Genomic DNA, 52,222 nt, shown 5'->3' with positions numbered 1-52,222 from the left:
GACGCGCCACCGCCCTGGAACGAGGCGCCCGGCATCACCAGCTACCTGCCGACCGATCTCGGTGCAACGGACCGACCTCGACGACCAGCGCCCAGCAACAGACCGAACCCGAAGCGGCGGGACCCAGCAACAGACCGACCCGAAGCAACAGGACCCAGCAACGGGCACCAGGCCACCAGAAGACCCAGCTCGATCCCGCCCTCAGCGCCCTGGCGCCGCCCCCAGCCCGAACAGCTCGTCGAGCTCCCCGGTCACCCGCTCGCGCAGCCCGGCCTTCTCCGCCGGCGGGAGCCAGCAGGCCTCGACACCGGCCAGCGCCATCGCCCGCAGCCGCTCCTGCGGCACCGCGAGGTCGTCGGCGAGGATGCGGTACTCCCCCGCGAGCGTGGTGGGGAACATGCCCGGGTCGTCGGAGGCGGGGATCACGTTCAGGCCCGCGTCCAGCATCGCGGCGATGGAGGCCCGGCGCCACGGCCGCCACGAGCGGCGCGACGTCGTCGAGATGACCGTGAACGGCACCTGCTCGTCGCGCACCCGCGCCACCACGTCGTCGTCCTGCAGCACGAAGTAGCCGTGGTCGATGCGGTCGCAGCCGAGCACGTCCAGGCAGGTGATCGTGTTGACCGCGACGGGGGCGTGCTCGGACGAGTGCGCCGTGCGGCCCAGGCCCGCCTCACCGGCGAGCCGGTAGGCGGCCGCGAAGCGCTCGGGCGGCCCCGCCGTCTCCAGGTTGTCCAGGCCGATGCCCGCCACGTACTCGTGCGGGTTGTCGACCACGGTGCGCACGCGCTCCAGCGCGTCCTCGCCCGAGCCGGACCGGTCGATCGCGGCGATGAGCCGGCCCGTCATGCCGAAGTCGCGCTCCGCCATACGGATGCCCTCGGCGTACGCCTCGACCGCGCCGAGGTAGCCCAGGGAGGCCAGGTGCTCGGGCACGGCGTCGAAGGACACCTCGAGGTGGCGCGTCGCGCTCGTGCGGTGCGCCGCCTCGAACGCCTCGTACGTGATGCGGGTCAGGTCGTCGGCGTCGCGCAGCACCTGGGTCACCCAGCGGGAGGCCTGGAACAGCGAGTAGGAGATCTCGGGCTCGTCGGCGCTGCGGCCCTGCGGCACGGGGACGCGCGTGTCGCGGTACAGGTCCGGGTCCGGCGGCAGGGAGTTGATGTCCGCGTAGATGCGCTCGGGCTCGGCCGGCAGGTCGAGGCCCTCACGCCGGGCCAGCTCCGCGAAGGTGCTCGCCCGGACCGTGCCGATGAGGTGGCAGTGCAGGTCGACCTTGGGCATGCGGTCCAGCACGGTCAGGTCAGTGCTCATGTCAGTGCTCGTCATGGTTCGCGGCCCCGTCAGCCGGCCGTCACCTCACGGGCGAACCGGTCCACCCACTCGCCGCGCGTGGGCACCAGCTCCGCCGGGTCGAGCGTCGCGTAGCCGGCGGCGACCGGGTCGGCCGCGATGTCGCCGACCACTGCCGAGATGGAGTCCGGGACGGTCGCCTCGGGGTTGACCGGCAGGTCGCCCACGAGCTCGGCGGACTTCGTCTGCGCCTCGGCCGAGAGCAGGTAGTCGATGAACTGGTGGGCGCCGTCGACGTTCGGGGCGCCCGCGGGGATCATGGCGCGGTTGGTGGCCATGTACCGGCCGGTGGCCGGCGGCGTCCACGCGAAGGGCTCGCCCGAGGCGACCAGGTCGGTCGCGAAGCCGCTCAGGGAGTCGGCGGCGACGATCTCGCCCTGCGTGAGCAGGTTCGTCACCTCGGTGGACGACGAGTAGAACTGCAGGATGCCCGGCGCCCAGCCGCCGATGGTGTCCAGCGCGGTGTCGATGTCGTACGGCCCGTCGCCGTACGTCTCGCCGACGCCCGAGATCATGAGCTGGCCGGCCGTGACCGAGATGTCGGGCAGCGCAAGGCTCCCGGCGTGCGCGGCGTCGCCGTACAGGTCCCAGTCGGCGGCCTCCTCGGCCGTCAGGGCCTCGGTCGAGTAGATGGTCCCGTTGAGCTGGTAGCTGTAGGCGGGCCCGGTGTAGGAGTCCTCCAGCGCGAAGTCGGCGACGTCGTCCAGGGCGGGCACCTTGGCGGCGTCGACCTGCTGGAACAGGTCGGTCTCCTGGCCCAGCGCGGCGTAGTAGTCGGAGAGCAGCATGACGTCGATGCCGGAGCTGTCGCCCGCCACCTGGAGCTGCGAGAGCCGGTCGGCGTTCGAGCCGGTCTCCACCTCGACCTTGATCCCGGTCTCGGCGGTGAAGGGGTCGATCACGGCCTCCTGGAACTCCTCGACGCCGAACGGGAACGTGGACACGACGATGGTGTCCTCGGCCGCGGCGTCGTCCCCGGCGGAGCAGCCGGAGGCGAGCAGGGCGGTGGCCGCGAGGCCGGCGGCGACGGCCGCGGAGCGGCGGACGGTCGGGGCCGCGAGGCGGCGGACGGGCACGGCGTGGGTCATGAGATTCCTTCGGTTTCGGGTTCGGCGGTCAGCGGGGCAAGCCGCGCCGTGGGAGCGAGCAGGCGGACCCGGTCGCCGGGGGCCGGGGCCGGTCCGGCCCCGGCAGCGGTGTGGTCGGCACGGTGGTCGGCGACCAGGCGCACGGTGGTACCGGCCGGGTCGGTGGCCTCGCAGGTCACGAGCACGTCGACGCCGCGGTAGGCGACGTCGCGCACGACGGCGTCCAGCACGACGGCGTCGTCGGCCTGCCCGTCCAGCGGGGTGTCCGCGGGGACGACGCGCAGGTGCTCGGGGCGGACGGCGGCCTCGCGGCCGTCGGCCAGGGTCAGGAAGTTCTCGTAGCCGAGGAACTCGGCGACGAACCTGTCGGCCGGCGCGGGGAAGACGTCACGGGGCGCGCCCGTCTGCACGACCTTGCCGGCGCGCATCAGCACCATCTCGTCGGACATCTCCAGGGCCTCGTCCTGGTCGTGCGTGACCAGGACGACCGTGAGCCCGGTCTCCGACTGGATGCGGCGGATCTCGGCGCGCATCTGCACGCGCAGCCGCGCGTCCAGGTTGGACAGCGGCTCGTCCAGGAGCAGCAGCCTGGGCCGGATGGCGACGGCGCGGGCCAGCGCGACCCGCTGCTGCTGGCCGCCCGAGAGCTGCTTGGGCTTGCGGTCGCCCAGGTGCCCCAGGCCCACGAGCTCCAGCGCCTCGGCCGCCCGGCGGCGCCGCTCGGGTGCCGGCACCTTGCGCATCGTCAGGCCGTACGCCACGTTGTCCGCGACCGTCAGGTGCGGGAACAGCGCGTACGACTGGAACACCATGCCCAGGTCGCGCTTCTCCGGCGGCGTGCGCGTCGCGTCCTGGCCGTCGATCAGGATGCGGCCCGACGTCGGCGTCGCGTACCCGGCGAGCATGCGCAGCGTGGTGGTCTTGCCGCAGCCGCTGGGGCCCAGCAGCGTGGTCAGGCGGCCGCGCGGGATGCGCAGGTCGATCGAGTCGACGGCGGTGAAGCTGCCGAACCGCTGGGAGACGCCGACCAGCTCGGCGGCGGGGGTGGTCATCGGTTGATCCCTCCGAAGATCTTGGCGAAGCCGACCGTGCGCTCGGCGACCACGGCGACGACGACCGTCGCGGCGAGCACGAGCGTGGAGGCGGCGGCCACCATCGGGTCGTAGCTCTGCTGGACGTAGTCGAGCATCGTGACGGGCAGCGTCCGGAAGTCGCGGGTCTGCAGCAGCAGCGACAGCGGCACGTTGTTGAACGAGGTGACGAAGCCGAGCAGCCCCGCCGAGATGAGGCCCGGCCGCAGCATCGGCAGGGTGACGGTGACGAACGCCCTGACCGGCGACGCGCCCAGGCCGCGGGCCGCCTCCTCCAGGGCCGGGTCGGCCAGCGCGAGCGAGGCCCCGGTGACGCGGACGGCGTACGGCAGCAGCAGGGCGGTGTGGCCCAGCAGCAGGGTGGTGAAGTTGTCCAGGTGCAGGCCGATCATGAGCTGCTGGTACAGCGCCAGTCCCACGACCAGCTCCGGCACCACCAGCGGCGACAGGAACAGGCCCTCCAGCAGGCCCTTGCCGGGAATCTTCCCGCGGTGGATCGCGAGCGTGACCGGCACGCCGAGCACCAGGGCCAACGCGGTGGCCAGCACGGCGAGCTCCAGGCTGGAGACCACGGCCTCCATGAACGGCGAGTAGGCCAGTGCCTCGCCGAACCAGCGCAGGGACAGGCCCTCGGGCGGGAAGCGCAGCGTGCTCCCGGCCGTGAACGCCGTGGCCACGACGAACAGGATGGGCACGATCATGATCACGTAGCCCGCGACGGCGAGCGTGCCCGCCACGGGGTGACGCAGCTTCAGGCTCCGGCTCACGAGGTGGCCCCCTTCCGGCCCACCAGCGCCGAGATCCCGGAGACCAGGAAGACCAGCACCGTCATGACGATCGCGGTGGCCGACGCCGCGGCCCAGTCCACGGTGACGCTCGCGTAGGAGAAGAGCTGGGTCGACAGCATGCGCTGGCTGGACCCGCCCAGCAGGTACGGCGTGGTGTACGCCGTCACCGACCCCGCGAAGACGAGCGTCGCGGCGACCACGACGCCCGGCAGCGACAGCGGCACCAGGATGGTCCAGAAGGACCGGGTGCGGCTGGCGCCCAGGCCCCGGGCCGCCTCGTCGAGACCGGGATCGACCTGCGCGACGGCGGAGTAGCACGTGATGACCGCCAGCGGCAGGAACAGCTGGACCAGGCCCAGCACGATCGCCAGCTCGGTGTACAGGAGCTGGGGCGCCTTCTCGACGATGCCCAGCCCGGTCAGGAGCTGGCCGACGACGCCGTTCGAGCCGAGCACCACGAGCCAGCCGAAGGTGCGCACCACGTTGCTCAGCAGCAGCGGGAAGATCGCCAGCGCGAGCAGCACGCCCGCCCACCGGGACTGCGACCGGGCCAGCAGCGACGCGATCGGGAACCCGAGGACCACGCACAGCGCGGTGACGATCAGACCGATGCGCACGGTGCGCCAGATGATCCCGAGGTCGTAGGGGTCGGTCAGCATCGCGCCCATGCGCTCGACCACCTGGGCGAACGTCACGCCGGGTGGCGCGAAGAGCATCGCGACCGCCGGCAGCAGGAACCCGACGAGCAGGAACGCGAGCCCCGGCAGGAGCAGCAGAAGTGTGGAACGTGCTCGCACGAGCCGTCTTTCGTTGATGGAACCGGTTCCATCGGACCCTAAGGCATGACGGGTGCCTCTCCTGCAATCGCGCGTTAACTTCCTGTTACGGCACCGGACAGGGTGGGCGGAAACGGTTGCATCGTCCGTCTAGAGTGTCTTCACCGACAAAGGAGGTACGGTGCCTGATCTGTCCGACGTCGCCGCGGTGGCCGGCGTCTCCAAGGCGACCGCGTCCCGCGCCCTCAACGGGAGCGGCCTGGTGGCCCCCGAGACCGCCGTCAAGGTCGTCGCGGCCGCCGCCCGCCTGGGCTACGTGCCCAACCGGGCCGCCCGCGAGCTGGCCCGCGGGCGCAGCGGCATCATCGCGATCGTGGTGCCGACGCTGGACAACACCTTCTTCACCCCGATCATCGCGGGCGCCCAGGCACGCGCCGAGGAGGCCGGCCTCCAGCTCACCGTGGCCGTGCACGCCCTGGACTCCGCGGCCGCCGTCGACCGGCTCGCACGCCAGGTCGACGGGTTCCTCGTCGTCGCCCCGCGGGGCACGGACACGCTCGTCGCGAGCGCCGGCGCCGCCAAGCCCGCCGTGCTGGTGGACCGCGAGATCGACGGCATGACGTCGGTCGTGGCCGACACCGCCTCGGCGTTCGGCACCCTGACCAGGCGGCTCGCCGCCGAGGGCCACGAGCGCATCGTCTACGTGGGCGGGCCCGAGGGGTCGTGGCAGGACCGGCAGCGCACCGCCGCGGTGCGGGACGCCGCCCGCGAGGCCGGGGCGGAGCTGACCGTGCTCGGCCCCCGGCCGGCGACGTTCGTGGCGGGGGTCGAGGTGACGCCCGCGGTCGTCGAGACGGGCGCGACCGCCGTCGTCCCCTACGCGACGTCGATCGGGCTGGGCCTGCTGCTCGCGCTGGGCACGCGCGGCGTCGAGGTGCCGCGCGACCTGGTGGTGAGCACCGAGCCCACGGTCATCGAGGCCCTCGGCCTGGAGCACACCCCCGCGATCGACGTGGACGGCGAGGAGCTGGGCCGCACCGCGATGGACCTGCTGGCGCGGCAGCTCGACGGGCAGGACGAGCCCGGCCGCCAGGTCAGGCTGCCGGTGCCGGTGCGGGGCTGAGCCCGGGCGGACGGGCAGCGCTGCTCAGCGGGACAAGGTCGACGAACCGGCGCCAGGCCGGGGATCAGCGGAAGTCCCCTGCGTGGTCGACGGCCCACTGCCCGAAGGTACGACCGGTCGCGCCGGTGATCGCCTCGAAGTCCGGCGTGGGCGCTTCGGGGCGGTCGATGGTGCTCGCCCATGCCCGGAGGACTCCGTCAGCCGTCTCCTCGTCCCAACCGCCGGACACCAGCACCTCGCGAACCTCCTGTGCGGGGAGCTCGTTCCAGGTCACCGTCCTCCCGACGGCGTTCCCGATGGCGCTCGCCTGCTCTTGCTGCGTCAGCACCGAGGGGCCGGTGATCTCCGGTGCGAGCCCCACCAGCCGGTCGGTGCGCAGCGCGATCTCGGCGACCTCGGCGAGGTCGGCCTCGTGCACCAGCGCCCGGCCGCCGTCCCCGTAGATCCAGCTGACCGCCGACTGCTCGCGCACCTGCTGCGCCCAGCCGAGGGTGTTCGTCGCCATCCCTCCGGACCGCAGGAGCGTCCACTCGACGGCGGAGGCGCGGACGGCCTGCTCGATGTCGGTGTGGAACTGGAGGATCGGGTCGGGGGCCGGGGCGCCGTCGTCGCGGACCCCGATCGCCGAGAGGTAGACGATGCGCCGGACGTGCGCCGTGATCAGGTCGACGACCGCTCGCGCCAGGTCGCCACCACCCAGCGGCCAGACCAGGAAGACGCGGTCGACGTCACGGAGCGCGGCTCGCAGGGAGTCGAGGTCCGTCAGGTCCCCGCGCACCACCTCGACGCCGTCGGGCAGTCCGGCGGAGCCCGGGGTGCGGACCATCGCCCGGACCGTCAGGTCCTCCCGACCGGCGGCCAGGCGTCGGACGAGCGCACCTCCGACATGCCCCGTCGCGCCGATGACCAGGGCTCTTGCTGTTCTCGTAGCCATGCCGCGATCGTGCAACTTCGACCCGGGTCGAAGTCAACGCGCCGGTCGCTCGGTAGGCTCGCCGGGTGGACGAACGCCGCGAACAGCAGCCGGAGATGAGCGTCGGAGAGCTCTCCAGGCGCGCCGGGGTCAAGGCCTCGACCGTGCGCTTCTGGGACGAGCACGGTCTGCTGAGCAGCCGGCGCACACCCGGGAACCAGCGGCGTTTCGACGGCGTCTCCCTGGCCCAGGTGCTGTTCATCCGGTGGTCGCAGGACGTCGGCGCCTCCCTGGATGCGATCCGCGACGTCCTGCACAAGCTGCCGGCCGGGACGGCCCCCGGCCGCGAGGTTCAGGTCAGGGCGGCGCGCTGCTGGCGCGAGCACCTGGACCAGCAACGCCGTGAGCTGCACGCCCGCTACCGGCGGCTGTCGCAGCCGCTGGCGCTGCACGGTGTCGACACCCCGGACGCAGCGGCGACATGACAGCCGGTCAGTGGACGGAGAACCCGCCGTCCACGAACAGCGAGTGCCCCGTGACGTAGCGGGAGGACTCGCTCGCGAGGAAGACGGCGGCGCCCGCGAAGTCCTCGGGCAGCCCGTTACGGCCCACCGTGGTGCGGGCGGCGAGCGCGGTGATCTTCTCGGCGTCGTCCTGCAGCCGCTGGTTCAGGGGTGTCAGCACGAACCCGGGCACGAGGGTGTTGGCGGTGACGCCGCGCGCGGACCAGGCCTCCGACTGGGAGCGGGCCAGGGACTCCAGGCCCCCCTTGGAGACGCCGTAGACGCCGCTGTCGACGAACGAGCGGTGGGCCTGCTGCGAGGAGATGTGGATGAGCCGGCCGTAGCCGCGCTCGGCCATCCCGGGTGCGAAGCGCTGGCCCAGCAGGAACGGGGCCTCCAGGTTGACGGTCAGGGTGGTGTCCCAGATCTCCTCGTCGATCCGGTCCATGTGGGGGCGCAGGTTGATGCCGGCGCTGTTGACGACGATGTCGGGTTCGCCGGCGGCCGCGACGATCGCGTCGGCGGCGGCGTGGATGCCCTCTCGTGTACCGAGGTCGGCCACCACCGTCTCGGCGGCGCAGCCGCGTGCGCGCAGGCCGGCGGCGACCTCGGCCAGGCGGTCGGCGCCGCGGGCCAGGAGCACGGTGCGGGCGCCCGCCTGGGCGAGGGCCTCGGCGATGGCCCGGCCGATGCCCGAGCTCCCGCCGGTCACCACCGCGGTGCGGCCCTGAAGCGAGAACAGGGTGGCGAGGTAGTCGTGCGTGGTCATGCCGGGACAGTACCTGCCCGGTACCGACTGCCGGGCGCACGCGGCGTCGGCGGCGGGGCAAGGCTTACGCTGCCCGGGTGACCGCACTCCCCGCCGCCCTACCCGCGCTCGCCGAGCGTTCCGCCGCTCTGCTGGAGGCCATGCGCACGCGCGTGGTCGTGGCCGACGGCGCCATGGGCACCATGATCCAGGCGGCCAACCCGACCCTGGCGGACTACCAGGGCCTGGAGGGCTGCAACGAGATCCTCACGGTCTCGCGGCCGGACATCATCGCGGGCGTGCACGACGGGTTCCTGGCCGTGGGCGTGGACGCGATCGAGTCCAACACGTTCGGGGCCAACTGGTCGAACCTGTCGGACTACGGCATCGACGACCGCATCCGCGAGCTGGCCCGGGCGGGCGCAGCCCTGGCCCGGGAGCGTGCCGACGCGTACACCACGCCGGACAGGCCCCGCTGGGTGCTCGGCTCCATGGGCCCGGGCACCAAGCTGCCGTCGCTCGGGCACACCACGTACGCGCACCTGCGGGACACCTTCGCCGAGCAGGCGGCCGGCCTGATCGAGGGCGGCGCCGACGCGCTGCTGATCGAGACCAGCCAGGACCTGCTGCAGGCCAAGGCCGCGGTGACGGGCTGCCGGCAGGCGATGGCGGAGACCGGGCAGCGGGTGGCGGTCATCGTGTCGGTGACGGTGGAGACCACCGGGACCATGCTGATGGGCTCGGAGATCGGTGCGGCGCTGGTGGCGCTGCAGGCGCTGGGCATCGACGCGATCGGCATGAACTGCGCCACCGGACCCGACCAGATGAGCGAGCACCTGCGGCACCTGTCGCAGCACGCGGAGGTGCCCGTGGCATGCATGCCGAACGCGGGCCTGCCGGTGCTCGGGCCGGACGGCGCCTCCTACCCCCTGACGCCGGAGGAGCTGGCCGCAGCGCACACGCAGTTCGCGCGCGAGTTCGGCCTGGGCCTGGTGGGCGGCTGCTGCGGCACGACGCCGGAGCACATGCGGCTCGTGGTCGAGGCGGTGGGCGGCGCCCCCGTGGCCGAGCGGGAGCCCGCGCGGGAGAACGCCGTCGCCTCGCTGTACTCGGCCACGGACCTGCGGCAGGAGACGAGCTTCCTCGCGATCGGCGAGCGCACCAACGCCAACGGCTCCAAGGCGTTCCGGGAGGCGATGCTGGAGGGCCGGTGGGACGACGTCGTGGACATCGCCCGCGCCCAGACCCGCGACGGCGCGCACCTGCTGGACGTGTGCGTGGACTACGTGGGGCGCGACGGCGTGGCGGACGTCCGGGACGTCGTCTCCCGCCTCGCCTCCGCGAGCACCCTGCCGCTGGTGATCGACTCCACGGAGCCCGCCGTGATCCGGGCGGGACTGGAGCTGCTGGGCGGTCGTGGCGTGGTCAACTCGGTGAACTTCGAGGACGGCGACGGGCCGAGCTCCCGGTTCGCGCGGATCATGCCGGCGGTCGTGGAGCACGGCGCCGCCGTCGTCGCGCTGACGATCGACGAGGAGGGGCAGGCCCGCACCGCCGACGGCAAGGTGGCCATCGCGTCCCGGCTGATCGACACCCTGGTGGGCGACTGGGGCATGCGGGTGGACGACATCATCGTCGACGCCCTGACCTTCCCCATCGCCACGGGTCAGGAGGAGACGCGGCGCGACGCCATCGAGACCATCGAGGCGATCCGGCGGATCACGCGGAAGTACCCCGGCGTGCACACGACGCTCGGCGTCTCGAACGTGTCGTTCGGGCTCAACCCGGCGGCCCGGGCCGTGCTGAACTCCGTGTTCCTGCACGAGGCGGTCGAGGCCGGGCTGGACTCGGCGATCGTGCACGCGGCCAAGATCCTGCCGCTGGCCTCGATCCCCGACGAGCAGCGGCGCGTCGCGCTGGACCTGGTGTGGGACCGGCGCGAGTGGGACGCCGAGGGCAACCTGACGTACGACCCGCTGGCCACGCTGCTGGACCTGTTCGAGGGCGTGGACGCCGGTGCGATCCGCGACGCGCGCGCCGCCGAGCTCCTGGCGCTGCCGGTGGGCGAGCGGCTGGCGCGGCGCATCGTCGACGGCGCGCGCAAGGGCCTGGAGCCGGACATCGAGGAGGCGCTCGGCGCCGGGATGAAGGCCCTGGACATCGTCAACGACCACCTGCTGGAGGGCATGAAGGTGGTGGGCGACCTGTTCGGGCGGGGCGAGATGCAGCTCCCGTTCGTGCTCCAGTCGGCGGAGGTGATGAAGGCCGCCGTCGCGCTGCTGGAGCCGCACATGGAGCGTCTTGAGGGTGACTCGGGGTCCAAGGGCACGATCGTCCTGGCCACGGTGCGCGGCGACGTGCACGACATCGGCAAGAACCTCGTGGACATCATCCTGACGAACAACGGCTACACGGTGGTGAACATCGGCATCAAGCAGCCGGTGAGCGCCATGATCGACGCCGCGATCGAGCACGATGCCGACGTGATCGGCATGTCCGGGCTGCTCGTGAAGTCGACCGTGGTGATGAAGGAGAACCTGGAGGAGCTGGCCTCGCGCGGGTTCGAGAAGCGCTGGCCGGTGCTGCTGGGCGGAGCGGCCCTGACCAGGACGTACGTGGAGGACGACCTCGCCTCGCAGTTCCCCGGCGTGGTGCGGTACGCGAAGGACGCGTTCGAGGGGCTGCGGCTCATGGAGCCGCTGGTGCGGGTCGCGCGGGGTGCGTCCCCGGACGACGTCGGGCTGCCGGCGCTGCGCAAGCGGCGGCACGGCGTGGTGAAGGTGACCGAGACCCCGGTGGAGGCGCTGCCCGCCCGGTCCGACGTCGCCGCCGACAACCCGGTGCCCGACCCGCCGTTCTGGGGGACGCGCATCGTCAAGGGCGTGCAGCTCTCGGAGTACGCGGCGTTCCTGGACGAGCGGGCCACGTTCATGGGCCAGTGGGGGCTCAAGCCGGGGCGGTCGGAGGACGGGGCCTCCTACGAGGAGCTGGTCGAGACCGAGGGCCGGCCGCGGCTGGCGGAGTGGCTCGACCGCATCCTCACGGACCAGATCATGGACCCGACGGTGGTGTACGGGTACTTCCCGGTGTGGTCGGAGGGCGACTCCGTCGTGGTGGCCCACCACGGGGACCTGGCAGGGATCGGGGCTCCCGACGGCGGGTCCGGAAGTGCCGTGGGGACGGAACGCCTGCGGTTCACCTTCCCGCGGCAGCGCCGCGACCGGCACCTGTGCCTGGCCGACTTCGTCCGGCCGCGATCGTGGGTCGAGGAGACCGGGCGGTTCGACGTGCTGCCGGTGCAGCTCGTGACGGTGGGCGACACGGTGTCGGCGCACACCGCGAGGCTGTTCGAGGCGAACAAGTACCGGGAGTACATGGAGCTGCACGGGCTGTCGGTGCAGCTCACCGAGGCGCTGGCGGAGTTCTGGCACGCGCGGGTGCGCGCCGAGCTCGGGTTCGCCGCCGAGGAACCCGCCGGGGTCGAGGGGATGTTCAAGCTGGAGTACCGGGGGGCGCGGTTCTCGCTCGGGTATCCCGCGTGCCCCGACATGGAGGACCGGCACAAGGTGGTGGAGCTGCTGCGGCCGGAGCGGGTGGGGGTGACTCTTTCCGATGAGCTGCAGCTGCATCCGGAGCAGTCGACGGATGCGTTCGTGTTCCATCACCCGGAGGCGAAGTACTTCTCCGTGTGACGTCCGGGGTGGTGGCCGTCAGGCTGGTGTGGCTTCACCCCAGGACTTTGCGTCCGGGGTGAAGCCACCTGTCGGTGCAGCAGTCCCCCTCATTCTGGGGCCCCTCACCGCGTCTGGGCGCTTCATCGGTCTGGATCTGACGATCTACGATCCCGACCTCGATCCCGACCTCGTCCACGGCCGCCGGATCACCGATCTGCTCGCGCGGACGCCCACCAGGCGCACGCGGCCCACGCGCCATTAGGTGGCTGCGACCTCAGCAACCGGGCCAGGGCGATCAACAAGGGCAATCTCGCCCTGCATTGCGGCAGCCTTCCGACACGAGTCATGCCCGGCCTCGGCCGCCGGCGTCGTGGAGCACCTCCTGGACGACCTGGACGATGGCGTCGGGCTGCTCTGCCGGGATCTGGTGACCTGCCCGCCCGGCGACCAGCACACGCCCCCGCGACGGCGCCCCGGCCAGCGCCGCATGGTCCCGGTCCAGATGCTCACGCTGCGCACGCGGCATCGCCGGCCGCCTCCCCGCAACGACCACCCGCGTGGGCACCGACGGCAGACCACGTGCCTCACGAGCCAGCGCGGCCTCCACCATCGCATCAGGCATCCCCCGAAGCGTGAACGCGAGCTCCCGCAGCGCGGCCCCGTCCGTACCACCCCGGCTCGCTCGGACACGCAACAACCAGTGCATGACACCGAACGACCACCGACGCACACGGTCCGAGCCGGGCGGGACCCCCGCCGCGGTCGGATCGACGAAGACCAGACCGGCGACATCGTCGGGATGCCGCGCCGCGAAGACCTGGGTGACCAGACCGCCGTACGACCAGCCGACGAGCACCACCGGCCCGCCCGGACCCAGCGCGTCGAGGAGCCGACGCAGCCCGTCTGCCTGCTCGGCGAGAGTCCTCGCCTGCGAGCCGCCCGACCGCCCCACACCCGCCCTGTCGTACGTCACCACCGTGGCGGACGGCGCGAGCAGCTCCGGGACGGTCCCCCACGCGCCCACGCCTTGCCCGGCTCCGCCGGCCTCCAGGACCACGACCGGCCCCGTGCCCTGCACACGCACCCGTAGCTCGTGGCCGCCCACGTCGACCCGCCTGTCCGCTTCCTGTCCGTCCGTGACCATGACGTCAACATAGGTTGACAACACAGATCGCGTCAACCTGTGTTGACGCCCACGGTCTCCGACTCGGAGGCCCCCAGGCATGCCGCGGAACTGCTACGCCGGAGCCCGCCGAGGTTGCGATGGGCAGAGCCCGATGACGGACCTCGCCCCGGCGCACCTGATCGGCGGGTCCTGAAGGTTCACCCGGTGGATCGACCAGTACCCAGAGCCGTTGCCCACGGTCGGTGGGAAGGGACTGCCGCACAGATAGGTGACTCTGCCACCTGCCCGTGCAACAGTTCCTAATCACCGCCTCAGACGCCGGTGTGGCAGTCAGTCTTCAGAGTGGTAGATGCCGTTCACGCCCCGCATGAACTCGTCCTTCTCTGCGGACGACAGCGCCTCGGGGGCGAACTGCACAACGATCCAGTTTGAGCGGCGCGCGTCGGGCAGCACGTTCACGGCCTTCTTGGCATCGTCCTGGTCGGCAAACATCACTACAGTCGAGGTCTCGGATCGCACTGCCCACCGGCACGGCAGCTCCTCGTTGCAGACGTCCGCAGTGGCGTCATGGGCGCCGGGCATGAGGAACGGGTCACCTTCGGCGCTCGGTAGGAAGACATCCTGGGGAATCTCATCTCGGGTCTCCCATGTGGTAGCGACCAACCACACGGCCGCAGCGATGACCGCAACGAGTAGGGCAGCGAGTAGGGCAACGGGCAGTCGTAGTCGTGTCATATTGCGTCCTCACCAGTTGCATTTGTGTGCCCACGCCGCGATGGAGTCCTTTTTCGCACTGCTACAGAAGAACGTCCTGGACCGGCGCCGCTGGACCACCCGCGAACAGCTGCGCATCGCGATCGTGACCTGGATCGAACGGACCTACCACCGCCGCCGACGCCAGGCCCGATGGTCTGCATCGCGACCAACCGACGCTCGAGCGCGTCATACCGGGGATCACCCTCGGACAGGCCGAGCCGCCACCGGTAGTTGTGGATCACGATGTCAACGTAGTCGGGGTTGCTGAACGCCACGCCAGGGCAGCGGACTCCTCCTGGGTGGCGACCGACCGGGCATCCACCACCAGCCAGCACGCGCATCCCACTCCTCGACCCGCCCGGCATCACCGGCCGGACCGCGTGCCTGCGGCCGGCCGGGACCCTGGCCCTGCCCGGAGACGTCGCCGCGCTGCGCCAGTACACCGACCCCGTCACCGGGGCCGTCCTCCTGCACGACCCGCATGCCGCGACCCTGACCGCGCTGCTGCCGGTCACCCACCCCGCGTTCGTGGTCCTGGACCCGGGCGAGCAGCAAGGCCGGGTGACCGCGTGGGCGGCGGGTCCTGGGTGTACTTCTCCGTGTGACGTGCGGGGCGACAGGTCTCATCGCGGTTCACCCGAAGCAGGACCAGCGGGCGCTCCTCGCTGCGCGGCGTGGACGTACAGCCGCCGAGGACGAGGCGCGCGCGACATGCCTGTTCAGCGCTGCCGCTTGTCGTAGTCCGTCCGCATGGTCTGGAAGACGATCCGCTCGATGAACTCCGGCAGGTTGCGCTCGGGCCAGCGCGGGGCCGACATCGGCGGAGCGCACCTGGTTCAGACCGATGCCGAGCTTCGGTATCCGGTTGCCGTCGTTCAGGATGAAGGCTTCCACGGGGGTCAGGCGTCGGTGAGGCGCAGGGTGAAGCACTGGGCCATCGGGTGGCCGATGTACGGCCCGTACCCGGCGAACCGTTCATACCCCTCACGCTGGTAGAACCGTATGGCGTCCGGCTGCCGGGGACCGGTCGACAGCACCACGGTCGTGACACCGAGCTCACGCGCCGCGTCCTCCAGAGCACGCAGGATCCCCGTCGCGACACCCGTGCCGCGCACCGACGGCGCCACGTACATCCTCTTGATCTCCGCCGTGTCATCGCTCAGCACCTGGAGCGCTCCGCACCCCCTCGCCTCTCCCTGACCATCCCGGGCGACCAGAAAGACCCTGACGGACTCCGCCGTCGGCTTCTCCGTCTCCTGATCAGGAATGCCGTACCGGTCCGCGAGCTCGGCCTGCATCTCACTGCGCAGACGCTCTCCGTCCTCGGCGTCCCAGGGCTCGGCGGCAATCGTCACGGTCATTCGGTTCTCCACATCAGGTGAGCACGTCATCGTCGATGAGTGATCTTTCTACCCCGCGCAGGAGGGACGTAGCCACGGCCTGACGATCCCCCTGCGGCGAGGACGGCGTCCTCGCCAAGCACTTCTCCGTGTGACGTCGGTCAGCGCGCGAGCCGTTCGACCACCGCACCGTAGAGCCACGGCGCACCGACCGCCGCGGGCACGACGGCGCCGCGGGCCGGGCTCGCCGCCCAGGCCAGCAGGCCGGTGGTCAGCGCGCGGTAGTCCCGGGTCGCCGCCCGCCACACGCGCTCGTACGCGGCCGGGTCGTCCAGGTGTCGCACGACGGCGTCGGCCTGCGCGAGCCCGACGCGGATGCCCTCGCCCGTCAGGGCATCGACGTACCCGGACGCGTCACCGACCAGCCGCACCCGCCCCGCCGTCCGGCGGCGCGAGCGGCAGCGCAGCGGTCCCGCTCCGAGCACGGCGCTCGCCGCAGGGGCACCGGCCAGCCGGGCGCCGAGCTCCGGCAGCTCGGCGCGCAGCAGCGCATCGAACCCGTGCGCCGAGCGCAGAGCCTGCCCGGCCCCGAGCAGCGCGACGCCGACGCAGTCGTCGGCCACCGGCGTCACGTAGGCCTCCGCGTGCGACGCCCAGTACACCTCGACCAGGTCGCTCCAGGGCGCGACCCGGAAGTGCCTGCGCAGGCCGTACCGCGCCGGTCCGGCACGCCGGCGGCGCGGTTCGAGACCGGCGAGGCGGCGCACCGTGGAGTGCAGCCCGTCGCACCCGAGGACCCATGCCGCACGCAGCGTCCTGACCTGGTCGGCACCGTGGACCACGATGTCCACCTCGACGCCCGCCGCGTCCTGTCGCAGGCCGGTCACACGGGCATGCACCACCTCGGCCCCGGCGTCGCCGGCCCGCGCGGTCATCGCCCCGTGCAGGGTCGTGCGGCGCACGCCCCGGCCCACGCCCGCCACGAACCTGTGGTCGGCGTGCCGCCCGGCAGCGCGGTAGCTGATGCCCGCGAGCTCACGACCCGGCGGGTCGACGCCGAGCGCGTGCACGGCCCGCAGCGCACCGGGCAGCAGACCTTCGCCGCACGCCTTGTCCAGGCCCCCGTCGAGCGCACCCGCGCGCCGGTCCACGAGCAGCACCCTCAGGCCGGCCTCCCGGGCACGGACGGCGGCCGCGAGACCTACCGGTCCTGCGCCGACCACCACGACGTCGGCGTCGGTGCTCATCGGCCCCCGCCCGGGGCGTCGGCGCCGTCGGCCGCCGGATCGCCCGCCGCCTGCAGCGCCCGCTCCTCCGCGGGGATGCGGAACCGCGCCAGGAGCACGGCGTTGAGCACGGTGAACGTGAGGGCGGTGACCCAGCCCGTGTGCACGAGCGGGAGCGCGACGCCCTCGACGACCACGGCGACGTAGTTGGGGTGGCGCAGCCACCGGTACGGGCCGGAGGTCACGAGCGGCAGGCCGGGCACCACGATGACCCGCGTGTTCCACCGCGGTCCCAGCGTCGCCACGCACCACCAGCGCAGCGCCTGGCTCGCGAGCACGAGCGCGAGCATCGGCCAGCCCAGCCACGGCAGGAACGGCCGATGCGCGGCCACGACCTCGACGACGCACGCCACGAGCAGACCCGTGTGCAGCACGACCATCGCCGGGAAGTGCCCCCGCCCCGACTCCACGCCGCCGCGCACGAACGACCAGCGCGCGTTGCGCGCGGAGACCACGAGCTCGGCGAGGCGCTCGAGCGCCGTCAGCCCCACCAGGACGACGTATCCGACCAGCACGTCACCGGCCTCCCATCCGTAGCAGCACCAGCTCGCACGCGACGCCGGGTCCGAACGCCATGAGCACGGCGGGCGAGCCCGGTGGCGCGCCCGGGTGGGCGAGCGTCCGGGCGAGCACGTCGAGCACCGACGACGAGGACAGGTTGCCCGCGCAGGCCAGGCTCGCACGGCTCTCGCGCACCGCGTCCTCGGACAGGTCCAGCGTGTCGCGGACCGCGTCGATCACGCGCGGCCCGCCCGCGTGCACCACCCACGTGGGCACGTCGGCCGGGGTCAGGTCGTGGTCGGCGAGCAGCCCCTTGACGTCCGCGAGCAGGTGGGCGGCGAGCAGGTCCGGCAGGCCGGCCGAGAGCACGATCGCGAACCCGGTGTCGCGGACCTCCCAGCCGAGCGCGTCCGTGGTGCCGGGGTACAGCCGCGACCGCGTGTCCACGATCGTCGTCCGCCGGTCGTCGCCCTCCCGCGCCAGGGGGTGCCGGGCGCCGACGACGACGACCGCCGCGGCGCCGTCACCGAACAGGCCGGACGCCACCATGTTCGCGGCCGAGTCGTCGCCGTGCTGGAGCGTCAGCGAGCACAGCTCCACCGAGACGAGGAGGGCGACGTCGTCGGGCCGGCCCAGCAGGTGGTCGTGCACGCGTGCCAGTCCCCCGGCGCCGCCCGCGCAGCCCAGCCCGAACGACGGTGTGCGACGCACGTCGCTGCGCAGGCCGAGCCGCTCGGCGAGGAGCACGTCGAGCGAGGGCGCCGCGACACCCGTCACGGACGTGGCGAAGACGTGGTCGACGTCCTGCGGTCCCAGGCCCGCGCTGTCCAGGGCGCCGCGGCACGCCCGCTCCGCGAGCGCTGCCCCCTCGCGGACGAAGATGGCGTTGGTCTCACCCAGCGAGTGCAGGGCCGCGTAGTCCTCGAGCGGCAGCACCAGGTGGCGGTGGTCGACGCCGGAGCCCGCGTGCAGGCGGCGCAGCAGCGCGGCCCGGCCCGGGTCGGACGCCACCAGCGGCCCGACGGCGGCCGTGATCGCCTCCTGCTCGTACACGTGCTCCGGCAGGACCGGCTCGACCGCCACGACGCAGGACTTCCCGGTATCCGCCATACCGGCATCGTGGCCCAGGGGCGGTTCACTTGCCCGGCGAGCCGTGCGTGGGCGGACACGCTGCGAGCGGCCGGAGGTGCGGCTAGGTTCGGCGCATGACCTCGGCGGGCACGCCCGGCGGACGGACGACCGACCCGGAACGCGGCCGCCGGCCTGGCGCCGCGGCCGCCCGCCGTGCGGGCAGCCTGGTCGGGCTCGTGCGGGCGAGCCACGCCGCGCCCGCCGTCGTGGTGACCGGCCTGGCGACGGCGCTCGCCGTGGCTCTCGGGTCGCCGCCGGGCACCGTGGCGCTCGTGGCCGCCGCCGTCGGCGCAGGGCAGCTGTCGGTGGGCTGGTCCAACGACTGGATCGACGCGGCGCGCGACCTCGCGGTCGGACGCCGCGACAAGCCGGTCGTGGCGGGTCTCGTGACCCCGCGCACGCTGCGGCGTGCGGCGGTGCTCGCGGCGGCGGTGTGCGTCGTCTCCTCCCTCGCGCTCGGGCTCGTGCCGGGCGCCGCGCACCTCGTCGCCGTGGCGTCGGCGTGGGCGTACAACGCCCGGCTCAAGGCGACGGCGTGGTCGTGGGTGCCCTACGCGACCTCGTTCGCGTTGCTCGCCGTCACCGTGGTGCTCGCGGCGCCCGGCCCGCGCGTCCCCGCGGGGTGGGCGGTCGCCGCGGTCGCGCTGCTCGGCGTCGGCGCACACGTCGCCAACACCCTGCCCGACCTCGAGGACGACGCCGCCACAGGTGTCCGCGGCCTGCCGCACCGGATCGGGCGCCGGGCCTCGGGCGTGCTCGGGCCGGGTCTGCTCGTGACCGCGGCGGCCGTCGTGGTGGCCGGGCCCGCCGGGCAGCCGTCGCCCCTGGCGTGGACGGGCGGCGCTCTGGCCGCCGCGCTCGCCGTCGCGGCCGGGGTCACGTCCGTGGCCCGGCCACGCAGCCGCGCACCGTTCGGCCTGGGTATGGCGGTCGCCGTGGTCTGCGTGACGCTGCTGGCCCAGGCGACGGGCGACATCGCCGTGCTGCCCTGACCGGCCGCTGCGCGCAGGCGCGCGGTGCGCGGCCCGGGTCTCACGTCCGTGCCCACGCGCACTCCCCCGACGTCCGGCCGGGTCACTCCTTGTGGAGCGCGTCCTGGGCGGCGCCCATCGCCTTCTCCACCGGCTCCGGCATGCCCGTGGTCCCGTGCAGCCGTACGTCGGGCTTCGTGGGCGGCGGGGCCGGCACGCCCGCGGGCGGCTCCGGCAGGTACTCGAACTCGCCCTTGCCGTCCGGCGTCGGACCGCTGGCCCAGGAGCCCTCGCCCGCGGACTGCCCGTCCGAGAAGTTGATGTACTGGTAGGACACGTCGCGGTCCTCCTTGCCGATCGGGAACGTGCTCGGCACCGGCAGGTCTTCCACGCCCTCCGCGCGCAGCTCCGCCGCCGCAGCGATCCACTGGTTCTGGTGCATCGTGTCCCGGGCCAGCAGGAACGACAGCAGGTCCCGCACACCCGGGTCGTCGGTCATGTGGTAGAGCCGGGCCACCTGCAGCCGGCCCTGCATCTCGGCGTTCGCGTTCGCCGTGAAGTCGGCCAGCAGGTTGCCGCTGGCTGTCACGTACCCGGCCGACCACGGGTTGCCGTTGGAGTCGACCGGCCGCGCTCCCGCACCGGCCACGATCGCGTGCTGCGGATCGGTACCACCGATGATCGCCGCGACCGTCGGGTCCTCCTGCATCGCGCCCTCGGTCACGCCCAGCGGCGCCTTCTCCAACAGCTGGGCGATCATCGTCGCGAGCATCTCCACATGCCCCATCTCCTCGGCACCGATCCCGTACAGCAGGTCGCGGTACTTGCCGGGCATGTGCGCGTTCCAGGACTGGAACCCGTACTGCATCGCCACGGTGATCTCCCCGTACTGACCACCGAGCACCTCCTGCAGCTTGCGCGCGTACACGGCGTCGGGCCGTTCTGGCTTGACCTCGTGCTGCAGCTCCTGGCGATGGAAGAACATAGCCCTGCTCCCTCGGTCGACTCGGCACGGCACGAACCCCCGCCCTCGGGGACCCGCACCACTGGAACCGCCCGCCCCGCCCCGTGCGAACGGTGTCTCCACTGTCGCCACCCGCTTCGCCCACTCGCACGTCGAGGTCGCGCAGGCGCCGCTGCGCCTCCAGCACGGCCGGACCGGCGTCGTTCAGGGCAGCAGCCGTTCCGTCACGTCCCGGAGCCGGGCCCGCGCGTCGGCGTCGTAGGCCTGCGGGTGCATCCGGCTCTCGCGGGTCCGGTCGAAGTACCGTCCGGTGATGCGTGCCGCGGCAGGCACGTGGCGCTCAGCCGCCCGGGATCGTGCTGGCCGGCGAGGTCCAGCGTCAGCGTGCCCAGGGCGAGCTTGCTCTGCCCGTACGCCCGGGGAACCGCTGTAGCGTGCGGCGACGCGCTGATCCGCCGCGGAGCAGCGCAGGCGGCTTGACCTGTAGCGCGCTACAGGTTGTGTCATGGATCGTGTGCCACCCGCCCTGACCCCGCAGCTCGATGTCGACGTCCCCGAGACGGGCCTGTCGATCGGTGATGCCGCAGCCGCCGTCGGCCTGAGCGTGCAGGCCGTGCGCTACTACGAGCGCGAGGGCCTGCTGCTCGACCCCACGCCCCGCCGCAGCAACGGACACCGTCGCTTCCGCCGCGGCGACCTCGACTGGCTCGCCGGCCTGGTCATGCTGCGCGAGACCGGGATGCCGATCGCGGAGATCCGCCAGGTCGCGGCACTGAGCCGGACCGCCGGCACGGAGCGGCAGCGTCTGGAGCTCTTCGAGGCGCACCGGCAGGTCGTCGTCGCGCGCCTGAGACGGACGGAGGAGCACCTGGCGGCACTGGACCGGAAGATCGCCGCGTACCGCGCGTACGTGGCCGACAGGGAAGAGACACCTGATGACGCATGACCACGCCCGCACCCTCGAACCGGTGCTGCTCGGCGACGACCTCCGGGTGCCACCGATCGGCCTGGGCGCGATGGGCATGAGCGCCTACTACGGTCCGAGCGACGAGGCGGAGTCGATCGCGACGCTCCGCCACGCCGTGGACACCGGAGTGAACTTCATCGACACCGCCGAGGCGTACGGCCCGTTCGAGAACGAGAAGCTGATCGCCCGTGCGCTCGGCTCACGCCGCGATCAGGTGATCCTCGCGACGAAGGCCTCCGCGGAGACCGACGACGACGGCACGGTCCACGGTCGCAACGGCACCCCGGAGTACATCCGCAAGGCGGCGCACCGCTCCCTGCAGCATCTCGGGACGGACCACATCGACCTCTACTACCTGCACCGGGTGGATCCGGACGTACCGATCGAGGAGTCGGTCGGGGCGATGGCGGAGCTGGTCGCGGAGGGCAAGGTGCGGCACATCGGCCTGTCGGAGGCATCGGCCCCGACCATCCGCCGTGCGCACGCCGTCCATCCCCTGGCCGCCGTGCAGTCGGAGTTCTCGCTGTTCGCCCGGGACGTGCTGCACAACGAGGAGCTCGCGACCATGCGCGAGCTCGGCATCGGCCTGGTGGCGTTCTCCCCGCTCGGGCGCGGTGTGCTCACCGACAGCGTGACGTCGCTCGACGATCTCGCAGACGACGACGCCCGGCGCACCCTCCCCCGCTTCCAGCCCGAGGCGTTCGCCGCCAACCGCCGGCTGGTCGAGCGGGTCGCCGCGATCGCTCGGCGCCACGGGGCGAGCCTGGCGCAGATCGCGCTCGCCTGGGTCATCGCCGAGGGCGCGGTACCGATCCCCGGGATGCGCCGCCGGTCACGGGTGAACGAGAACCTCGGGGCGGCGTCGGTGGAGCTGTCGCAGGCCGAGCGGCTCGAGCTGGCCGCGGCACTGCCCGCCGCAGAAGTCGTAGGGACGCGGGACCACGCCGCCGTCGCGGCGGGGAAGGACCGCTGACCTGCCACGGCGGCTCGCACCACCGTGTCCCGCCGAGCCCTCGTCTCATCGTGCGTGCCGGGGTGCCGACGGCCGCGGACCCCGGTGCTCGTCCCGGCGCCGGGTGACCGCGACGAGCCGCCGCAACGTGGTGCCCGCGGGCCGGCTCGTGCCGGTGATCCGGTCGAGCTCGTGCTCGAGGCGCAGCGCCGCCGCACGCGTGCCGTGCTGCCGGGGCGGCACGACGCCCGTGGCCGGGTCGGCGGCCATCCGCGAGAGCTGTATCGCGATCTCCGGGACCGTCGGCGCCAGCCAGACGTGGCCCTGGTCGGCGAGCGCGAGCCCGGAGGTGAGCTGGTGGTCGTCCTCGTGCTCACGGAGGTGACGGCGGCGCGGGACCACGACCGGGCGGCGCCCGACCGCGTTCGCGTCCAGGACCGTTGCGGCACCGCCGTGCGTGACCAGCACGTCCGCCGTCAGGAACCGGTCGACGAGCTCCCCGCGCACGACGGTGCGCACGGCCTGCCCGCGCTGCGGAGGCTCGCTGTGGCCGTGCTGGACCCACAGGTCCACCGGACGGTGATGGAGCTCGCCCCAGTCCTGCGCCCAGGCGTCGACGGCGCGCACCAGCCGGTCGAAGGGGTAGGGGCCGGTGCCGACCGACACGACGACCCGGAGCGGGGCGTCGCCCGCCCCGTGGCCGGTCACAGCGCGGTCCCGATCGTGACGGCCGCGGGGTAGAGCGTCTCCTGCGCCGCGCGCTGCGTGCAGACGACGTCGGCCAGCGGGTAGCAGAGGCGGCCGGCGGGTGTGGGGGCGTCGATCCGGTCGACGGCCTCGAGGTAGGCCGACCGGATGCCGAGGAGGCGGGCCGCGAGGAGGTACGACGCCGCGAGCCGTCCGCCGGTCGCCACGACCACGTCGGGCCGTTCCACCCGCAGCAGCCGGAGCGCGAGCACCGTGTTGCGGACGGTGTGCCCGCGGCCCCGACGGTCAGGACCGTAGGCCCACGTGACCTCCTCGCCCGCCAGCGCGGCGCGGGCGTACGGCTCCTCCACGGTGACCCAGTGGCGGTCGTGCCGACCCCACCAGGCCCGCAATGACACGAGCTGGGACAGGCCTCCCCCGGTCGCCGTCACGAGCATGACGCGCATGAGCTCTCCTCTCGTACCTCGGACCTCACACCACCCAGGACACGCCCGCGCCCTGCCGATGACGCGGGAACGCGGAGATCCGCGCGCTACCCGGGAGCGGCCAGCACGTCGCGCGCGGTGCGCAGCGCGTCCTCGTGGCTCTCCGTGACGTCGTGGCCCGTCGCGGCGCCGTCCGCAGCGAACCCCGCGACGGTGTAGGCCCAGCGCGCCGGTTCGCCCGGGAGGCGCTCGATCACGACGACGAGGCGAGCACGCCCGGCATCGAGCAGCGAGACGGCGAGCCCGTCCCCGCCGAGCGTGGTGCTCGGGCCGATGGCCGGGTGCGCCTCCGCGTCGAGCTCGGCGGCCATGGCCCGTGCACGACGGATCGCGGTGTCGTCCTGGAGCGGCTCCGGGACCGCCACCAGATGGCGGCGGTGCCGCGCCCTACTCGTCATCTGCCTGTCCTTCGAGCTCGCGGGTGGTTCCGCGAACCTGGACACGGCCGACCGCGAACGATGACGCCGGGCTACCGCCTACCGGAACCGCTGCTCACGGACCGGCCGCGAGGTCCGGGTCACCGGAGACGCCCGGCACCACGGTGAACGTCCGCTCGACCCGCGCCCCGACCAGCTTCTGGGCCGGGTCCAGGTAGCGCACCCCCAGCGTGTGCTCACCCGGTGCCAGCCCGTACAGGACCAGCAGCTCGGGCCCGTAGCCGGCCGCCCGGACGACGGCGGCCCGCACGCCGTCGACCAGTATCTCGACCTCGGCGCCGTCCTTCCCGGACAGGGCGACCACGGGTGCGGCGCTCCCGTCCGCGAGGTCGAGGATCGTGGGCGTGCTCAGGCGCAGCGGACCGATGGTGTCGCTCAGGGGCGAGACCTGTCCGTCCGACTCCTGCCGTGCCCGCAGGATGGTCCCCTCGGCGACCGGTGCATCGTCCTGCACGGTCGCCGCCCACCGCCCGTCCTCGTCCGCCAGCGTGCTGCCCACGGGGAGCCCGGACCCGTCCACGAGGACGACCTCGGCCCCCGGGACCCCGGTCCCGTGGACCGTCGGGAGGTACAGGCCGCGGTCCTGGACCCGCGTGACCGACGGCGCGGCCAGGACGGGCGTCGGTTCGGGCTCCGGTTCAGGTTCAGGCTCTGGTTCAGGTGTCGGCAGGACCGTCGGCTCGGGCGACGGCGAGACCGGCGCCGTCGGCTCGGGTACGGCGGTCGGCTCCGGTGTCGGGGCGAGGTCGGAACCGGCCGGCTCGGCACTGCCCGGCCTCCCGGCGGGTTCGGCGGTGCTCGACCGACCGGGGTCGGCGACGGCCGCCGGCGGTGCCTCGGCGCGCTCCGGCGTGGCCGTGCGGGCCGGGCCCCGGCCGGCGTCGTCGTCCTGGCCGGGTGCGGCGGGCGACCCGCCGCGCCCGGCCGGCCGCTCCCCGGGCCGCCTCGGCTCCTCCTCCGGGGCCGTGCTCGCCGCGGCCTCCGCGACGACGTCCGGCCGCGGACGGTTGATCAACGCGCTGGCGCCCAGCACGGCCACTGCCGCCACGGCGACCGCCGCGAGCGTGGCGGTCGCCGCGGACGCCGCCGAGGTCCCAGCGGCTCCCCCGCCCCCGGCGAGCCCGGCGCCACCCGACCCGCCACCGTGCGACACGGCCCCGGCTCCCCCGACGACGGCGCCGCCCCCGGCCCCGGCAGCCGGCCACAGCACACCCGATCCCAGGACCACCGGGACCAGCACCGGGACCAGCACCGCACGCAGGCTGTGCGAGAGCTCGGAGACCTCGGCCACGAGGACCGAGCAGGCGGGGCAGGTCGCGACGTGCTCCTCCAGCCGGCCGGACTCGCGCCGGCCCAGCCCGCCCCGCTGGTAGGCGCCCACGCGCTCCGCCACCCAGCGGCAGTCGCCGTCGACCGCCGCCGCCTGCACGTGCGCCTGCAGCCACGCCACCCGCAGGCCCTCGCGTGCGCGGTAGGCGAGCGCGGCCGCCGCGTTCGGGGTGACACCGAGGTAGGCCGCCGCCTCGCGGGCCGGGACGCCCTCGACCTCGGTGTACCAGAGGATGGACCGCCACTCCGGACGGAGGCTGCTGAAGGCACGACCGGTGATGGTCCGCGCGAGCAGCGGGTCCTCGAACATGGCGTCCGGGTCCATGGACGCCACCAGGTCGTCGAGCGGCGGCTCGTCCGCGCGGTCCCGCGCCCAGTTCATCGAGATGTTGCGCAGCACGGCGTAGAGGTACGGGCGGAAGGCCTCCCGTGGTCCGTTCCCGCCACGGAGCGCGGACAAGATCCGGACGAACGCCTCCTGGACCAGGTCGTCCGGGTCGAACCGCTGCGTGATCTGGCGCGCCGCACGCGCCGCGGCCTCGGCGTGCCGCTCCCAGAGCACCGCGAACGCCTGCTCGTCGCCGGACCGGACCCGCTCGGCGAGCGCGACATCGGACTCGTCGCCGGCAGGCGCCTGGGCAGAGGTAGCGGACATCAGATCGACTTTCCGGCGCATCGCACGGGGAGACGGGGCGAGGGCCGCTCCGGCGTCACGCGCGCGGGGGCGTCCCCGTCGCGGGAACATGTTCGCGATCCATCGTGCGGGGCGCCGTTGCGCGGGTCAACGGTGACGTCGGGCACACGGAGGTGGGTGGCAGCGGCCGTCACGGGACTGTCAGAGCGCCTCGAGCGCGTACGCGGCGCGCCGCACGCACGTCTCGACGCTGCCCACGGCCTCGACCTGGTCCCACCGCACCGAGCCGTCCGGGGCGAACCAACCCTGCGCCCGCATCGCGGCGGCGGCCAGCTCGATGCTCCTCGCCACGGGCCGCCCGTCCGCGGTCCGCAGGTGGTCCTGGGCGTCGAAGACCCAGCCCTCGCCCTCCGCGACCATCCGCGCGAGCTCGGTGTCGACCTTGCCGGCCGACAGGGAACGGGGGCCCTGCGCCTGGCGCGGCGCCGCGCCGTCGCCGGACCGGCGAGAGCCCTCGAGCACCCGGACGCACTCGGGACACAGGTGCCGCCACCCGGCCCGGCCGGACTGCCACAGCCGCCATCCCCGGTCACGCAGCGTTCCCGGGGAGGGACGGCCCTCGACGACCCGGTCCCAGCGGGCACAGCTGTCACACTCGATCATCCGGACGATCACGGCGGGCTCCTCGGTCTGCTGGTGGTGCGGGCATCACCTCCCTGGACACTGCGGAGCCCCGGCGATGACGCGTCACTCCGGCGTGAACGCCTCGGTGCGCGCGACGGCGAAGTTCCCGCCCACCTCGGTGCCCCCGCCGAAGGTGTAGACGACGTCACCGACCGTGGCGGCGCCGAGACCGTGCCGCGGCGTGGGCAGGTTTCCCACCTCGGTCCACTCGTCGGCCTCCGGGTCGTACCGCCAGACGTCGTCGTAGACCAGCGGCTCCGGGTGGTGCTGCTCGCCGCCGAACACGTAGACCGAACCGCCGTGCACGGCCGCGGCCAGACCACCGCGAGCCTCGGGCAGCGGGGCGACCGTCTCCCACTCGTCGGTGGCCGGGTCGTACACCTCGACCGTCGCGACGTTCTCCTGGACGGCGGAGCCGTCCTCGGCGAGCGAGAACTCCCGGCCGCCGATCACGTAGATCCGGTCGTCGACGACCGCCGACGCGGCGCTGTTCCGCAGGGTCGGGGCAGGAGCGAGTCGGGTCCACGTTCCGGTCGCCGGGTCGAACATCTCGTTCCTGTCGCTGTCGACGTGGGTCGTGAACGTCGTGGCGTCGGGTGTCTCCCGGACCCGCCCGCCGATGACGAACACCTGGTCCCGCACGCTCTCGATCACGAACTCGGCACGCGGTTCCGGCAGGTCGACGCCGGTGGACCAGGTGTCGTCGTCCGGCGAGTAGACGAAGGTGTCCGGCTCTGCCCGCCACCGGGGGAACCCGCCGCTGAACCCGCCGACGGCGTAGAGGGAGCCGTCCGCCTCGGCCAGGCCGATGTGGTGCCTGGCCTGCGGCAGCGTCGCCAGCCGCTGCCAGGCGTCGGCGACCGGGTCGTAGGCGTCGAAGTGGGCGGACACCCCGGTGTTGGGGTTGAGGAGTCCCCCGGCCACGTAGATCAGGTCGTCGACGACCTCGGGGTAGAGCTCCTGGCGTTCCAGGGCCATGGGCGCACGCTCCTGCCAGGCGCCCGTCCGGTCGGCGGACGTCCGGGACGAGGCCGGCGCGGCGGTGCACGCCGCCAGCATCGCACCGACGGCGAGCACGGCAACGGTCGCGCGGGGTCGTGGGGCAAGGAGCTGTCTGGTCACGGTGGATCCTCCGTCTGTTCGTGGTCTCTGCGTGGTCTGTTCGCGAGGAACCCACGGTGCAAGACCTCGCAGGCGTGAACCAGGGGACGTGATCCCCTGTGACCGCCGCCCCGCGCACGTGATACTCGGGGCATGAGAACCACCGGGTACGCCGAGCTGGGCGCGTTCCTGCGCTCGCGCCGCGATCGGATCCGGCCCGAGGACGTCGGGCTGGTGCCCGGTCCCCGGCGCCGCGTGCCCGGCCTGCGGCGGGACGAGGTGGCCCAGCTGGCGGGCGCCTCGGTGGACTACTACAACGAGCTGGAACGCGGCGCCGGCTCCCAGCCCTCCGAGCAGATGCTCGCCGCACTGGGCCGGGCGCTGCGGCTGACCGACGACGAGTGGAACCACCTCTACCACCTGGCCGAGCGGCCCGTGCCGCCCGCGGGCAGCCCCGCCTCGCACGTCGATCCCGGGATGCTGGACCTGCTCACCCGCCTGGGCCCGACGCCCGCGAAGATCATCACCGACCTGCACGTGACGCTGGTGCAGAACCCGCTCGCCGTCGCCCTGGTGGGCGATCACTCCCGCTTCACCGGCAGGCAGGCCAGCTTCGCCTACCGCTGGTTCATGGACCCGGCGTCCCGCGCCGTCTACCCCGAGGCCGACCATGACGCCCAGTCCCGGGCCTTCGTCGCCGACCTCCGCGCGGGAGCCGCCCGCCGGGGCAGCAGGGACACCGAGGCACGGTCGATGATCGCCGAGCTGCAGGAGGGTTCGGCAGAGTTCGCGCGGCTCTGGGACAGGCACGACGTGGCGTTCCGACGCCGGGGCCGCAAGCGCATCAGCCATCCCGAGCTCGGTCTGATCGATGTCAACTGCCTCAACCTGTTCAGCGAGGACGGCCGGCAACGGCTGCTGTGGTTCACCCCCACGCCCGGCACGGACAGCGCCGAGCTGCTCGACCTGCTCGCCGTGATCGGCACACAGGCGCTGACCGAGCCGTCCTGAGTCAGGGCAGCGGGGGCGTCTCGCCGTCGAGCAGCATCTCGGCGGCGCGCGCCTTCGCCTCGTAGGCGTCGACGCGCCACAGCTCCGCGAGCCGCTCCGCGTCCTCGAACGTGTACCCGGCCTCGCGGTAGGCCTCCTCCTCCGCCTCGTCCAGGTACGGCGCGGGCGAGCCGTCGGCCGCGGTCCCGCCGGGCGCCACCGGGAGCTTCTCCCCGTCGAGGATCATCTGGCCCGCGCGGGCCTTGGCCTCCAGCGCATCGACATGCCACAGCTCACGGAGGTCCTCGAGGTCTGCCGCCGTGTACTCGGCGCCCCAGAACGCGTCGTGCTGCTCGCGCGTGTAGCCGCGGGGCATGGACGACCACTCGACGCCGACGGCCTGGGCGATACCGTCCACGGCGACCGCGAACGGGGTGTAGGGGTCTGCCGCGGCGGCCGCCCCCGCGCCCACCACGCCCAGGGCCGACGCGACCACGCCCGTGACCGCTATGGCGCCCACGCGCCGGTGCGGCGGCACGACGCCGTCCCGGCCGTCGACCGCCGCGAGGCGGTCGGCGATCCGCCGGGCGGTCGCCGCGACGTCGTCGTCGCCGGGCTCACGTGACCTCAGGGCCGCTGCGATGTGCAGGGCGAGGTCGTCGGGCCCGTCCTCGCCCTGCCGGGGTCCCTGCGCCGGCGTGCCGGCGGTGCGGTCCTGGGTCATGGTGCCTCCATGAGGGTCGGATCGGTGCTGCGGAGCGTGGCCAGGGCACGCGAGGCGTGGGAACGGACGGTGGCCGGCGACGTATCGAGCACGGTAGCGATCTCGGCGTCGGCCAGCCCCTCGTAGTAGCGCAGTACGAGCACCGTGCGCTGACGGGCGGGGAGCTGCGCGAGGCGGTGCCAGACGGCGTCCTGCCGGGCGAGGTTCTCCGCGGGGTCACCGCCGGCGCCGGCGTGGCCGGCCAGGGCGTCGTCCGCGGTCGGGCGGATCATCCGCACGTGCCAGCGCCTGCGCCAGGACAGGTGCTCGTTGGTGACCATGCGCCGCAGGTACAGGTCGGGCCGCTCGGTCAGGGCGATGCGGTGCCACCGCTGGTGCGCTCGCAGCAGCACCTCCTGCACCAGGTCCGCGGCGGTGTGCTGGTCGCCCACCAGCACGGTCGCGTACCGGATCAGGCCGGGCAGGTGCGTCCGCACCAGCTCGCCCAGCGTCCCGGCCTGGTTCTCCCCGTCCGGGCCGCGCACAGGAACCGGGGCCGGTCGCGTCCGGCTCGTCATCGGCCGGCCCCGTCCGCCGCGAGCGCCCGCAGTGCGGCGACCGGGTCGGACGCCGCCGCGGCGCCCGGTCGCGGGACGGGCGCGTCGTCGAGGCACCGCCGTACCAGGCCCTCGACGAGCGCGGCTCTCCGGAGGACGTCCTCGCTCTCCAGCGCCCCGGGCAGGATCCGTACCTCGACCGTGTCCCGGACCGGGTGCGGGGCGACGAGCTGGGTGAGGTTCACGTCGGCGTACTTCGTCAGCCCGATCTCGCGGGCGCCCGCGGCCAGCTCCGCCCAGGTCCGGCCGGCCCCGGGCGGGACCGGACGCTCCACGAGCCGGAGCAGCTCCGCGGGCAGCGGAGCCAGGCGGCGACAGGCCGGGTTGGTGCCCAGCGCCTCCCACAGCGGCTCGCGCCAGTGCCCGAAGAGCCGGACCAGGTTGGCGAACGCCGCGGGCCGCCGGAACGGTGCGCCGTCCAGGTGCAGGTGGACGGCGGCCTCGGCGGGCACGGTGAAGCCGAGGTCGCGCGCGGTGCCCAGCAGCCCGTCGAGCACCGCGCCGTGGTTCGCGCCGACCGGCGGGGTGACGATCTCGCAGGGCCGCTCGCGCCCGGCCGGCAGCGGCATGGCGACGGCGACCGTGGCTCCCGCGGTGTCGTTCACCCGTGCCGCCCCGCCCCTCATCTCCACCCGGGTGCCGAAGAGCTCGGCCACCGGTGCCAGCACCTCGGGCAGGGCGGCGCCGGGATCGGTCGACCGCTCGATCAGCCGCAGCAGGCGCGGCTCGTCGCACAGCACCCGGTACCACCCGCGGTGCCCGGGCCTGGTGGTGGTTCCGGCCAGGTCGGCCACCAGGGTGATGTCGTCCACGAGCCTCGCCACGGGAGCACCGTCGCCGTCGACCACGTCGAACGCCGGGGAGAGGTGGCGGAAGACGCCGACGCCCGGCACCGCCGACGGCTCGCTGTCGGTGTGGAAGGACCGGCGCACCTCACCGCCGGTCCGGGCGGCGAGAGCACGTGCCAGCACCTGCCGGTCGGAGCCGGCGGGCGCGAGCAGCTCGATCTCGAAGCCGATACGCAGCGTGAGGGTGTCGATGGCCGCCTCCTGGCGAGTCGTCGGCGGTGCCGGGCGCACGGATCAGCTACCGGACGTCGTGGCAGCGTCCAGGGGCAGGTCCTCGCCGTCAAGCACCATCTGGCCGGCGCGGACCTTGGTCTCCACGTACTCGGTGTCCCACAGGGCGCTCAGCTCCTCGACGTCCTCGGACGTGTAGCCGGCGTCGAGGAACGCGGCGGTCGCCGCCTGCTCGTCCGCGGGGAGCTCGGGGGTGGTGTGCGTGCCGGGTGCGAACGGGAGCTGCTCGCCGTCGAGGATGGCCTGGCCGGCGCGGGACTTGGCCTCGGTCTCGTCGAGCGACCAGAGCTCCTGCAGCGCGGCGAGGTCCTCGCCGCTGTACTCGGCGCCCCAGAACGCCTCGTACTGCGCCTGCGTGTAGCCGTCGGGCAGGTCGGACCAGTCGACGCCGGCGGCGTGCACGGCGGTGCCGACCGCCTGGCCGAAGGCCGAGGCCGGGTTGGCCGCGGCCGCCATCCCGGCACCGGTGACGCACAGGGTCGTCACCGCGACGCCGATGCCGGTGAACCGAAGGGTCTTCGAACGGAGAATGCTGGTCACGTGGACCTCCAGGTGAGCGGAACGTGCTTGCTCCCTTAAGACGCCGCTCGACGCCGAGATGTGGAGCCGGGGCGGTCACGACCTCAGCGGGCGGGCGCGGCAACCCGCGTGTCGCGCGAGCGGCCGCCGAACTGCCCGGAGAGGATCACGGCGCGGCGGCGGGTGAAGAACCGGCCCGCCTCCACCGTCATGCCGTTCACCCGGCCCGAGACGACGCTGGGCCGGCGGTTGCCGCGGTCCAGCGAGCGCAGGCCCGTCTCGACGACCCGTTCGGGCGTCTGGTAGCTGCCGTTGTAGGCGCCGCCGGCGAGGTCGTCGAAGAACTCGGTGCGGGTCAGGCCGGGGGCGAGGGAGAGCACGCGCAGCCCGCTCGAGCGCGACTCGTACCAGAGCGCCTCGGTGAAGCTCAGGACGAAGGCCTTGCACGCCCCGTAGACGGCCATGTCGGGACTGGGCATGTAGGCGGCCATGCTCGCGACGTTGACCAGGATGCCGCGACCTGACTGACGGAGCGGCTCGATGAACGCGCGGGAGATGTCCACGAGGTTGGCCACGTCGACGGCGATCTCGTCCTGCAGGCGGTCGGGGTCCTCCTCGTGGAACGGCCCGTCGGTACCGAAGCCGGCGTTGTTGACGAGGCTCGTCACGGTGAGGCCGCGCGCTGCGACCTCGTCGGCGAGGGCTCGTCCGGCTCCTCGCGTGCTGAGGTCGAGCGCGATCGGGGTGGCGCGCACGCCGTGGTCGCGTTCGAGCTCACCCGCGAGCGCCTCGAGGCGGTCGCGGCGGCGGGCGACCAGGATCACGTCGGAGCCGCGCCGTGCGAGAGCGCGGGCGAACGCGACGCCGATGCCGGAGCTGGCGCCGGTGACGATGGTGGTCTGGGACGTGAAGTCGACGGGAGTCATACTGCACTGTAGGCAGTTCGTTGCACCGGATGCAAGACATGTACCGAGGGTAGGGTGAGCCCATGGATCCACAGCCTGATGGCCTGACGCTGCGCGAACGGACACGGCGGGCCGTCCATGCCGAGATCACCGACACGGCTCTGCGCCTGTTCGTGGAGCAGGGTTACGAGGCGACGACCGTCGACCAGATCGCGGCCGCCGCCGGGATCTCGCGGCGGTCGTTCTTCCACTACTTCGGGAGCAAGGAGGACGTCGTGATGGGCGACCTCGAGGCACTCGGGCTCCGTGTGCGCGACACGCTCGAGGCGCGCCCCGCGACGGAGACGGCGTGGGAGGCGCTCCGCGAGACCTTCATCGGCCTGCAGGAGCAGGCCAGCGACGCCGCGACCCCGCTGCAGATCGCCGACATGTACGCCGAGGCGCCGTCGCTGCGCGCGCGCCACCTCGAGAAGCACCTGCGCTGGCAGGAGCTGCTCGCGCCGGACATCGAACGGCGCCTGGGCATCGAGCCCGGCGCGACGGCCGACCCGCGGGCCCGCGCCGTCATCGCCGCGGCGCTCGCCTGCCTCGACGTCGCGGTGGAGGCGTGGCGCCAGTCGGGCGGCACCAGCGATCCGGTGGACCTGTTCGACCAGGCCGTGGCCGCCCTCCGCGCCTGACCGGCCCCGGGTCCCCGCCATGGACGGGGCCCGAGGGCCGATCACGGGGTCGCGACGTGGTCCTGGTAGGCGGTGCTGCTCTCCGCGAGCGCGGTGACCAGCCCACGCACGGTGCGCGTGCCGTTCTCCACCGCCTGCTGCACGCCGCCGGGAACCTGCGCCTGGTAGTGACGTGACGCCGCCTCGGCCGCCGCGAGCAGCGGCAGCACCGCCGTGAGCGGCGAGTCCGGGATCCCCAGCGCCGCGGCGTCCTTGCCGTGATAGCGACCGGCCAGTGCGTTCAGCAGGTCACGCCAGCCTGCCGCGTCCATCGGCGAGTCCGGCCCCGCGGCGAGCGTCGCCGTGGCGGCGTCGAACAGGGCCCCGACCAGGGCGCGGCTGTTCTCGTCCGGCGGGGCCGTGGTCGAGTCCAGCAGGTCGAGCAGCTCACCGGCCTGCGCATGCTCCTCGACGTCGAGGAAGAACGTCTCGTCGAGGCCCAGCAGGTGGCCGACGTACCACCAGTAGCGGTAGAGGCGGGACTGCTCGTCGGGCGTGAGCCGGTAGCCGACGCCCTCCAGGAACGCGAACGGCACGACGGTGAAGTCCAGCCAGGTGCGGGCGATGTCGGCCTGGTTGATCGGCACGCCCCAGCGGCCGGCGTCCCAGCCGTGCGCCGTGGCCGAGGCCCGGACGCGTGCGTGCAGCAACCGGACCTGCACGGTCTGCACATAGCCGGGAGCGCCGTGCCGCAGCCCGCCGGGAAGGATCGTCGAGGCGTTCCACAGCCCGGTCTCGGCGAGCCGGCGCGGGGCCGCGGCGGTCAGCCGGCCCGTGCCCACCAGGAGCCGGGCGATGGCCGGGGAGCGGTAGGTGTGCGCCAGGGAGCCGCCGGAGAAGGCCAGGAACCGCCAGTGCGGCGGCACGGCGAGCGAGATCAGGTCCCCGTCGTCCAGCAGCTCCGGCGAGACCCAGCCGGGCACGGTCTCCACGTGAGCCAGCAACGCGTCGACGGCCGGCGGGGCGTCCGGCACGTTCGCCCGCCCCTCGGCGAGACCGCGTCGGAGCGCGGTACGGGCGGGCCGGCCGAGCTCGTCGAACTCGAGGATCACGGCGTCGGCGAGCGGGTCCCCCACCTGCAGCATGCGCACCATGAGGTCGGCACGACCGCCGTGCCTGCTCCGGGCCGCCGGAAGGCCGACGACGCGGTCGGGAACGGACACGTGGATGTTCGAAGAGGTCATGCCGTCATTCAAGACATCCCCCGCGTCGGCAGCCACGGCCTGTCGATCCCCCTGTCGGGCCGCCGGCGCCGGCCCCGTCGCTCAGGCGACGCCGAGGGCCGGCGCCTCGCGAGGCTCCTCGGTCCCGGCCGCCCGGCGCGCACGGTCGCGGAACTGCTTCGGCGAGGCGCCGACCTCACGCCGGAACGCGGTGCTGAACGCGCTCTCGGACTCGTACCCCGTGGCGAAGGCGAGCTCGGAGATCGTCTGCGTGTCGCGCCGGAGAGCGTCACGCGCCAGGCTCATGCGCCACTGGATCAGGTACTCCAGCGGCGCGATCCCCACCTGCCGCTTGAACGACTTCGCGAATCCCGACCGCGACAGGTGACTGATCCCGGCGAGCTCCTGGACGGTCCAGCGGTGGGCCACGTCCGCGTGCATCGCCCGCAGCGCCGCGCCGATACCGTCGTCGACCAGCGCACCCAGCCACCCGACCGGGCGATCCGACTGCTCCGCGTGAGAACGCAGCACCTGGACCAGGAGGATCTGGACCAGGTGGTCGAGGATGAGGGAACGCCCGATGGCGCAGTTCCCGACCTCGCCGGACAGCAGCTCGGTCACGTAGGCCAGCGCACGGATCCGGGGGTCGTCGGCGCGAACGTGCACCAGCTCCGGCAGGACGTCGAGGAGGATCGGGGCGTTGAACTCGTCGAACCAGAAGTACCCGCCGCACAGGTAGGTGTCGTCGTCGCCCGACCCGGTACGCACGGCACCCTCCACCGCGGTCTCCCACAGCTGCGCGGCCGGCAGCGGCTCCACGGACGCGCCACTGCCCAGCACGTGGGCCGGCGGGTTGCTCAGCAGGTAGAAGTCGCCTTCACGCAGGTGGACCGGCTCACGCCCGTCGAGAGCCAACCAGGTCTCGCCGCGCACCACGCCCCCGATCTTGACGTGCGGGAACGCCTCGAACCGCACTCCCCATACCCCGCCGGCCCGCAGCGCCGGATAGACCACGGTACGAGGCCGGAGCAGCCCGATCGCGTCCGCGACCGGATCGCTCGCCTGCGGCACGGGCAGGAAAGTAGACGATGCGTAAGGAACGGCAGACGGCACGTTATGGATTCTAGCCGTGCACGCGCTCAGGCTTGCTCTGCGCCCGCACCTCGATCGCCGTCGGCGACACGAGGCGACCTGCGGGACGCAGCACCAGCCGAGAGGAAGAACCGACATGACCCACACCGAACTCCGCGAGCTCTACGAGCGCTACATCGCGGCGCTCAACGCCCACGAGCTCCACCGCCTCGACGAGTTCGTCGCCGACCAGCTCACGCACTTCGGCGACCCCGTCACCCGCGACCAGGTCCGCGCCGCACTGACCGCCCAGGTCGACGCCGTGCCGGACCTGACATGGCGCCTCGACGACCTCCGCGTCAGCGGCCACGAGATCGCCGCACGCCTGACCAACACCGGCACCCCGGTCAAGGAATGGCTCGGCGTCCCTCCCACCGGCGCCTCCTTCGAGATCACCGAGTACGCCCTCTACCGGGTCCACGACGGGCGGTTCGTCAACATGACCAACCTCCAGGACACCGACACCGCCAGGGAACAGCTGGCCGGCTGACCACGAACGCGGCGCACCGGTCCAGGAGGACCTGTCGCGCCAACCCCAGGGGGAGCCGGCCCGCGCGGCAGGCTCCCCCAGTGGCGCGCCACCCGGCTGCCCGACGGCGGGCCACCGGGTCCACCGCATCACGAAACGGTTACACCGCCCCGGCCCCCTTGGACAGGCGAGCACCGGAGAGCTAGATTCAAAAGCACAGACTGACCAGTCAGTCGGTTTTGGCGGATGGTGCGAGACGCGACCACCGGCGACCGGCTGCAGACCGAGAACCCGCGAAGGAGCGGTTACTCCTCACCTGCCTGGTGGACCCGCAGGCCGGTACAGCTCAAGGAGGAGCTCCATGACGACACCGTTCGACCCCGTGCCCCGCAGGCAGGCCCGGCCCTAGCCGGTACCCCGACCGCACGGGTCCTGATCGACACCCCGAGCCCACGAAGGAGTGGTCGCTCGCGCCTGCCTGCCGAGGACCACAGGCCCAGCTCAAGGAGGAGCCCCCATGACGACACCGATGCCCAGCGCGCAGGTGCGGACGTACCTCGACTCCCTCGCGCCCCAGCCGAACTACTGGGGCCGTGACCTCGCCGCCCTCCGGAGACAGGCCCGCGACCACGTCCTGGCGGTCGGCGGTCCCCCGGAGCACGTGGTCTCCGTGCAGACGGTCGACGCCGGCGGCGTCCCCTCGCGGCTCTACCGGCCGGGCGACGACGACGGCGACGTGCTGGTCTGGATCCACGGCGGGGGCTGGATGCTCGGCGACCTGGACTCGTGCGACGGCGTGGCGCGGGCGATCGCGAACCGTGCCGGGTGCGCCGTCCTCGCCATCGACTACCGGCTCGCACCCGAGCACCCGTTCCCGGCGGCGCTGGACGACTCGTGGGCCGCGGTCGGCTGGGCCCGGCGCACCTTCGACCGGGTCGCGGTCGGGGGCGACAGCGCCGGCGGCAACCTCGCCGCGGCGAGCGCGCTCCGGGCGCGGGACGCCCGGCTCGACCTGGTGCTGCAGCTGCTGGTGTACCCGGTGCTGGACAGCACCATGGACACCGTGGCCAAGCGGCGGTTCGTCGAGTCCTACGCCGGCTTCGCGGGCCGGGCCGACTACGGCGGGACGGCGTTCGAGCGGATCGGGTACCTGTGGGACGCCTACGTTCCGGACCGGCTGATGCGGCGGTCCCCGGTGGTCTCCCCGATGCACGCCACGACGCTGCGCGGTGTCCCTCCGACCGTCCTGATCACCGCCGAGCACGACATCCTGCGCGGTGAGTCCGTCGAGTACGCCAGGCGGCTGCGAGCGGACCAGGTTCCTGTCGAGGTCCACGACTACCCGGGGCAGATCCACGGGTTCATCGAGACCCTCGGCGTCATGGCGGACGCGACGGACGCCGTGGAGAAGGCCGCCTCGGCCCTGCGGCGCGCGTTCGCCGCCCGCCGGCCGGCTCGCCAAGCGGCGCGGAACGCGCCCTCATCGTCCGACCTTCACTCGTGAGGAGCTGTCATGCCTACCACCACCCTGTCCCGGCGAAGCCGCCGGCCGGCCCACCGGGCAGCGTTGCCCGTCGCCCTCGTCGCGCTCCTGGCCTCGTGCGGCGCGCCGGGCGCGCAGAGCCCCCTGTCCGACACGCCGGAGAGCGTGAGCACCAGCATCGGCGACACGCCGGTGACGCTGCAGGTTCTCGTCTCCACCCCCGACGTGGCGCTCTACGAGAAGCTCGGCCAGGCCTTCCAGGACGAGCACCCGACCGTGACCGTGCAGGTCACCGGTGAGGACTTCAACAACCTGACCACGAACGTCCCCCGGCTGATCTCGGGCACCGAGGTGCCCGACCTGGTCCGGCTCGCGTCCTTCGGCAACCTGGTCGAGGACGGGCTCCTGACCAACCTCGACCCGTACGCCGAGGCGTACGGATGGACCGAGTGGCCGCAGTCGCAGTTCGCCTCCACCCGCGTCGGGGAGGACGGCCGGCAGCGCGGCACCGGGCACCTGTACGGTGCCGGGCCAGGGTTCGGCCTGACGGGCGTGTACTACAACACGGCCCTCGCGGCCCGGATCGGGATGACCGAGCCGCCGGCCACGCTCGACGCCTTCGAGGAGAGCCTGCAGAAGGCGAAGGACGCCGGCCTGCTGCCGATGATGGTCAACGGCAAGGACGGCGGGCTGGCCTATCCGCTGCAGAACCTCCAGATGAACTATGCGGGTGGCACCCAGGTGGTCCAGGACTGGAACTACAACACGCCGGGCGCGAACATCGACACGCCCGCGCTGGTCGACGCCGCCGCCACGCTCCAGCGCTGGGGCCAGGAGGGCTACCTGCCCGCAGACGTCAACAGCATCGACCAGACGCAGGCACCCGCCCGGTTCGCGGAGGGTGAGGGCGTCTTCTTCCCGAGCGGGAACTGGCAGGCGCCGACACTCCAGGAGACCGGGAAGGGCGAGATCGGGTTCTTCCTCTTCCCGCCCGAGAAGGCCGGCGACCCCGTGACCGCGATGACGGCCGCCGGCGTGCTGGCCATTCCTACCAAGGCCGCCCAGCGCGACGTGGCGGCCGCGTTCCTGGACTTCATCCAGACGGACCCCGGCGCTCGTCAGAGCACCCTCGACCTCCTCGGCCTGCCGCCCGGCGGCCCGGCGGACGCACCGGCGCCGGACTCCGAGCCCGGATCCCTCGTCGCCGGCACCGTCGAGTCGTTCCAGACCCTGCTGGAGAGCGACGGCCTGGTCGACTTCATGTCGAACTCGACGGCGTCGATGCACGCCAGCACCCTGATCCCGCAGACACAGCTGCTCGTGTCCGGGAAGACGTCGCCGGCCGAGTTCTCGGCGGCGATCCAGGCGGACTACGAGAACGAGGCGGAGGAGTAGATGTCCAGGTACCCGCGCGGCTCGACCGCCCTGCGGCCGGCCCCCGAGGCAGAGGAGTCGCCCCCTCCCCCGCGTCCTGCCCGACGTCGCCGCCCGGCGCGGCGGTGGAGCACCCTGCTCTGGGTCGCACCCGCCCTGGCCATGTACACGGCGTTCGTCCTGTACCCGCTGGGGCAGTCCGTCCAGTTCTCTTTCTACGAGTGGGACGGCATCGGGCCCGCCACCCCGGCGGGCCTGGACAACTGGGTGGCCGTCTTCACCGAGCCCGAGCTGCTCGGGTCGGTCGCGCACGCGTTCGTCCTCATCTTCTTCTACGCCGCTCTTCCGGTCGGCCTGGGGCTCGTCGCGGCGAGCCTCGTCCGGGAGCTGCGCGCCGGGGCGTTCAGCACCACCGCCCGGGTGGTGCTGTTCGTCCCGCAGGTGCTGCCGCCCGTGGCGGCAGGCATCGCCTGGACGTGGATGTTCTCCACAGACGGGCTCGTCAACCAGATGCTCCGGGCCGTGGGCCTCGGGTCGGTGACCCGCGCGTGGCTCGGGGACTTCACGTTCGCCCTGCCGGCGGTCGGCGTCATCGGGTTCTGGCTGTCGTTCGGGTTCTGCACGGTCCTGCTGCTGTCCGGCATCGGCAAGATCGACCCGTCGCTCTACGAGGCCGCCCGCCTGGACGGAGCCGGCCGCGTCGGCGAGTTCTTCGCGGTCACGCTTCCCGGGCTCCGGCAGGAGATCGCCGTCTGCGCGACCATCGGCACCATCGCCGCACTGGCCAGCTTCGACGTGGTCCAGATCGCGACCCAGGGCGGCCCCGGCTACCAGACGATGGTGCCCGGCGTGGAGATCTACCGGCTCACCTTCCTGGAACAGCGGATCGGTCAGGCCTCGGCCCTGGCCGTGCTCCTCGCGGCTCTCGTCCTGCTCGTCATCTGGCCCATCCAGCGCATCGGGAGGCACGAATGAGCGCCGTCTCCTCACCCGTCCACGACCGCGTCACCCGGGCCGTCATCCTCCTGGCCCTCATGCTGTTCGCGATCCTGCCCCTGCTCAGCATGCTCACCGCCGCACTCGCACCGCAGAACAGCACGCCGCCCGGCCTCGCCTGGCCCGAGGATCCGCAGTGGAGCAACTTCGCGGACGCCTGGACCTCGGCGAACTTCCTCGCGCTGTTCCGGTCGAGCGTCCTGATCGTGCTCGGCGTCGTCCCCGCTGCCGTCGCCATGGCCGCCGCGGCCGGGTACGCGCTCGCACAGCTCGACGTACCCGGCGGCAGGTTCGTCGAGGTGCTCCTGCTCGTCGGCCTGACGCTGCCGTTCGAGGCGCTCATCACCCCGCTCTACTACAACCTCCGCGACCTGGGGCTGCTCGGTACCCGGTGGGCCGTCATCCTGCCGCTCATCGGGCTGCTCATGCCGTTCGGGGTGTTCTGGATGCGGGCGAGCTTCCGCACCATGGAGACCGCCCTGACCGAGGCGGCCAAGCTCGACGGCGCCTCCACGTGGCAGATCTTCCGCCGGGTCCAGCTGCCGCTCGCTGTGCCGGCGCTGTCGGCGCTCACGATCCTGTTCTTCCTGGCGACCTGGAACCAGTACCTGCTGCCGCTCGTCCTGGTCGACGACCCGACGATGCGTACGGTTGCGGGGGGCCTGGGTGCTTTCCAGGGTGAGCACGGGACGAACATCGCACTGCTGTGCGCCGGTTCGCTGCTGATCATCGCACCCTCCCTGCTGGTATTCCTCTTCTTTCAGCGACACTTCGTCAAAGCCCTTCTTCAGGGCGCCGTGAAGTAAGGAATATCGCGCACGGAAAGGCCCGCAAAGAGTGGACGACAGGAGATGGACATGACAGATCAGGACCAGCTTCAGGGGGCGCGGGAGACGGGCGCGCCCAAGATCTCCCTGTCGGCCAAGGGCAAGGCCCGCCGAGAGCTGATCGTCGACGCCGCCACCCGCCTCGTGGCGCGCAACGGGTCCCGCGGCACCAACCTCGCCGAGATCGCCGCCGAGGCGGGCGTCTCGCAGAGCGGCCTCCTGTATCACTACTCGAGCAAGGAGGCCCTGCTCCACGCGGTGCTGGACCGCCGCGACGACGCCGAGGACGAGATCCTGTGGCACGACACCGACGTGGGCCTGGGCATCCTCGACGTCATCGCGCACAACGTCACCCGGTGGGCCGGCCACTCCCACTCGGTGGGCATGCACACCGTGCTGGTCGTCGAGAACCTCGGCGACGACGGCGTGCTCCACCCTCGCCTGGCCGGCCGGTACCACGTGACCGTCGACCGGGTCGCCGCGGTCCTGGCCGCCGCCCAGGACCGCGGCGAGATCCGGGCCGACGTCGACACCCGTCTCAAGGCGATCGAGATCATCGCGTTCATCAACGGCCTGGAGACCGCCTGGCTCCTCGACCCCGAGCTGCCGGTAGCCGCCGCCGCGAAGGAGTGGGCGGCCCACCAGCGGCTCGCGATGGCGGCCTAGTGCGCGGTACGGCCCGTGCTCACCCCCTCCCCCGGACGGCGAGGCCCCGGATCCCGCGCCCGGGTGCGGCGAGCACCTCGCGCGCCGTCCGGCCGAGGTTCCCCGTCAGCTCGTCGATCGTCCGCGAGGCGAACGCGGGACGGTGCGCCCACAGGTCGCCGGAGACATGACCCTCGTGCGCGTGGTGGAGCTGGAAGCCGAGCGGCACGGCGCCGCTGAACGCCGTCGCCATCCGCGGCCGGAGCGCGGTGGTCGGCAGCGTCAGCTGCCGCATCGTGACCGTGCCGCCGTCCGGGACGGTGATCGTCGCGGCACGGCCCGGGGCGTGCGGCAGGTAGTTGATCGAGATGTCGAACAACGAGCCGCCCCGCCGGGCCGCCCCGGGCAGCTCGTGGCGCAGCACCCCGACCGGGACCCGGTGCCGGTGCGCCTGCCGGGTCGCCTCGTGGACGCGCCCGGCGAGCCGACCGAACGACGGGTCGTCCCGCAGGTCGACCCGGACGGGCACGTGGTCGCTCACGAGACCGAGGGTGTGCGCCAGCCCGGGGACGTCCCGGTTGGCCGTGACGCACCCGATCGTCACGTCGTCGCCGAGGTAGGGCGTGAGCGACGCCAGGACCAGGGCGCGCAGGGTGCTGGCCGGCTTGGCGCCGTGCCGGGCGCCGATCCGGAGCAGGGAACCGGTCGTCTCCGCGCCCAACAGCGGCAGGGGGTGCGCCTCCAGCCACAGCGGATCGTCCGGGCGCGTGCGTTCCCGGGGCAGGCGTGGCGGGTCGGCCGCGGACTGCTCGCCCCAGAACCCGGCGTGCGTCCCGAGGCCGATGGTGCGCTCGTGCGCGGCGTAGTCGCCGGGCTGGACCGGCACCGCGGCCGGCGGCGGGTACGTCGGGTCGAGCCGGGCGCGGTAGAGCTGGTGCACGTCGCGCAGGAGCACCGCGTTGGACCAGCCGTCGAAGACGGCGTGGTGCCAGACGGTCAGCAGGACGTGGTGCCCGGGAGCCATCCGGACCACGACCGCCGACCAGAGCGGCGGGGTGAACAGGTCGGTCGTCCGCTCGCACCGCCGGACCGCGAGCCGTTCGAGCGCGGCGCGGCGCGCCGGTCGCGGCAGGTGGGAGAGGTCCTCGAGCTCCCACCCGGGACGGAACGGCGCCGTGACCCGCTGCGCGATGCCGTCCGCCGTGCGGGCGAAGGCCGTGCGCAGGGTCTCGTGCCGGTCCACCAGTGCCGCCAGCACCGCGGACAGGTGGTCGAGGTCCAGGGGCCCGGTGATCTCGATCGCGTGCGGGATGTTGTGGTTGGACTCCTCCGCGCCGACCGCCGCGACCCACTCCTGCTGGAGGTAGGTGGCGGGCAGCACCTCGGCGCCCACGGTGACGGCGCTCATCGGACCGGTTCCCGGGTCGCACCGAGGTCGCCGAGGCGGTCCCCGGGGTGCTCGGCCACCCTGCGCAGCGCGGCCGTGAAGCGGCCGGCGAACCGGGCCGCCGCCCGGTCGCCGAACACCGTGGCGTCGGCCACGAGCACGCCCGCGAACCGGCCGGCCGGGTCGGACCTGACCTGGAAGTCCAGCAACGAGGCGCCGTCCCACCAGGGGTGGTCGGTGGGCCCCTCGTGGGCGAGGTCGAACGGCGAGAACGTGGTGCCGGCACCGGTGACGACCGCGTCGGGCCGGCGCTCACCCGCGCTGTAGTTCAACGAGACGTCGAACAGGGGGCCGGGGCCGACGTCGGGCAGGGACGCGCGGAGCACGCCCGCCGGTGCCGGGCGCGTGATCGCACGGTCGTAGGCGTCGGCCGCACGCCCGACGAGCGTGGCGCACGACGGGTCCCCGGACAGGTCCACCGTGACCGGCACGTGCCCGGCGAGGAACCCGACCGTCGCGCGGACCTCGCGCTGCCGGCGGTTCGAGCGCATGACGCCGACCGTGATCCGCTCGTCCGTCGCGTGGTCCCGCAGGGCCGCCGCGAGCGCCGCCAGCAGGACGGCGGTCGTGCTCGCCCGGTGCTCGGCCATCAGCGGGCGCAGCGCGTCGAGGGCCGGGCCGTGGTCGAGCGGGAGCGGATGCGGTGTGGTGCGGGCGAGGGTCCCGACGGCCGGCGTCTCCCGGGGGAACGAGAGGCGGGGACGGGCATCGGCCAGGACCGCGCGCCAGTGCTCCCGCGTCGCGGGGTCGTCGGACAGCTCGGCCTCCCAGGCGGCGTAGTCGGCGAGATGGAGGGCGGGCGGAGCGAGCGGGGCACCGGGTCCGTGCTCGTACAGGTACCGGAAGTCGTCGCGGATCACGCCCGCGGACCAGCCGTCCATGATCGCGTGGTGCCCGATCACGGCGAACACCCGGTCGTCGTCGGCGAGGGTGACCAGCAGCGCCCGCACGAGCGGGCTGTCCGCCAGCACGAACGGTCGCCGCAGCTCTGCCTGCAGGAGCGCGGCACAGGCGGCCTCGCGCTCCTTCGGCTCGATCGTGGCGAGGCTGACCTCGCGCAGGTCCGGTGGCGTGTGCTCGCCGACCACCTGGTGCGCGGCGGTGCTCGTGCCGGGCCGGGTCAGCGTGGTGCGCAGGGCCTCGTGGCGGGCGGTGAGCGCGGCGAGCGCGGCGCGGACGCGGCGGGGGTCGGTGTGTCCGCGCATCCGGACGGCGGCGCCGACGGTGACGCCGGAGGCGCGCCCGCCGGTCGCCCCGTAGAGGGACCGCTGGTAGTGCGTCGCGGTGTGCAGGGTGCTCATCCGGCCACCCCACGGGCGGCGCGGGCGATGGGTCGCAGCAGCCTCTGCTCCGCCTGCGGTGCGTCGTCCACCGCGGAGGCGTAGGCGCGCAGCGTCGGGTTGGTGTGCAGCACCCGCTCGGGCACGTCGCGCCCGAGCTCGTCGGCGACGAGCAGCGCGACCTCGGCCGCCTCGAGCGACGACCCGCCGAGCGACAGCCACTCGGCGTCCGGGCCGATCGAGGTGGCGTCGGTGTCCAGGGCCCGTGCCCAGATCGCCGCCACCGCGCGTTCCGTGGCGCTCGCCGGCTCCGTCTGACCGGCCTCCTGCGCGAGCAGCGCGGAGAAGGTCCGGGCCAGATCGCGCTTGACGACCTTGCCCAGGGCGTTGCGGGGCAGGTGCTCGACCCGGACGACCCGCTTGGGTGCGTCCGACTCCCCCAGCCGCGCGGCGGCGAAGGAGCGCACCTCGTCCGGGTCGAGGTCGCCGGAGCCGATCACGGTGGCGACGAGGTACTGGCCGAGCGTCGGGTGCGGCACACCGAACGCCGCTGCCTCCTCCACGTCGGGGTGCTCCTCCAGGACACCCTCGGCGGCGAGCGTGGACACGTTCCGTCCGCCGACGTTCACCGTGTCGGCGCTGCGGTCCTCCAGGTAGAAGTACCCCTCCTCGTCCAGGCGGCCCACGTCTCCGGTGCTCACCCACCGGTCCGACCCGAAGACGCGCGCGGTGGCGTCCGGGTCGTTCCAGTAGCGGCGCGGACGCACGCCGTCGATCCGGAGCTGCACCGCGCCCGAGGTGCCTGCCGCCACCGGCGCGCCGGACGCGTCGACGACGCGCACCTCGCTGCGCCCGTGCGCCCGGCCGAGCGAGAACGGGCGGCCCGGGTCGAAGCGCATCCGCAGGCGCGCGGGCCAGCTCTCGGTCGAGGTGTACATGTTGACGATGCTCGCCTGCGGGAACAGCTCGGCCAGCCTGGCCAGCGTCGCGGCCGAGATCGGCGCGCTCGTGGTGCGCACCTGCCGCACGCCGCTCAGGTCGAACCGCGCCGTGGCCCGCAGGAGAGCCAGCGCGTAGGCGGGGACGAGCACGATGTCGTCCGGCCTGACCTCCTGGGCGGTACGCAGCAGGGTGCCGGCGTCGAACTTCTCGAGCACGATCATGGTGTGCGGTGCCGCGCTGAGCGTCTGGACCAGGAGGGACTGGCCCGCGTTGGTCGCGGGCGGCAGCGCGTGCAGGACGGTGCGCACCTGGGTCGCGGCCGCCCCGTCCGGGACGCGCTGGCGGATCGCGTACGTGAGGTTGTCGTGCGTGGACACGACGCCCTTCGGCCGCCCGGTCGTGCCGGAGGTGAAGAGGATCTCGGCGTCGTCCTCGCCGCTCACCGACACCCCGGTCGGGTCTGCCGGCTGTCCCGCCTCGATCTGGTGCACGGAGAGGGACCAGCCCGGGCACCCGGGCACGGCGTCGCCGAGCACGCCGACCGCCCCGGCCTCCGCGTGGACGCGAGCGATGTACTCGTCGCTGCTGGACGCCAGCACGGGGACGGCGATCGCCCCGGCGGCCTGCACGCCGACGTACCCGACCGCGAAGGCGATCCAGTCGGCCGACGCGCGGACGACGACGCGGTCCCCGGGCCGGACGCCCCTGGCGACGAGGCCGTGGCCGACCGCGTGCGAGCGCCGGCCCCACTCCCCGTAGCTGAGCCGGCCTGCGCCGACGAGCTCGATCGCGGTCGCGTCGGGCCGCTCCTGCGCCCGGGCCGCGAGCAGGCCAGGCACGGTGACAACGGACTGATGATTCACGATGACCCCTCAGTTCTTGTCTCGGCGAATGGCTTTCATCATGCCGAGAAAAAATGAGGCCCCTCAAGCGCTTCGACCGTTGTTCACACGCACTTCACGCACAAGAAACGGGTTTAATCCGTCCACATGGAGATTGAATCACTCCACATTAAAATAGAACTCGGCCTGCCGCTTTTCACCCATTCCTGCCCGTATTCATCCGCCCTCATGGAAGGAGTCTCCGGCGAAGGACTACGCCAGCGGGACCATCCGGAGCGTGGCCGTCCGCGCCGGGTCGCTGGTCATCCGGCGGACGCCGGAGTCGTTGCCGTACCGGGCGCGCAGGGCCCGGTCGACCTCCGCCGCACGGCCGACGTCGGGCAGGAAGGCGACCGCGATGCGCTGCCCGGCGACGTCGACCTGGCCGTGCCCGGACCGTGTCGCGGCGCGGTACCAGGCGCCGCCGGGCCCGTGGAGCGAGCGGACGAGCTCGTCCCGGCCGAGCCGGACGTGCCCGATGGTCACGAAGGGGCGCAGGGTGCCGTCGTCGCGCGCGCCCGCCACGCGGATCAGCTCCGCCCGGTCGAGCAGGGCCAGCTCGGCCTCGGTCCACGGCCGCGTCGGGCGGTCGCCGGCGCTCACCGCGACACCTCCGGGGCCGGCTCGAGCGGCGCGGCGGGTTCGAGCAGCGCCGTCAGGATGCGGGCCAGCTCGGCCCGGTCGCCGGGCGCGATGCGGGCGAGCCTGCGGTCGAACGCCGCCGCGAGCGCCGCGAACGATCGGTCGCGGGCGGCGACGCCGTCGTCGGTGAGCACCAGGCGGTGGCGCCGCAGGTCGGAGTCGTCGATCTCACGGCGCAGGAAGCCCTTGGCGACCAGGTTGCGCACGTAGACGGTCACGCTCGCCTTGGGGATCACCAGCTCCTTCGCGAGCTGGGCAGGGTGCGGCGAGGCCGGGACCTCGGCGAGCACGAAGAACTCCTTCGGTTCCAGCCCGAGCTCCTCGAGCTGGGTGCCGGCCTCGTCCAGCACGGCGGTGAGCAGGCGGTGGTTCAGGGTCCAGAGCTGTGCGGCGTCGACCGCCATGTGCCCTCCTCGGTCCGGGTGGTGCGGGGTGCTACGGTGATGTTAGTTCAGAACTGTACTACTCTCCATTTTGAACTAGCACAACATGGAACGAGAGGTTCTCCACCCATGCGTCAGCACCTGACCATCCCCCGCGGGCCGATCGAGCTCGCCGCCGACCTCTACCTCCCCGACGACCGGGACGCCACGCCCCTGCCCGCCGTGGTGCTCTCCACCCCGGGCAGCAGCGTGAAGGAGCAGATCGGCGCGAACTATGCCGCCCGGCTGGCCGCCCGGGGCCTCGCGGCGCTCGTGTTCGACCCCGCCCACCAGGGTCAGAGCGGCGGCGAGCCGCGCGACCTCGAGGATCCCTACCGACGCGGCGAGGACATCTCGTACGCGATCGACGCGCTGGGCACGCTGCCCGGCATCGACCCGGAGCGCATCGGCGTGCTCGGGATCTGCGCGGGCGGCGGCTACGCGGTGCACACCGCCCGCACAGACCACCGCATCAAGGCCGTCGGCACGGTGGTCCCGGGCAACATGGGCACGTCGTTCCGTGGCTTCCAGCCGGACGGCCCGGTCGCCGCGCTCGACGCCATGGCGAAGGCCCGCACCCAGGAGAACCGCACCGGCGAGCTGCGCCGCGACGCCTGGCTCCCCGACACGCTGGAGGACGCCGCGGCGGCCGGCACGCCCGACCTCGACACGACGCAGGCGATCACCTACTACCGCACCCCACGGGGCGGGCACGAGCGCTCGACCAACCGGCGGCTGTCCCGCGGCGACTCGCTGCTGCTGGGTTACGACGCGTTCCACCTGGTCGACCAGCTCATGACCCAGCCGCTCCAGGTGGTCCTCGCCGGACGGCGCGGCACCACGGGCTCCTACGAGTCCGGCATGCGGCTGTGGGAGATGGCGCCCAACCCGGTCGACCTCATGGTGGTCGAGGGCGCCGGGCACTACGAGATGTACGACGTGCCCGAGTACGTCGACGCGGCCACCGAGCGGCTCGCGGCGTTCTACACCGAGCACCTGTAGGGCCGCCCGGCTACCCCTGGGCCGGCGGCAACCGGACCGCCGGCGGCAGCGGGGCCGCGACCGGGCGGGCCTGGAAGGACTGCAGCATCAGGGCGGCGAACCGGCGTGACGCGGCCAGCCGCATCTCGGGGGTGTCCGCACGGATCCCCTCGTTGGCCAGCAGGGCGAGGTTGATGTCCTCCAGCACGAAGTCCGCGCGCAGCGCACCGGCCTCCTTCGCCTGCCGCACCAGCTCGCGCAGCGCCGCGAGCGTGCGGTCGCGCTCGGCGGCGAGCTCGGCGGGCTCGGACATCCGGGAGGTGAAGGCCCGCGCGAAACCCTTGTCGAGGGCGTGGACCGCCATCAGCTCCTCGACCACCAGGCTCAGGCCGCGCCACGGGTCGCCGGCGGCCCGCCCCCGGCGCACGATCTCGGCGCACGACGCCATCTGGGCCGCGAAGACCTCGGCCAGCAGCGCCTCCTTGGTCGCGAAGTGCCGGTAGACCGTGGCCGGACCGACCTCGGCCCGCCGGGCGATCTCCCGGACGGGCACGTCCAGGCCGCCGTCCGCGAACGCGGCACGGGCGACGGCGACGATGCGCTCGCGGTTGTCCCGGGCGTCCGAACGCAACCGCGCTCTCACTTCGGTCGTCACCGCTCTCACTTTAGCCAGGCGGACGGGGCGCTCCGTTACGGTCCCGGACATGAGCGACTCCCGGACCCGAACCTCCACCCGGCGGCCCGACGCCGGACGAACCGTCGCCGTGCTGGGCGCCACCGGTCAGCAGGGTGGTGCGGTGAGCGCGGCGCTGCTGACCGCCGGCTGGACCGTCCGTGCCGTCGTGCGGGACCCGGGTGCCAGCCGTGCCCGGTCGCTGGCCGCGGCGGGGGCCGAGGTCGTCCGGGGCGACCTCGCCGACCCGGGGTCGCTGCGGGCGGCGTTCGCCGGGGTGCACGGCGTGTTCAGCGTGCAGCCGAGCTCAGGTCAGGCGGGAGCCGGGCTCAGCCACGACGACGAGGTCCGCTACGGCGTCGCCGTGGCCGACGCCGCCGAGCACAGCGGCGCCCGGCACCTGGTCTACAGCTCGATGATCGCCGCCGGGCCGGTCTCGACCGGCGTGCGCCACTTCGACGTCAAGAGCCGGATCGAGGAGCACGTCCGGGGTCTCGGCATCACCACCACGGTGGTCCGCCCGGCCACGTTCATGGAGCTCCTGCTGACCGCGACCGACCCCGCTCGGGGCGAGCTGACGTTCCTGATGCGGCCCGACCAGGCGATGCAGCTCGTCGCCGTGCAGGACATCGGCCGCGTCACCGCCGCCGTCCTCGGCGCACCCGGCCGGTTCGGCGGTCGCACGGTCGAGATCGCCGGTGACGCCCTGACCGGCACCGAGATCGCCGGCCGGCTGACACGCGCGGCGCGGCGCCCGATCACCTACCGCCGTCTGCCGCAGGCGCTGCTCGACCAGGACGAGGTCCTGGCCAGGTCGGTCGCGCTCGTCGACGACGGCAGGCTCGCGGGCCGCACCGACCTCGCGGGGCTGCGGGCGGCGTTCCCCTTCCTGCTGCGCTTCGACCAGTGGCTGGCGGGTCCCGGCCGGGCACCCCTGCTGGACGCCCTCGGCGGCCCTCGGGCGGCCGGGCCTGCCTAGCGGGCCGCTGCCACCACCGGCACGAGATCACCCCGCCGCACCAGCGCTTCACCCACGGCCCCTCCTGCGCCGCCCCGGGCCGGCTGCGACGATTGCCCGGTTCTGCACACCGCTGCGAGGGGAGACGCACGTGACCGGGTACGCCGTCGTGGACGTGGAGACCACCGGGTTGTTCCCGGGCGGGCACGACCGGATCGTCGAGCTCGCGGTCGTCCAGGTCGACCCCGACGGCCGCATCGAGGACACCTGGGCCACGCTCGTCAACCCGGGACGAGACCTCGGTCCGCAGCAGATCCACGGCATCAGCGCCTCCGACGCCCGCCACGCGCCGTCGTTCCAGGACATCGCCGGCCACGCCGCCGAGCTGCTGCGCGGACGCACCTTCGTGGCGCACAACGCGCAGTTCGACCGCCGGTTCGTCTGGCACGCGTTCGCCGCGACCGGGTACGACGTGCCGCTCATCGAGCCGACCACCCTGTGCACGATGCGCACCGGGGCACAGCTCTTCCCCACCGCTCCACGGTCCCTGGCCGGGGCCTGCGCGCACCACGGCGTCGCGCTCGCCCCCGCGCACGAGGCCCTCGCCGACGCCCGGGCCGCCGCGGAGCTCCTGCGGATCTACCTGGCCGGCGGCGCCCGGCACGTCGTGCCCGGCTGGGACGACGTCGTCGAGCTCGCCGCGACCACACCCTGGCCGGTCATCCCGGCCACGGGGGCCGGGCCCGTGCGGCGGGGCGTCTCCGCCGAGCGCGACACCCACTTCCTCGCCCGGCTCGCCGCCGCCCGCACCACCCCGATCGCCACGTGGGAGAAGGAGGAGTACCTCGAGCTGGTCGACCGGGCGCTGCTGGACCGGCACATCTCCGCCCGCGAGCACGACCAGCTCGCCGAGCTGTGCGGACAGCTCGGGATCGGCCGCACGGAGGCCGCCGCCCTGCACCGCGAGTACCTCGCCGGGCTGGCCACCGTGGCCTCGGCCGACGGCGTGCTCGACGTGGCGGAGCTGGCCGACCTCCAGGCCGTCGCCGCCATGCTGGAGGTCCCCGCCGCGGACGCCGGACGCATCCTCCAGGACGCGGCTGCCGCCGCCGAGGCGGGCTCCGGGACCGGTGACCGACCTGGCCGGTACCCCCTCGGCCCCGGCGACCAGGTCGTCTTCACCGGCGCGATGGACGAGCCGCGGGACGTATGGGAGCGCCGGGCCGCCGCGGCCGGGCTCGTCCCCCACCCCGCCGTCACCCGGAAGGTGCGGCTGGTCGTCGCCGCCGACGCCGACTCGATGTCCGGCAAGGCCCGCAAGGCCGCTGCCTACGGCATCCCCGTCGTCAGCGAGGCCGGCTTCACGCGGATCCTCGACGATCTCGTGCGTCCCACGCCGGCAGGTGCCGGAGCCGTCTCCTAGGTGCCGGCGGATCCGTCCGTGCCGGATGTCGAGAACCGTGCCACGGCTCCGTCCTGGGGGCAGAGGGTGGCGGCAGGCGGCACCCAGGACACCGACGGAGCACACCATGAACACCACGACGACGAGCACCACCACCGGCCGCACGGTCACCGCGAACCTCGCCCTCACGCTCGACGGCCGCTATCACGGCCCGGCCGGCCCGGGAGACTTCGGCGCCTTTGTCCCGTACGTCACCACCGACACCGCTCGCGACCACATGACCCGCCTCTGGACCGGTGCCACCACGGCGGTCCTGGGCCGCACCAACGCCGAGGGGTTCCTGGGCTTCTGGCCCTCGGTCGCCGACGACGCGTCCGCCGACCCCCGCGACCGCAGCTACGCCCGCTGGCTGGTCGAGACCGAGAAGGTCGTGTTCTCCACGACGCTGACCGAGGCGCCGTGGGAGCGCACCAGGATCGTGAACGCCCCCGCGGACCAGGTGATCCGCGACCTCAAGAACCAGGGCGAGGGCGAGATCCTGGTCAACAGCAGCGCGAGCATCATCAAGGCGCTGCTGGACGCCGACCTGATCGACCGGCTCCACCTCATGATCCTGCCCGAGATCCTCGGCGGCGGACCCCGCCTCCTCGACGACGGCCTGCCCGCCTCGGCGTGGACGCTCGCACACCAGGAGACCGGCGAGCGCGGGGAGATCGCCGCCGTCTACGACCGGGCCCGCTGATGTCGACCGTGGCCGGGCGCCCGCGCGGCGCCGGGCCACGGTCGAAATTGTCTTGCTCCCCCGGCGCTGCGCCCTCGACAGTGACCGCATGCTCATCAGGCAGGAACGCCCGTCCGACGTCCCGTCCATCCGCGCCGTCACCGCGGCCGCCTTCTCGGGCGTCGCGCACGCCGCGCCGTCGGTCGAGGCCGACGGCGCGCCCGGGGAGGCCACCCTGGTCGGGTGGTTGCGCGCCGACCCGGGGTGGGTGCCCTCGCTGTCGCTGGTGGCCGAGTCCGGGCCGGCCGATCCGGAGGTGGTCGGCCATGTGGTGGCCACCCGCGGGCAGCTCGCGGGCCGGTCCGCGCTGGGGCTCGGCCCGCTCAGCGTCCACCCCGCGCACCAGGGGCGCGGCGTCGGCGCGGCCCTGATGCACGCCGTCCTCGGCGCCGCCGACGCGCTCGGTGAACCCGTGGTCGTGCTGCTCGGCGAGCCCGCCCTCTACTCCCGGTTCGGGTTCGTGGCCGCCGGCGAGACCGGGATCGAGTCCCCGGACCCCGCATGGGGCGACTACTTCCAGGCACGGACCCTGAGCGCATGGCGGCCGGAGTACGCCGGCCGGTTCCGCTACGCCGCCCCGTTCGACCGGCTCTGACCCGGCGTGGGGGGGGGGGGGGGGGGGGGGGGGGGGGGCGGGGGGGCGCCCCCCCCCCCCCCCAACCCCCCCCCCCTCACCGGGGGAGCACCGTGAAGGGGGCGCGCAGCAGGTCCGCGTCGCGGGACGAGCGGCCCACCAGGAGCTCGAAGCCGCCGGGTTCGACCAC

53 protein-coding genes and 2 pseudogenes are annotated in these 52,222 nt (G+C 73.5%); 21 read left to right on the top strand and 34 right to left on the bottom strand.

Going from position 1 to position 52,222, the window contains the following annotated elements; genetic code table 11:
- Positions 1-201 precede the first annotated feature (201 nt).
- Genes ACIBBF_RS24960 through ACIBBF_RS24940 form a run of 5 tightly spaced genes read right to left on the bottom strand, consistent with a single transcriptional unit; the run spans position 202 to position 5,117 of the window.
- Complete coding sequence (locus tag ACIBBF_RS24960) at positions 202-1,314, bottom strand: adenosine deaminase (RefSeq protein WP_397418852.1); 1,113 nt, start codon at positions 1,312-1,314, stop codon at positions 202-204.
- A gap of 29 nt (positions 1,315-1,343) precedes the next feature.
- Entirely contained in the window at positions 1,344-2,441 is a 1,098-nt protein-coding gene (locus ACIBBF_RS24955; RefSeq protein WP_397418850.1) for an extracellular solute-binding protein, read from the bottom strand.
- Positions 2,438-3,493 carry an ABC transporter ATP-binding protein gene (locus tag ACIBBF_RS24950; protein WP_397418848.1) on the bottom strand — a complete coding sequence of 352 codons (1,056 nt, stop codon included), beginning with the start codon at positions 3,491-3,493 and terminating at the stop codon, positions 2,438-2,440. Before ACIBBF_RS24950 ends, ACIBBF_RS24955 begins: the two co-directional genes overlap by 4 nt.
- Complete coding sequence (locus ACIBBF_RS24945; protein WP_397418846.1) at positions 3,490-4,299, bottom strand: ABC transporter permease; 810 nt, start codon at positions 4,297-4,299, stop codon at positions 3,490-3,492. Before ACIBBF_RS24945 ends, ACIBBF_RS24950 begins: the two co-directional genes overlap by 4 nt.
- Positions 4,296-5,117 (bottom strand): ABC transporter permease, encoded by an 822-nt coding sequence (locus tag ACIBBF_RS24940; RefSeq protein ID WP_397418844.1) that lies wholly within the window; start codon positions 5,115-5,117, stop codon positions 4,296-4,298. Before ACIBBF_RS24940 ends, ACIBBF_RS24945 begins: the two co-directional genes overlap by 4 nt.
- 160 nt (positions 5,118-5,277) lie before the next feature.
- On the opposite strand from ACIBBF_RS24940, the gene ACIBBF_RS24935 reads away from it, so the two are divergent.
- Positions 5,278-6,219 (top strand): LacI family DNA-binding transcriptional regulator, encoded by a 942-nt coding sequence (locus tag ACIBBF_RS24935; protein ID WP_397418842.1) that lies wholly within the window; start codon positions 5,278-5,280, stop codon positions 6,217-6,219.
- Between the two features lie 64 nt (positions 6,220-6,283).
- Here ACIBBF_RS24935 and ACIBBF_RS24930 read toward each other — a convergent pair whose 3' ends face one another.
- Positions 6,284-7,153, bottom strand: a complete 870-nt coding sequence (locus tag ACIBBF_RS24930) for an SDR family oxidoreductase (RefSeq protein ID WP_397418840.1) — start codon at positions 7,151-7,153, stop codon at positions 6,284-6,286.
- A gap of 65 nt (positions 7,154-7,218) precedes the next feature.
- On the opposite strand from ACIBBF_RS24930, the gene ACIBBF_RS24925 reads away from it, so the two are divergent.
- On the top strand, positions 7,219-7,617 hold the full coding sequence (locus ACIBBF_RS24925) for a MerR family transcriptional regulator (protein ID WP_397418838.1): 399 nt from the start codon (positions 7,219-7,221) through the stop codon (positions 7,615-7,617).
- A 7-nt stretch (positions 7,618-7,624) separates the two neighbouring features.
- Here the strand turns inward: ACIBBF_RS24925 and ACIBBF_RS24920 are convergent, their stop codons facing one another.
- Entirely contained in the window at positions 7,625-8,404 is a 780-nt protein-coding gene (locus ACIBBF_RS24920) for an SDR family NAD(P)-dependent oxidoreductase (RefSeq protein WP_397418836.1), read from the bottom strand.
- Between the two features lie 140 nt (positions 8,405-8,544).
- Between ACIBBF_RS24920 and metH the strand changes: the two genes are divergently transcribed.
- Positions 8,545-12,075 carry a methionine synthase gene (metH, locus tag ACIBBF_RS24915; RefSeq protein ID WP_397418856.1) on the top strand — a complete coding sequence of 1,177 codons (3,531 nt, stop codon included), beginning with the start codon at positions 8,545-8,547 and terminating at the stop codon, positions 12,073-12,075.
- A gap of 325 nt (positions 12,076-12,400) precedes the next feature.
- Here metH and ACIBBF_RS24910 read toward each other — a convergent pair whose 3' ends face one another.
- Positions 12,401-13,201: an alpha/beta fold hydrolase gene (locus ACIBBF_RS24910; RefSeq protein ID WP_397418834.1), complete on the bottom strand. Its 801-nt coding sequence runs from the start codon at positions 13,199-13,201 to the stop codon at positions 12,401-12,403.
- A gap of 312 nt (positions 13,202-13,513) precedes the next feature.
- Positions 13,514-13,675: a hypothetical protein gene (locus ACIBBF_RS24905; RefSeq protein WP_397418832.1), complete on the bottom strand. Its 162-nt coding sequence runs from the start codon at positions 13,673-13,675 to the stop codon at positions 13,514-13,516.
- A gap of 220 nt (positions 13,676-13,895) precedes the next feature.
- Here ACIBBF_RS24905 and ACIBBF_RS24900 point away from each other — a divergent pair.
- Positions 13,896-14,207, top strand: a pseudogene (locus tag ACIBBF_RS24900) (hypothetical protein); the annotation flags it as partial.
- A gap of 119 nt (positions 14,208-14,326) precedes the next feature.
- Positions 14,327-14,512, top strand: a pseudogene (locus ACIBBF_RS24895) (PrgI family protein); the annotation flags it as partial.
- Between the two features lie 326 nt (positions 14,513-14,838).
- On the opposite strand, the gene ACIBBF_RS24890 reads toward ACIBBF_RS24895, so the two are convergent.
- From ACIBBF_RS24890 to ACIBBF_RS24875, 4 genes are all read right to left on the bottom strand, one after another.
- Positions 14,839-15,300 (bottom strand): GNAT family N-acetyltransferase, encoded by a 462-nt coding sequence (locus ACIBBF_RS24890; RefSeq protein ID WP_397418830.1) that lies wholly within the window; start codon positions 15,298-15,300, stop codon positions 14,839-14,841.
- A gap of 140 nt (positions 15,301-15,440) precedes the next feature.
- Entirely contained in the window at positions 15,441-16,526 is a 1,086-nt protein-coding gene (locus ACIBBF_RS24885; protein ID WP_397418828.1) for an NAD(P)/FAD-dependent oxidoreductase, read from the bottom strand.
- On the bottom strand, positions 16,523-17,077 hold the full coding sequence (locus ACIBBF_RS24880) for an isoprenylcysteine carboxyl methyltransferase family protein (RefSeq protein ID WP_397418854.1): 555 nt from the start codon (positions 17,075-17,077) through the stop codon (positions 16,523-16,525). The genes ACIBBF_RS24885 and ACIBBF_RS24880 overlap by 4 nt, the downstream gene beginning before the upstream one ends.
- A gap of 4 nt (positions 17,078-17,081) precedes the next feature.
- Positions 17,082-18,176 carry a type III polyketide synthase gene (locus tag ACIBBF_RS24875; RefSeq protein ID WP_397418826.1) on the bottom strand — a complete coding sequence of 365 codons (1,095 nt, stop codon included), beginning with the start codon at positions 18,174-18,176 and terminating at the stop codon, positions 17,082-17,084.
- A gap of 95 nt (positions 18,177-18,271) precedes the next feature.
- Here ACIBBF_RS24875 and ACIBBF_RS24870 point away from each other — a divergent pair, with 95 nt between their 5' ends.
- Positions 18,272-19,189: a UbiA family prenyltransferase gene (locus tag ACIBBF_RS24870; RefSeq protein WP_397418824.1), complete on the top strand. Its 918-nt coding sequence runs from the start codon at positions 18,272-18,274 to the stop codon at positions 19,187-19,189.
- Positions 19,190-19,271: 82 nt separating this feature from the next.
- On the opposite strand, the gene ACIBBF_RS24865 is transcribed toward ACIBBF_RS24870, so the two are convergent.
- Complete coding sequence (locus tag ACIBBF_RS24865; RefSeq protein WP_397418822.1) at positions 19,272-20,153, bottom strand: manganese catalase family protein; 882 nt, start codon at positions 20,151-20,153, stop codon at positions 19,272-19,274.
- 183 nt (positions 20,154-20,336) lie between these two features.
- Positions 20,337-20,465, bottom strand: a complete 129-nt coding sequence (locus tag ACIBBF_RS24860; protein WP_397418820.1) for a hypothetical protein — start codon at positions 20,463-20,465, stop codon at positions 20,337-20,339.
- 172 nt (positions 20,466-20,637) lie between these two features.
- Between ACIBBF_RS24860 and ACIBBF_RS24855 the strand changes: the two genes are divergently transcribed.
- Together ACIBBF_RS24855 and ACIBBF_RS24850 are read left to right on the top strand one after the other, a co-directional pair.
- Positions 20,638-21,078 carry a MerR family transcriptional regulator gene (locus ACIBBF_RS24855; RefSeq protein WP_397418818.1) on the top strand — a complete coding sequence of 147 codons (441 nt, stop codon included), beginning with the start codon at positions 20,638-20,640 and terminating at the stop codon, positions 21,076-21,078.
- Positions 21,068-22,072: an aldo/keto reductase gene (locus ACIBBF_RS24850; protein WP_397418816.1), complete on the top strand. Its 1,005-nt coding sequence runs from the start codon at positions 21,068-21,070 to the stop codon at positions 22,070-22,072. The genes ACIBBF_RS24855 and ACIBBF_RS24850 overlap by 11 nt, the downstream gene beginning before the upstream one ends.
- A 45-nt stretch (positions 22,073-22,117) precedes the next feature.
- Here the strand turns inward: ACIBBF_RS24850 and ACIBBF_RS24845 are convergent, their stop codons facing one another.
- The 6 genes from ACIBBF_RS24845 to ACIBBF_RS24820 form a co-directional block, all read right to left on the bottom strand.
- Entirely contained in the window at positions 22,118-22,759 is a 642-nt protein-coding gene (locus ACIBBF_RS24845) for a glycosyltransferase (protein WP_397418814.1), read from the bottom strand.
- On the bottom strand, positions 22,756-23,205 hold the full coding sequence (locus tag ACIBBF_RS24840; RefSeq protein ID WP_397418812.1) for a UDP-N-acetylglucosamine--LPS N-acetylglucosamine transferase: 450 nt from the start codon (positions 23,203-23,205) through the stop codon (positions 22,756-22,758). The genes ACIBBF_RS24845 and ACIBBF_RS24840 overlap by 4 nt, the downstream gene beginning before the upstream one ends.
- Before the next feature lie 86 nt (positions 23,206-23,291).
- Entirely contained in the window at positions 23,292-23,642 is a 351-nt protein-coding gene (locus ACIBBF_RS24835) for a hypothetical protein (RefSeq protein WP_397418810.1), read from the bottom strand.
- Between the two features lie 94 nt (positions 23,643-23,736).
- A complete protein-coding gene (locus tag ACIBBF_RS24830) occupies positions 23,737-25,665 on the bottom strand; it encodes a sigma-70 family RNA polymerase sigma factor (protein ID WP_397418808.1) in 1,929 nt (642 codons plus the stop codon).
- Between the two features lie 180 nt (positions 25,666-25,845).
- The gene (locus tag ACIBBF_RS24825) at positions 25,846-26,319 is read right to left on the bottom strand and encodes a hypothetical protein (protein WP_397418806.1); all 474 of its coding nucleotides are present in this window, start codon (positions 26,317-26,319) and stop codon (positions 25,846-25,848) included.
- Positions 26,320-26,391: 72 nt separating this feature from the next.
- Complete coding sequence (locus ACIBBF_RS24820; protein WP_397418804.1) at positions 26,392-27,450, bottom strand: Kelch repeat-containing protein; 1,059 nt, start codon at positions 27,448-27,450, stop codon at positions 26,392-26,394.
- Positions 27,451-27,582: 132 nt separating this feature from the next.
- Here ACIBBF_RS24820 and ACIBBF_RS24815 point away from each other — a divergent pair, with 132 nt between their 5' ends.
- Positions 27,583-28,440: a helix-turn-helix transcriptional regulator gene (locus ACIBBF_RS24815; protein ID WP_397418802.1), complete on the top strand. Its 858-nt coding sequence runs from the start codon at positions 27,583-27,585 to the stop codon at positions 28,438-28,440.
- Position 28,441: 1 nt separating this feature from the next.
- Here ACIBBF_RS24815 and ACIBBF_RS24810 read toward each other — a convergent pair whose 3' ends face one another.
- From ACIBBF_RS24810 to ACIBBF_RS24790, 5 genes are all read right to left on the bottom strand, one after another.
- Positions 28,442-29,143 (bottom strand): hypothetical protein, encoded by a 702-nt coding sequence (locus tag ACIBBF_RS24810; protein WP_397418800.1) that lies wholly within the window; start codon positions 29,141-29,143, stop codon positions 28,442-28,444.
- On the bottom strand, positions 29,140-29,700 hold the full coding sequence (locus tag ACIBBF_RS24805; RefSeq protein WP_397418798.1) for an RNA polymerase sigma factor: 561 nt from the start codon (positions 29,698-29,700) through the stop codon (positions 29,140-29,142). The genes ACIBBF_RS24810 and ACIBBF_RS24805 overlap by 4 nt, the downstream gene beginning before the upstream one ends.
- Positions 29,697-30,818 (bottom strand): amidoligase family protein, encoded by a 1,122-nt coding sequence (locus ACIBBF_RS24800; protein WP_397418796.1) that lies wholly within the window; start codon positions 30,816-30,818, stop codon positions 29,697-29,699. Before ACIBBF_RS24800 ends, ACIBBF_RS24805 begins: the two co-directional genes overlap by 4 nt.
- Positions 30,819-30,821: 3 nt before the next feature.
- A complete protein-coding gene (locus ACIBBF_RS24795) occupies positions 30,822-31,358 on the bottom strand; it encodes a hypothetical protein (protein ID WP_397418794.1) in 537 nt (178 codons plus the stop codon).
- An 83-nt stretch (positions 31,359-31,441) separates the two neighbouring features.
- Entirely contained in the window at positions 31,442-32,263 is an 822-nt protein-coding gene (locus tag ACIBBF_RS24790; protein ID WP_397418792.1) for an SDR family NAD(P)-dependent oxidoreductase, read from the bottom strand.
- A gap of 62 nt (positions 32,264-32,325) precedes the next feature.
- On the opposite strand from ACIBBF_RS24790, the gene ACIBBF_RS24785 reads away from it, so the two are divergent.
- Positions 32,326-32,922: a TetR/AcrR family transcriptional regulator gene (locus ACIBBF_RS24785; RefSeq protein WP_397418790.1), complete on the top strand. Its 597-nt coding sequence runs from the start codon at positions 32,326-32,328 to the stop codon at positions 32,920-32,922.
- A gap of 41 nt (positions 32,923-32,963) precedes the next feature.
- Here the strand turns inward: ACIBBF_RS24785 and ACIBBF_RS24780 are convergent, their stop codons facing one another.
- The gene (locus ACIBBF_RS24780) at positions 32,964-34,145 is read right to left on the bottom strand and encodes an oxygenase MpaB family protein (protein ID WP_397418789.1); all 1,182 of its coding nucleotides are present in this window, start codon (positions 34,143-34,145) and stop codon (positions 32,964-32,966) included.
- 81 nt (positions 34,146-34,226) lie between these two features.
- Positions 34,227-35,195, bottom strand: coding sequence for an AraC family transcriptional regulator (locus tag ACIBBF_RS24775; RefSeq protein WP_397418788.1), 969 nt, complete (start codon positions 35,193-35,195; stop codon positions 34,227-34,229).
- 157 nt (positions 35,196-35,352) lie between these two features.
- Here ACIBBF_RS24775 and ACIBBF_RS24770 point away from each other — a divergent pair, with 157 nt between their 5' ends.
- The 6 genes from ACIBBF_RS24770 to ACIBBF_RS24745 all read left to right on the top strand — a co-directional run bounded on the left by ACIBBF_RS24770 (position 35,353) and on the right by ACIBBF_RS24745 (position 41,070).
- A complete protein-coding gene (locus tag ACIBBF_RS24770; protein ID WP_397418787.1) occupies positions 35,353-35,745 on the top strand; it encodes an ester cyclase in 393 nt (130 codons plus the stop codon).
- A 496-nt stretch (positions 35,746-36,241) separates the two neighbouring features.
- Complete coding sequence (locus ACIBBF_RS24765; protein WP_397418785.1) at positions 36,242-37,228, top strand: alpha/beta hydrolase; 987 nt, start codon at positions 36,242-36,244, stop codon at positions 37,226-37,228.
- A 9-nt stretch (positions 37,229-37,237) separates the two neighbouring features.
- Positions 37,238-38,602, top strand: coding sequence for an ABC transporter substrate-binding protein (locus tag ACIBBF_RS24760; protein WP_397418783.1), 1,365 nt, complete (start codon positions 37,238-37,240; stop codon positions 38,600-38,602).
- A complete protein-coding gene (locus ACIBBF_RS24755; protein ID WP_397418781.1) occupies positions 38,603-39,556 on the top strand; it encodes a carbohydrate ABC transporter permease in 954 nt (317 codons plus the stop codon).
- Positions 39,553-40,383, top strand: coding sequence for a carbohydrate ABC transporter permease (locus tag ACIBBF_RS24750; protein ID WP_397418779.1), 831 nt, complete (start codon positions 39,553-39,555; stop codon positions 40,381-40,383). Before ACIBBF_RS24755 ends, ACIBBF_RS24750 begins: the two co-directional genes overlap by 4 nt.
- A 51-nt stretch (positions 40,384-40,434) precedes the next feature.
- A complete protein-coding gene (locus tag ACIBBF_RS24745) occupies positions 40,435-41,070 on the top strand; it encodes a TetR/AcrR family transcriptional regulator (RefSeq protein WP_397418777.1) in 636 nt (211 codons plus the stop codon).
- A gap of 19 nt (positions 41,071-41,089) precedes the next feature.
- On the opposite strand, the gene ACIBBF_RS24740 is transcribed toward ACIBBF_RS24745, so the two are convergent.
- The 5 genes from ACIBBF_RS24740 to ACIBBF_RS24720 all read right to left on the bottom strand — a co-directional run bounded on the left by ACIBBF_RS24740 (position 41,090) and on the right by ACIBBF_RS24720 (position 46,645).
- Positions 41,090-42,457 carry a condensation domain-containing protein gene (locus ACIBBF_RS24740; RefSeq protein ID WP_397418775.1) on the bottom strand — a complete coding sequence of 456 codons (1,368 nt, stop codon included), beginning with the start codon at positions 42,455-42,457 and terminating at the stop codon, positions 41,090-41,092.
- Positions 42,454-43,797, bottom strand: a complete 1,344-nt coding sequence (locus tag ACIBBF_RS24735; protein WP_397418773.1) for a condensation domain-containing protein — start codon at positions 43,795-43,797, stop codon at positions 42,454-42,456. The genes ACIBBF_RS24740 and ACIBBF_RS24735 overlap by 4 nt, the downstream gene beginning before the upstream one ends.
- Positions 43,794-45,581 (bottom strand): AMP-binding protein, encoded by a 1,788-nt coding sequence (locus ACIBBF_RS24730; protein WP_397418771.1) that lies wholly within the window; start codon positions 45,579-45,581, stop codon positions 43,794-43,796. The genes ACIBBF_RS24735 and ACIBBF_RS24730 overlap by 4 nt, the downstream gene beginning before the upstream one ends.
- Positions 45,582-45,812: 231 nt before the next feature.
- The gene (locus ACIBBF_RS24725; RefSeq protein WP_397418769.1) at positions 45,813-46,202 is read right to left on the bottom strand and encodes a DUF2255 family protein; all 390 of its coding nucleotides are present in this window, start codon (positions 46,200-46,202) and stop codon (positions 45,813-45,815) included.
- The gene (locus tag ACIBBF_RS24720; protein WP_397418767.1) at positions 46,199-46,645 is read right to left on the bottom strand and encodes a MarR family winged helix-turn-helix transcriptional regulator; all 447 of its coding nucleotides are present in this window, start codon (positions 46,643-46,645) and stop codon (positions 46,199-46,201) included. Before ACIBBF_RS24720 ends, ACIBBF_RS24725 begins: the two co-directional genes overlap by 4 nt.
- 108 nt (positions 46,646-46,753) lie before the next feature.
- Between ACIBBF_RS24720 and ACIBBF_RS24715 the strand changes: the two genes are divergently transcribed.
- Positions 46,754-47,665: an alpha/beta hydrolase gene (locus ACIBBF_RS24715; RefSeq protein WP_397418765.1), complete on the top strand. Its 912-nt coding sequence runs from the start codon at positions 46,754-46,756 to the stop codon at positions 47,663-47,665.
- Positions 47,666-47,675: 10 nt separating this feature from the next.
- Here ACIBBF_RS24715 and ACIBBF_RS24710 read toward each other — a convergent pair whose 3' ends face one another.
- Complete coding sequence (locus tag ACIBBF_RS24710) at positions 47,676-48,299, bottom strand: TetR/AcrR family transcriptional regulator (protein WP_397418763.1); 624 nt, start codon at positions 48,297-48,299, stop codon at positions 47,676-47,678.
- A gap of 49 nt (positions 48,300-48,348) precedes the next feature.
- On the opposite strand from ACIBBF_RS24710, the gene ACIBBF_RS24705 reads away from it, so the two are divergent.
- The 4 genes from ACIBBF_RS24705 to ACIBBF_RS24690 all read left to right on the top strand — a co-directional run bounded on the left by ACIBBF_RS24705 (position 48,349) and on the right by ACIBBF_RS24690 (position 52,053).
- Positions 48,349-49,296 carry an NmrA/HSCARG family protein gene (locus tag ACIBBF_RS24705; RefSeq protein WP_397418761.1) on the top strand — a complete coding sequence of 316 codons (948 nt, stop codon included), beginning with the start codon at positions 48,349-48,351 and terminating at the stop codon, positions 49,294-49,296.
- A 130-nt stretch (positions 49,297-49,426) separates the two neighbouring features.
- A complete protein-coding gene (locus tag ACIBBF_RS24700) occupies positions 49,427-50,698 on the top strand; it encodes an exonuclease domain-containing protein (protein ID WP_397418759.1) in 1,272 nt (423 codons plus the stop codon).
- Between the two features lie 106 nt (positions 50,699-50,804).
- A complete protein-coding gene (locus tag ACIBBF_RS24695; protein ID WP_397418757.1) occupies positions 50,805-51,419 on the top strand; it encodes a dihydrofolate reductase family protein in 615 nt (204 codons plus the stop codon).
- Between the two features lie 88 nt (positions 51,420-51,507).
- Positions 51,508-52,053, top strand: a complete 546-nt coding sequence (locus ACIBBF_RS24690) for a GNAT family N-acetyltransferase (RefSeq protein WP_397418755.1) — start codon at positions 51,508-51,510, stop codon at positions 52,051-52,053.
- Positions 52,054-52,222: the final 169 nt, after the last annotated feature.

This window comes from Promicromonospora sp. NPDC050880 (genome assembly GCF_044456525.1).
Lineage (GTDB): Bacteria > Actinomycetota > Actinomycetes > Actinomycetales > Cellulomonadaceae > Promicromonospora.
This window is presented reverse-complemented; position numbering and strand designations above follow the sequence as displayed.

What these genes read in the sequence shown, in the direction of transcription:
- ACIBBF_RS24870 (WP_397418824.1), top strand. Translation starts at nt 18,272, where the DNA reads ATGACCTCGGCGGGCACGCCCGGCGGACGGACGACCGACCCGGAACGC.
- ACIBBF_RS24885 (WP_397418828.1), bottom strand. Translation starts at nt 16,526, where the DNA reads ATGAGCACCGACGCCGACGTCGTGGTGGTCGGCGCAGGACCGGTAGGT.
- ACIBBF_RS24960 (WP_397418852.1), bottom strand. Translation starts at nt 1,314, where the DNA reads ATGAGCACTGACCTGACCGTGCTGGACCGCATGCCCAAGGTCGACCTG.
- ACIBBF_RS24780 (WP_397418789.1), bottom strand. Translation starts at nt 34,145, where the DNA reads ATGACCTCTTCGAACATCCACGTGTCCGTTCCCGACCGCGTCGTCGGC.
- ACIBBF_RS24760 (WP_397418783.1), top strand. Translation starts at nt 37,238, where the DNA reads ATGCCTACCACCACCCTGTCCCGGCGAAGCCGCCGGCCGGCCCACCGG.
- ACIBBF_RS24705 (WP_397418761.1), top strand. Translation starts at nt 48,349, where the DNA reads ATGAGCGACTCCCGGACCCGAACCTCCACCCGGCGGCCCGACGCCGGA.
- ACIBBF_RS24840 (WP_397418812.1), bottom strand. Translation starts at nt 23,205, where the DNA reads ATGCGCGTCATGCTCGTGACGGCGACCGGGGGAGGCCTGTCCCAGCTC.
- ACIBBF_RS24715 (WP_397418765.1), top strand. Translation starts at nt 46,754, where the DNA reads ATGCGTCAGCACCTGACCATCCCCCGCGGGCCGATCGAGCTCGCCGCC.
- ACIBBF_RS24740 (WP_397418775.1), bottom strand. Translation starts at nt 42,457, where the DNA reads ATGAGCGCCGTCACCGTGGGCGCCGAGGTGCTGCCCGCCACCTACCTC.
- ACIBBF_RS24875 (WP_397418826.1), bottom strand. Translation starts at nt 18,176, where the DNA reads ATGGCGGATACCGGGAAGTCCTGCGTCGTGGCGGTCGAGCCGGTCCTG.
- metH (WP_397418856.1), top strand. Translation starts at nt 8,545, where the DNA reads ATGCGCACGCGCGTGGTCGTGGCCGACGGCGCCATGGGCACCATGATC.
- ACIBBF_RS24930 (WP_397418840.1), bottom strand. Translation starts at nt 7,153, where the DNA reads ATGGCTACGAGAACAGCAAGAGCCCTGGTCATCGGCGCGACGGGGCAT.
- ACIBBF_RS24950 (WP_397418848.1), bottom strand. Translation starts at nt 3,493, where the DNA reads ATGACCACCCCCGCCGCCGAGCTGGTCGGCGTCTCCCAGCGGTTCGGC.
- ACIBBF_RS24755 (WP_397418781.1), top strand. Translation starts at nt 38,603, where the DNA reads ATGTCCAGGTACCCGCGCGGCTCGACCGCCCTGCGGCCGGCCCCCGAG.
- ACIBBF_RS24735 (WP_397418773.1), bottom strand. Translation starts at nt 43,797, where the DNA reads ATGAGCACCCTGCACACCGCGACGCACTACCAGCGGTCCCTCTACGGG.
- ACIBBF_RS24695 (WP_397418757.1), top strand. Translation starts at nt 50,805, where the DNA reads ATGAACACCACGACGACGAGCACCACCACCGGCCGCACGGTCACCGCG.
- ACIBBF_RS24770 (WP_397418787.1), top strand. Translation starts at nt 35,353, where the DNA reads ATGACCCACACCGAACTCCGCGAGCTCTACGAGCGCTACATCGCGGCG.
- ACIBBF_RS24805 (WP_397418798.1), bottom strand. Translation starts at nt 29,700, where the DNA reads ATGACGAGCCGGACGCGACCGGCCCCGGTTCCTGTGCGCGGCCCGGAC.
- ACIBBF_RS24835 (WP_397418810.1), bottom strand. Translation starts at nt 23,642, where the DNA reads ATGACGAGTAGGGCGCGGCACCGCCGCCATCTGGTGGCGGTCCCGGAG.
- ACIBBF_RS24690 (WP_397418755.1), top strand. Translation starts at nt 51,508, where the DNA reads ATGCTCATCAGGCAGGAACGCCCGTCCGACGTCCCGTCCATCCGCGCC.
- ACIBBF_RS24745 (WP_397418777.1), top strand. Translation starts at nt 40,435, where the DNA reads ATGACAGATCAGGACCAGCTTCAGGGGGCGCGGGAGACGGGCGCGCCC.
- ACIBBF_RS24785 (WP_397418790.1), top strand. Translation starts at nt 32,326, where the DNA reads ATGGATCCACAGCCTGATGGCCTGACGCTGCGCGAACGGACACGGCGG.
- ACIBBF_RS24830 (WP_397418808.1), bottom strand. Translation starts at nt 25,665, where the DNA reads ATGTCCGCTACCTCTGCCCAGGCGCCTGCCGGCGACGAGTCCGATGTC.
- ACIBBF_RS24890 (WP_397418830.1), bottom strand. Translation starts at nt 15,300, where the DNA reads ATGACCGTGACGATTGCCGCCGAGCCCTGGGACGCCGAGGACGGAGAG.
- ACIBBF_RS24765 (WP_397418785.1), top strand. Translation starts at nt 36,242, where the DNA reads ATGACGACACCGATGCCCAGCGCGCAGGTGCGGACGTACCTCGACTCC.
- ACIBBF_RS24910 (WP_397418834.1), bottom strand. Translation starts at nt 13,201, where the DNA reads ATGGTCACGGACGGACAGGAAGCGGACAGGCGGGTCGACGTGGGCGGC.
- ACIBBF_RS24815 (WP_397418802.1), top strand. Translation starts at nt 27,583, where the DNA reads ATGAGAACCACCGGGTACGCCGAGCTGGGCGCGTTCCTGCGCTCGCGC.
- ACIBBF_RS24905 (WP_397418832.1), bottom strand. Translation starts at nt 13,675, where the DNA reads ATGTTTGCCGACCAGGACGATGCCAAGAAGGCCGTGAACGTGCTGCCC.
- ACIBBF_RS24790 (WP_397418792.1), bottom strand. Translation starts at nt 32,263, where the DNA reads ATGACTCCCGTCGACTTCACGTCCCAGACCACCATCGTCACCGGCGCC.
- ACIBBF_RS24850 (WP_397418816.1), top strand. Translation starts at nt 21,068, where the DNA reads ATGACGCATGACCACGCCCGCACCCTCGAACCGGTGCTGCTCGGCGAC.
- ACIBBF_RS24955 (WP_397418850.1), bottom strand. Translation starts at nt 2,441, where the DNA reads ATGACCCACGCCGTGCCCGTCCGCCGCCTCGCGGCCCCGACCGTCCGC.
- ACIBBF_RS24720 (WP_397418767.1), bottom strand. Translation starts at nt 46,645, where the DNA reads ATGGCGGTCGACGCCGCACAGCTCTGGACCCTGAACCACCGCCTGCTC.
- ACIBBF_RS24810 (WP_397418800.1), bottom strand. Translation starts at nt 29,143, where the DNA reads ATGACCCAGGACCGCACCGCCGGCACGCCGGCGCAGGGACCCCGGCAG.
- ACIBBF_RS24920 (WP_397418836.1), bottom strand. Translation starts at nt 8,404, where the DNA reads ATGACCACGCACGACTACCTCGCCACCCTGTTCTCGCTTCAGGGCCGC.
- ACIBBF_RS24865 (WP_397418822.1), bottom strand. Translation starts at nt 20,153, where the DNA reads ATGTTCTTCCATCGCCAGGAGCTGCAGCACGAGGTCAAGCCAGAACGG.
- ACIBBF_RS24855 (WP_397418818.1), top strand. Translation starts at nt 20,638, where the DNA reads ATGGATCGTGTGCCACCCGCCCTGACCCCGCAGCTCGATGTCGACGTC.
- ACIBBF_RS24750 (WP_397418779.1), top strand. Translation starts at nt 39,553, where the DNA reads ATGAGCGCCGTCTCCTCACCCGTCCACGACCGCGTCACCCGGGCCGTC.